The sequence below is a fragment of the Actinosynnema sp. NPDC023794 genome (assembly GCF_040639675.1).
GTDB classification, from domain to species: domain Bacteria; phylum Actinomycetota; class Actinomycetes; order Mycobacteriales; family Pseudonocardiaceae; genus Actinosynnema; species Actinosynnema luteola.
Window position 1 is genome coordinate 518,732 of sequence record NZ_JBFAFR010000001.1, and the last position, 55,459, is coordinate 574,190.

The window sequence follows — 55,459 nt, forward strand, 5'->3', positions numbered from 1 at the left end:
GTGACGCCGTTGTTCAGGGTGATGGTCCTCATGGGCCTCATCATGCCCGCTGTCAACGCCTCCCACGTGCTGGAACGCGTTGACCTGCGGCACGCCCCACTGGTCCGATCACCACCGTGACGGCATTGTCCGAGGTGGCGGAGGTCGAGGTGAGGGTGGTCATCCGCGTCTCCGCGACCGGCACCCCGGTGGTGGACGCGGCGGGACGGCTGGCCGAGGCGCTGCGCGCGGCGCTCGACCTGCCGGCCGCGGACGTGGTGGTCGACCTGCCGGTCGCGCGGGTCGAGCCGGAGCTGCGGATCCTGGCCGACTCGCGCCGCGTGCTGCGCCGCGGCGTGGCCGTGGAGCTGACCCGGCTGGAGTTCGACCTGTTGCACCACCTGTGCGCGAACCCGCACCGGGTGCACCGGCGGACCGCGCTGATGGCGAGCGTGTGGGGCACGACGAGCACCGTGGACACCCGCACGGTGGACGTGCACGTGCGGCGGATCCGGCACAAGCTGGGCGAGGCGGCGTCGATCATCACGACCGTGCGCGGTGTCGGCTACCGGGTGGACCACGTCGGCGAGGTCGTCGTGGAGACCGAGACGCCGGTCAGCTGATGATCGCCACCCGTCGTTCCACCTCGCCGAGCACCACGCCGGCCGGGCGGCGCGGCCAGGCGGTGAGCAGGTCGTCGCGCAGCTCCACGCGCCGCCGCCAGGCCGACGGCAGCCGGGACGACGACGGCCGGTGGTGCGCCACGACGTCGTCCACGTAGCAGCACGCCCAGCCGGACGCGGCCACGTCCACGAGAACAGCCGTTCCTCCCTCGGCCGGAACAGCACGGAGTGGAACCCGCCGACGCCGAGGAACGCCGACCGCCGCACGATCGCGCCGCAGCACACGAACCCCAGCACGGACGGTCCGGGCAGGTCGTCCTCACCGTCCAGCGCCGACCGGGCCATCTCGGCGCACACCGGGTCCAGCCCGCCACCGGGCTCCACGATCGTGCGAGCCGCGATCAAGCCCAGCCCGGGTGTCGCGCGAACAGGTCCTCGGCACGCGGCAGGGCGTCGGACGCCCACCACGAGTCGTCGTCGCTGAACGCGACGTACGGGTGGTCGCGTGCCGCACGCCGCGGTTGCGCGCCAAGGCGCCCTCGTTGTGCCCCAAGGCCGGCAAGTCGACCTCGTCGAACCCCCGCCGTACGCGCGCCACCGTGTCGTCCGACGAGCCGTTGTCGACCACGACGACCGGCACGTCCAGCTCCCGGGGGCGGGCGAGCGTGGGCGCGAGGTCGTCCGCGCGGTCACGGGTCGCTGTCACCACCGTCGTTCGGGACACCACCGAGTGCTACCCCGGGAAGTGGTGGTTACCCATCGGCTCCACGGGTAGGCCCAGTTCATGGGATTCGAACGAGCGGTGGTGACGGGTGGGGCCGGGTTCCTCGGCTCGCACGTGTGCGAAGCGCTGCTCAAGCGCGGCACGCGGGTGGTGTGCGTCGACGACTTCCGCACCGGGTCGCCGGACAACCTGCCGGACGACCCGAGGCTGGGCGTGGTGGTCGAGGACGTGGCCAAACCGCTCGACCTGCTCGGCCACGTCGACCTGGTGATGCACCTGGCCTGCCCGGCGTCACCGGTCGACTACCTGCGCATGCCCGTCGACACGCTCAAGTCGGGCGGTTTCGGCACGCTGCACGCGCTGGAGCTGGCGCGGCGCAAGAACGCGCGGATCGTCATCGCCTCCACCAGCGAGGTGTACGGCGACCCGTTGGAGCACCCGCAGCGCGAGACGTACTGGGGCAACGTCAACCCGGTCGGCCCGCGCAGCGTCTACGACGAGGCCAAGCGCTTCGGCGAGGCGATGACCTCCGCGTTCCGCGGCGAGTACGGCGTGGACACCGGGATCGTCCGCATCTTCAACACCTACGGCGCCCGGATGCGGCCCGACGACGGCCGGATGATCCCGACGTTCGTGCGGCAGGCCCGCGCGGGAGAGCCGCTGACCGTGCACGGCGACGGCACGCAGACGCGGTCGCTGTGCCACGTGGACGACCTGGTGCGGGGCCTGCTGTCGATGGCGGAGTGCGACCACCCCGGTCCGGTGAACCTCGGCAACCCCGAGGAGGTCACCGTGCTGGAGGTGGCGCGCAAGGTCATCGAGCTGATCGGCAGCACGTCCACGATCGAGCACGTCGACGCGATGACCGACGACCCCCGCCGACGCCGCCCGGACATCTCGCTGGCCCGCCGGGTGCTGTGCTGGCAGCCGGAGATCGGGTTGGACGAGGGGCTGCGGCGGTCGTTTGACCGTCAACTCGTCGGGTAGTCGGACGACACCGGTCCGCGACGGTCGCACCGGGTCCGGTCCACACAGGAGTCGAGCGAAAGGGGAGAACCGTGCGGGTGCTCGGTGTCAACGCGGTCTTCCACGACCCCGCCGCCGCCCTCGTGGTGGACGGCGAGGTGGTGGCCGCCGCGGAGGAGGAACGGTTCTCGCGGCGCAAGCACGGCAAGCGGCCGGTGCCGTTCTCCGCGTGGGAACAGCCCGAGCAGGCGGCACGCTGGTGCCTGGAGCACGCCGGGCTGACGCCGGCCGACCTCGACGCCGTCGCCTACTCCTACGACCCGGACCTGGTCGAGCCGAACGACGTGCCGTGGGAGGACCTGCGCACCGAGTACGCCCGCCGCGCGCCGTACTTCCTGGCCACCGCGCTGCCGGGGCTGGACCCGGCGATCGTGCGGTTCGTGCCGCACCACGTGGCGCACGCCGCGTCGACGGGCCTGGCCGCGCCGTTCGACGGCGACTGCGCCGTGCTGGTCAACGACGGTCGTGGCGAGTGCCGCTCGCACCTGGCGGGCAGCTACCGCGACCACAAGCTGGAGACGTTGGCCGCGCAGCACCTGCCGCACTCGCTCGGCCTGCTCTACGAGGACCTGACCGAGCACCTCGGCTTCCTGCGCTCCAGCGACGAGTACAAGGTGATGGCGCTGGCCTCCTACGCCGAGCCCAAGCACCTGGACCTGCTGCGCGAGCACGTGCGCGCGACCGAGGACGGCGGGTTCGCGGTGACGCCGCTGGACTGGGCGACGCTGGCCAAGCGCCGCGACCCGGACGGCGAGGTGACGCGCGAGCACGCCGAGCTGGCGGCCAGCGTGCAGGTGCGCGTCGAGGAAGTGCTGTTGGACCTGGTCCGGTGGCTGCACGAGCGGACCGGGCAGAAGCGGCTGACCATGGCGGGCGGCGTGGCGCTCAACTGCGTGGCGAACACGCGGATCTTCGCCGAGGGGCCGTTCGACGAGGTGTGGGTGCAGCCGGCGGCCGGTGACGCCGGCACCGCGCTGGGTGCGGCGTTGCAGGTGGTCGCGGACGCGGGCGAGCCCGCCGGCCCGATGCCCGGCGCGGACCTCGGCCGGTCGTGGACCGACGCGCAGGTCGAGGACTACCTGCGCACCGCGAAGATCGCTTACGAGGAGCCGGACGACGTGGCCGTAGCGGTGGCCGAGGCGTTGGCCGACGACCAGGTGGTCGCCTGGTTCCAGGGTCGCAGCGAGTACGGGCCGCGGGCGTTGGGCCGCCGGTCGCTGCTCGCGCACCCCGGGCGGGCGGAGAACCTGGCCCGGCTCAACGAGGTGAAGGGGCGCGAGCAGTTCCGGCCGATCGCGCCGATGGTGCTGGCCGACCGCGCGGCCGAGCTGTTCGAACGGGGGCCGTTGCCGAGCCCGTACATGCTCTTCGTGCACGACGTGCGCCCGCAGTGGCGTGACCGGATCCCGGCGGTCGTGCACGTGGACGGCACCGCGCGCGTGCAGACCGTCGACCCGGGGGCAGAGCCGCTGATGGCTCGGGTGATCCGCGAGTTCGACCGGCGCACGGGCGTGCCCGTCGTGGTGAACACGAGCCTGAACACGGCCGGGCGGCCGATGGTGGACGACCCGCGCGACGCGCTGGAGTGCTTCGGCTCGGCGCCGGTCGACCTGCTGGCGATCGGCCGGTTCGTGGTGCGGCGGCGGCCGTGAGCGTCGACTACGCGGTGGTGATCCCCACCGTCGGCCGGGACAGCCTGCGCGTCGTGCTGGACGCGGTGGAGCACGGTGTCGGCCCGCCTCCGCGCGAGATCATCGTGGTGGACGACCGGCCCGAGGCCGGACCCCTGCCGCCGACGCACTCGGCGCGCGTGCTGCGTTCCGGCGGTCGCGGCCCGGCCGCCGCGCGCAACGCCGGGTGGCGTGCCGCGTGCTGCGAGTGGGTCGCGTTCCTGGACGACGACGTGGTGCCGCCGCGCGACTGGAAGCTGCGGCTGGCCGGGGACTTGGCGGGGCTGGGGCTGGACGTCGGCGCGTCGCAGGCGCGGATCGTCGTGCCGCTGCCCGAGGACCGCAGGCCGACCGACTGGGAGCGCGGCACGGCGGGCCTGGCCGACGCCCGGTGGATCACCGCGGACATGGCTTACCGGCGGGCGGCCTTGGTGCACGCGGGAGGGTTCGACGAACGGTTCCCGCGCGCGTACCGGGAGGACGCCGAGTTGGCGTTGCGCGTGCAGGCGCACGGGTACCGGATCGTGAACGGTGATCGGGTGACCACGCACCCCGTGCGCGAGGCGGGGTTCCTCGCCAGCCTGAAGCAGCAGCGGGGCAACGCGGACGACGCGTTGGTGCGGCGGTTGTTGGGGCCGCGGTGGCGTGAGCGGATCGGTGGCGCGCCCGGCAGGCTGCCCTGGCACGTGGCGACCACGGGGGCCGGTGGGGTGGCGGTCCTTTGCGGACTTCTCGGGTGGTGGAAGGCGGCGGTGGCGTTCGGCGGGGCGTGGGCCGGGTTGACCGGGTGGTTCGCCGCGCGGCGCATCGCGCCCGGGCCGCGGACCCGGGACGAGGTGGCGAGGATGGTCGTGACCAGCCTCGCGATCCCGCCGGCGGCGTGCTGGCACCGGCTGCGCGGCGAGGTGCGCCACCGGGCCGTGCCCGCTGCGGGAGGGCCGGGTCGGCGGGTCGTGCTGGTGGCCGACGCGCTGGATCGGCTGCGTTCGCGGGTCGAGACGAGGGCGGCGGCGAGCAGGACGGGCACGCGGACGACGCGCGGGTCCGCGGCCTCGCCGCGCGGGTCCGGGTCGGCAGACGGGCGCCGGGCGGCAGGCAGGTCTGCGGCGGCGGAGGGATCCGGGACCACAGTCAGGCGCAGGACAGCAGGCGGGCCCGGGGTGTCCGCACCAGCGGCCGGGGCGGCGCGTGAGGCCGGGATCGATCCCGGGTCCGGGACGGTGCGGTCGTGAGGATGCTCGTGTTGCGCGCGCTCGGGCTCGGCGACCTGCTGACGGCCGTCCCCGCGCTGCGCGGGTTGCGCCGCGCGCACCCCGACGCCGAGATCACCCTGGCCGCGCCGGGCTGGCTGGCCGACGCGGTGGCCCGGATCGACGCGGTCGACCGGCTGCTGCCCACCGAAGGGCTCGTGCCCATCGACTACGCCTCGCCGGACCTGGCGGTCAACCTGCACGGACGCGGGCCCCAGAGCACCGAGCTGCTCCGCGCCACCCACCCCGCCCGGCTGATCACGCACGGGGTGCACGTGCCGTGGCCCCGGCACCAGCACGAGGTGCTGCGGTGGTGCCGGCTGCTGGCGCAGTTCGGCATCGCCTGCGACCCGGCCGACCTGCGCCTGCCGCCGTTGCCGCGCCACGACGCGATCGTCGTGCACCCCGGCGCGAGCCACGCCGCCCGGCGTTGGCCGGCCGACCGGTTCGCGGCGGTGGCGCGGGCGTTGGGCCCGGACGTGGTGGTGACCGGGAGCCCCGCCGAAGAGCCGCTGGTCCGCGCGGTCGCGCCGGGGCGGACGCGGATCGGGGACCTGGCGGGGTTGCTCGACCTGGCGGCCGGCGCGCGACTCGTCGTCTGCGGCGACACCGGCGTGGCGCACGTCGCCACCGCCTACGGCACCCCGTCCGTGGTGCTGTTCGGGCCGGTGCCGCCGGCCGAGTGGGGGCCGAGGTCGGGGCCCCACCGCGTGCTGTGGCACGGCACGACCGGCGACACGTTCGCCGACCGACCCGACCCGGGGCTGCTCGGGATCACCGTGGACGAGGTGTTGGACGCCGCGCGATCGCTACTGGGAGGTGGACCGTGGCCAGGATCGGCGTCATCGGCGCGGGCTATGTCGGGTTGACCTCCGCGGCGTGCTTCGGGCGGCTCGGGCACACCGTGGTGTGCGCGGACGTGGACGAGGCGAAGGTGGCGGCGCTCGGCCGGGCCGAGATCGGCGCGCACGAGCCGGGGCTGGCGGACCTGGTCGCGGAGGGGTTGCGGGCCGGGCGGCTGCGGTTCGTGCCCGGCAACGCCGACGCGCTGTCCGATGTGGACTTCGTGTTCCTCTGCGTGCCGACGCCGACCGGCGCGGACGGCGCGGCCGACCTCACCGCGGTGCACGCGGTGCTGCGCGAGGCCCGGGACGCGGTCCGGCCCGGCTGCGTCCTGGTGATCAAGTCGACGGTGCCCGCCGGCACGACCGAGCGGGTGGCGGAGCTGGTGGGCCGGCCGGACGTGCAGGTGGTGTCCAACCCGGAGTTCCTGCGCGAGGGGCACGCGGTGGACGACTTCCTGCGACCCCAACGGGTCGTGGTCGGGTCGGAAGCGGAGGACGCGGCACGGCGGGTGGTCGCGCTGTACGCGGGCACCGGCGCGCCGGCGCTGGTCACCGGCAGCGCGAGCGCCGAGCTGGTGAAGTACGCGAGCAACTGCTTCCTGGCGATGAAGCTGTCCTACGTCAACAGCCTGGCCGAGCTGTGCGAGCGGGTCGGCGCGGACATCGGCGACGTGACCGAGGGCATGCGGCTGGACGACCGGATCGGGTCGTCGTTCCTGGAGCCGGGTCCGGGCTGGGGTGGTTCGTGCTTCCCCAAGGACACCAGGGCGCTGCTGTCCACGGCCGAGGACGCGCGGGTCGACTTCCCACTCCTGCGCGCGACCATCGGCACGAACGGCCACCAGGCGCACCGCGTGGTCGCGATGGTGCGCGAGGCGGTGGGCGGCGCGTTGGCCGGCGTGCGGCTCGGGCTGCTCGGGCTGACGTTCAAGGCCGGCACCGACGACCTGCGCGACTCGCCCGCCCTGGCGGTGGCCTCGCTGCTGGCGGCGGAGGGCGCGCGGCTGACCGGCTACGACCCGTGCGTCGCGGAGGACTGCGGTCCGGTGCGGGTGCTCGACTCGGCCGAGGCGGTGGCCGAGGGCGCGGACGGGCTGGTGGTGCTGACCGAGTGGCCCGAGTTCGCGGAGCTGGACTGGCCGAACCTGGCCGCCGCGATGACCCGTCCGGTCATCGTGGACACCCGCAACCTGCTGCCGGCCGAGAAGGTGGCCGAGGCGGGGTTCCACCTGGTCTCGCTGGGCCGGCGACACCCCGGACCGACCCGGTAGGACCGGACCTGACCTACATCGTCACTACCGTCGTCCTCGTCGGAGAACCGCCACGCGGAACGAGGAGACGATCAAGTGAACGTTGTGCCCGACGGCTACCACACCGTGACGCCCTGGATCATCACCGCAGGTCACACGGCCGAACTGATCGACTTCACGGTCGCCGTCCTCGACGCCGTCGAACTGGGCCGCGTGGAGGTCGACGGGGTGATCGGCCACGCCGAGGTCCGCGTCGGCGACTCGGTGGTGATGATGTTCGACACGCCGGGGTGGCCGGCCACCCCGGCGTTCCTGCGGCTCTACGTCGCCGATGACGCCGAGGTGCTGCGGCGGGCCGTCGCCCGCGGCTCGGTCGTGGTGACCGAGCCGACCGAGCTGTTCTGGGGCGACCGGGTGAGCCGCCTGCGCGACCCGTTCGGGAACCTGTGGTGGGTCCACCAGCGCGTCGCGGAGCCGACCCCGGACGAGCTGGCGGCCCGGATGGTCGACCCCGCGTTCGTCGCGGCGATGGAGTACGTCCAGAGCACGGACTTCTCCCCCGTCGGCTGACGGCCTACCCGCGCGGGTCCCAGCGGAAGAAGCGGGCGGCCAGGGCGGTGGCGGCGACCGTCCACAGCGCCACGGACAGCGCCGCGGGGCCGATCTGGTCGGCCGGTCCGCCCCACGCCGCGCCGACCAGCGTGCCGAGGCCGGTGCCCGGCACCAGGAACACCGGCAGCTCCAGGTTGCCGTTCGACCCGAACAGCCCTCCGATGATCAGGGCGAAGAAGAACGGCGCCGTGGTGATCTGGGCGAGTTCCGCCGTGCCGGTGACGCCACTGGTGCACACGCCCGCCGCGCAGCTGAGCGCCACGCCGCCGACCATGGCGAGCACCAGCAGCTCGGGCCGGGCGGGCATCGGCGCGCCCGCCGCCACGCTGATGCCCAGCAGCACGAACGCCTGCGCGAGGCCGAGCACCACCACCGGCAGCAGGACGCCGGTCAGCACGACGACGTCCGACGCCGCGCCCGTCCGCAGCCGCTTCAGGTAGAGGTCCTGCCTGCGGGCGGTCAACGACGTCGTCACCGTCACGTACACGGTGAACCCGAACGAGAACAGCAGTTGGAGCGTGACGACCATCGTCCAGCCGGACTGCTCGCCGTCCATCGTCAGCGCGAAGTAGACACCCGTCGCCAGCGGCATCAGCACGGCCAACGCGGCGGCGGTCCGGTTGCGCAGCAAGAGCTTCAGCTCGGCCACGCCCAGTGCGGCGATCATGCGGCCACTACCTCCTTGCCCGTCCGGGCACTGTGGAACACGTCCTCCAGCGACGCGTGGTGCGCGCGGATCCGGCCCAACCTCAGGCCCTCCCGCCGCGCCCACGCCAGCAGCTCCGCCATGTCGTCCTGCAGCTCGCCGGTGCGCACCTCGACCCGGCCGGTCGGCCGGTGCACCACGTCGCCGGACAACATCGGCAACGCGCCCACGTCGAGCCGGTCCGGCAGGTCGAACTCGATGCGCGCCGGCTGGGCGGCGAGCACGTCCACCAGCGCGCCGGACACCGCGACGAGGCCCTCGTGCAGGATCGCGAGCCGGTGCGCGAGCGACTCGGCTTCCTCCAGGTAGTGCGTGGTCAGCACCACGGTCGTGCCCTCGGCCAGCAGCCCGCGCACCACCTCCCACGTCCGCTGCCGCGACTCGGGGTCCAACCCGGTCGTCGGCTCGTCCAGGAACAGCAGCTCCGGCCGGCCGAGCACGGCCAGCGCGAGGTCGAGCCGCCGCCGCTCGCCGCCGGACAGCTGCTTGATCCGCACGTCGCGCCGGTGCGCCAGGTCCAGCCGCTCGAGCACGTCCTCGGTGGCGCGCCGACCGCTCGTGACGCCCCACAGGGCCACCATCTCGCGCGCGGTCAGGTCGGCCGGGAACCCGCTGTCCTGCAACATGATCCCGGTGCGCGAGCGCAACGCCGCCCGTTCCCGGAACGGGTCGAGCCCCAGCACCCGCACGGTGCCGCCGAACGGGGCGCGCAGCCCTTCCAACGTCTCCATGGTCGTGGTCTTGCCCGCGCCGTTGGTGCCCAGGAGCGCGAACAACTCACCCCGCCGAACCTCGAAGTCCACCCCTCGCACGGCTTCGAAGTCACCGTAGCGGCACCTGAGGTCCGCCACGTCGATCACCGTTTCTCCCATGCCACCATCGTGGTCGCGGGCACGGGCGGCACCCAGTGCCGACGCGCACCGGTCCGTGTGACAGATGTCAGCAGACACCGGTGGGATCCGGCCGTAGATTCAGCTCGTGACTCCTCTGAACAGGCTCCGCCGCTACACGTGGTGGACGGTCGTGGCGGGCGGCACGGTCGCCGGCCTCGGCACGGTGGCCGACCTGTTCGCGCACCACCGCGGCGTGCTCCAGTCGGTGCTGCTGGCGTCGGCCGTGGCCGTGGTGATCGTCCAGCACACCCGGTACATGCGGCAGGCCATGCTCGGGCTCGGCCGCGGCGACGGCCCGCCGTGGGAGCACGCGGCGACGTTCGCGGTGGCGCTGGTGGCGTGGGCGGTGACGAGCGGCACCGGTGGTTTCATGCCCGCCTGGGCCATGCTGCCCGCCCTGGTGGTCGCGCACGTGGGCGCGATCCTGCCGTCGCGCAGCCGCTGGCCGGTGGTGACCGTGATGGCGGTGCTGTCGATCGCGGTCGGCGGGCTGTTCGGCGGTGACGACGCCTGGCCGGCGATGCTCATGGCCGGGGTGATGGTCGTCGCGCTGGTGTTCGCCGACCTGGCCCAGCTGTGGATCTGGGACATGGCGGTGCAGCAGGAGCAGACCCGCAAGACCGCCGAGGCGCTGGCCGTGGCCGAGGAGCGGCTGCGGTTCGCCGCCGACCTGCACGACATCCAGGGCCACCACCTGCAGGCCATCGCGCTGAAGGGCGAGCTGGCGCAGCGGCTGATCGGCCGGGACGACGAGCTGGCCAGGCAGCACGCGGGCGAGGTGGCGGAGCTGGCGCGGACGGCGCTGAAGGAGACCCGCGAGGTGGTGCAGGGCTACCGGCGGGCGAGCCTGGGCACGGAGATCACGAACGCGGTGGGCGTGCTGCGGGCGGCGGGCATCGAGACCACGGTCTCCGGTGACGCGGCCGGCGTGCCGCCGCCGTTGCAGCCGCTGTTCGGGGCGCTGGTGCGGGAGGGCACGACGAACGTGCTGCGGCACAGCCGGGCACGGCGCTGCGCCGTGCTGATCGAGGTGGTCGACGGGCAGGTGTGCGTGCGGCTGCGCAACGACGGCGTGTCGGCCGACTTCCCGGGCACGGAGGACGAGGGCGGCGCGGGGCTGGCCGGGCTGCGCGAGCGGTTCGCCGCCGTCGGCGGGCGCGTCGACGTCGGTCCGGCGGGTCCGGACGGGTTCGAGCTGGTCGGGAAGGCGGGGGTGGGCCGGTGATCCGCGTGGTGCTGGCCGACGACGAGGACCTGATCCGGGGCGCGCTGGCGGCGTTGCTGGAGCTGGAGGACGACATCTCGGTGGTCGCGCAGGCCAGCGACGGCGACGCGGCGGTCGCGGCGGTGCGGGCGCACAGGCCCGACATCGCGGTGTTCGACCTGGAGATGCCGCGGCGGGACGGCGTGCTCGCGGCGGAGGCGGTGCGCGGGCTGGACGGTGTCGCGGTGGTGATCGTGACCCGGCACGCGCGGCCGGGCGTGCTGCGGCGGGCGTTGAGCGCGGGTGTGCGCGGGTTCGTGCCCAAGACGACGCCGGCCGCGCAGCTCGCCTCGATCCTGCGCGACGTGCACGCCGGCCGGCGTTACGTCGACTCCGAGATCGCCGCCGCCGCGCTGACCGAGGGCGTGTGCCCGTTGACCGCGCGGGAGCTGGACGTGCTGCGGTACGCGCTCCAGGGCGGCACGGTGGCCACGATCGCCGGTGAGGCCCACCTGGCGGCGGGCACGGTGCGCAACTACCTGTCGTCGGCGATGACGAAGCTCGGTGTGGCCACCCGCTACGAAGCCGCCCGGCTGGCCTGGGACGAGGGCTGGATCTGAGCCTGCCCGAGGTGCACGACCTTCACCGTCGTCATCTCGTCCAGCAGCTCGGGACCGTAGCCGAACCCGGTGCCGGACAGCCGGCGCGGCTGGGCCGCGCCGCCGGGAGCACCGCCGAACACCGCGTTGACCTTCACCGTGCCGACGGGCAGCGCCCGCCACGCGTGCTGCGCGTGGGCCATGGACCCGGTGAGCACGGTCGCGGCCAGGCCGTGCTCGTCCACGCACGCCTCGGCCAGGCCCTCCTCGAACGACGGCACCACGCGCACGGGCGCGACCGGGCCGAACGTCTCCTCCCTCATCACGCGCATGTCCGGCGTGCAGCGGTCGAGCACGGTGGCCGGGTAGTACGCGCCCTCGCGGTCCGGGATCTCGCCGCCGACCAGCGGTTGCGCGCCGTCCGCCACCGCCTCGGCGACGTGCGCGTGCACGTGCTCCCGCATCCGGAGGTCCACCAGGGGCTGCGGGTCGGCGTTCCACCGCCGGGCCTGTTCGCACAGCGCGGCCAGGAACCCGTCGGCCACGGCCTGGTGCACGAAGATCCGTTCCACGGAGGTGCACAGCTGGCCCGCGTTGGTGAACGCGCCGATCGCGGCCTGCTCTGCGGCCCAGACCGGGTCCACGTCGGCGTCGACCAGCAGCGGGTCGTTGCCGCCGTTCTCCAGCAGCGCCTTCGTCCCGGTCCGGGCGCACGCGGCGGCGATCGAGCGGCCGGTCGCCGTGCCGCCGACGTGCGCGACGACGTCCACGTGCGGTGACGCGGCCAGCGCCGCGCCCACCGAGGCGTCGCCGGTGAGGCTCTGGAGCACGCCCGGCGGGAAGTGGTCGACCATGAGCTGCGCGAGCAGCACGCCCGTGTGCGGGCAGCGTTCGCTCGGCTTGTGCACGACCGTGTTGCCGGTCACCAGGGCCGCGCCGAGCAGGCCGCAGGACACGGCGACCGGGTCGTTCCACGGTGTCAGCGCGACGACCACGCCGCGCGGTTCCGGGATCATGAAGTCGGCCGCGTCGGGGGAGCCCTGGAGCGACCGGCCGCGGTGGACCGGACCCAGTTCGGCGTACTGCTCCAACGTGGACACGCCGGCCAGCACACCGTCCCGTGCGGACGTGAACGGGCGGCCGGTCTCGGAGCTCAGGACGTTCGCCAGGTCCGCCGCGTGCTCCCGGATCGCCTGGGCGGCGGCTTTCAGCGCGGTTCCCCGTTCGGCGGCGGGTGTGGCCGCCCAGCCGGGTTGCGCCTCGCGCGCGGTGAGCACCGAGCCCGCCACGTCCTCGTCCGTGGCGGTGGGCAGCCAGCCGATCAGCTGACCGTCGACCGGGCTGTGGACGTCGAGTGCGTCGGCACGCATGTCCGTCATGGCCTCCGGGTACCCAGGTGCCCGAGGTGAAACCCGAGGCGAAGCCCCGAGGAGGACAGCCATGCCCGGACGTGAGGAGTTGCCGAGCACGATCGCCCGCTCGCCGAAGAAGGCGCAGCGGACGTGGATCAAGGCGCACGACTCGGCCGTGCAGACGTACGGCGAGGGCCAGCGCTCGCACCGGACCGCCTTCGCCGCGTTGAAGCACTCGTTCGAGAAGGTCGGCGACCACTGGGAGCCCAAGGACCGCAAGGGCCCGTCCGACGAGCAGGCCGCGCGCAGCACGCCGAAGCAGGGCCGGACGGCGGGCGGCGTGGACGCCAACGCGAGCAAGCAGCACCTCTACGACCTGGCCAAGAAGCTGGACGTGCCGGGCCGGTCGAGCATGACCAAGCAGCAGCTGGTGGAGGCGATCGGCAAGGCGAACAACCGCAAGACCGCCAAGGCCCGCTCGTAGTCCGGTCGCGGCACGCCCGGTCGTAGGATCGGCGGATGGGATTCCAGATGCCGTGGGCCGCGATCGCGCGACTCGGTCAGGCCCACTGGTTCTTCGGCAACGTCTACGAGGCGGTGGTGGACGTGCCCCGGCTCCTCGTGGACGCCCGACCGAACCGGGCGCCGGGGCTCCTGGCGGCCGGGAGCCCCGTCCGCTACTACGTGCCGGCGGCACCGGTGACGCTGGCGGCCACGGCGGTGGCCTTGGCGCGCTCCGGCGGCGACCGGCGGGCCGTCGCCGCGGCGACGGCCGGCACGCTGGTGGCCGCGGCGCTCACGGGCTACCTGGTCAGGACCGTCAACCTGCGCCTGCTGCGCGACGACGAACCGCTGACCGACGAGGACCGCCGCCGGCTGACGACCACCTGGCACCGCGGCAACCTGCTCCGCCTCCTGGCCCTGGCGGTGGCCGCCTCCGCGACGCGCCGCGCCACCCGGGCCGACCGGGGCTCCACCCGAGAGGCCTGACGTCCACCTGGCCCGCTAGGGCTGCAACCAGCTCCGATCGGTGAGGAGTTGGCTCGCCTGCGGGCCCATCAAGGTCATGCCGCCGTCCACCACGAACGACGCGCCCGTCACGTACCCGGCCGCCGGCGTCGCGAGGAACGCCACCACGGCCGCCACCTCGCCGGCGTGCCCGGGACGGCCCAGCGGCACGCCCGGCCGGGGCTCGGTGCGCGGGTCCACGTCCTCCTGACCCGTCATCGGCGTGGAGATCTCGCCGGGCGCGACCGAGTTCACCGTGATGGCGTGCTCGGCCAGTTCCAGCGCCAGCACCTTGGTCAACGCCCCGAGCCCGGCCTTCGCCGCGCAGTACGGTGCCGCGCCGACCCGAGGCTGGTGCTCGTGGACGCTGGTGATGTTGATGATCCGACCGCCCCGACCCGCTTTGATCATGTGCTTGGCCGCGCGCTGCGCGCACAGGAACGCGCCGTCGAGGTCGACCGACAGCACACCGCGCCAGGTGTCGAAGTCCATGTCCATGGCCTTCTGCGCGGTGCCGGTGCCGGCGCAGTTCACCAGCACGTCGATGCCGCCCAGCTCGGCGGCCAGGTCGTCGACCGCGGACGCGGCGGTGGGCAGGTCGGTCAGGTCGAGTCGGCGCACGGCCGCCTGGACGCCCTTCTCCCGGACCTCCCGGGCGGTGGCCGAAGCGCCGTCGGCGTCGGCGTGGAACGTGATGCCGACGTCGACGCCGCCACCCGCCAGCGCGACCGCGACGGCCCTGCCGATGCCGGAGTCGGAGCCGGTCACGACCGCGCGCTGGGGCGCGCCCGCCCGGTCCTGCGGAAGTGGTGCGCTCATGCGCTGCGGGTACCCGTGGCGGTGTTTGCCACACGCCGTGCCGGGAACCCGAGGGCTCGATCGCGAGCCCACCCGCGAGGTCGCGTCGATCGTTCGCGCTCTTTCCCGGCGATCACGCTGTTCGATCGATCGTCGGGAACACAGGGCGTGGACGATCCACCGCCCTCGCCCGCCGTCTGCGGAGCAGCGGCCGTCCAACCCGGGAGCACCGATGAAGGCCGTCACCTGGCACGGCAAGCGGGACGTGCGCGTGGACACCGTGCCGGATCCGATCCTCAAGGAGCCGACCGACGTCGTCGTCCGCATCACGTCCACCGGCTTGTGCGGCTCCGACCTGCACCTGTACGAGGTGATGGGCCCGTTCATCGACGAGGGCGACATCCTCGGGCACGAGCCGATGGGCGTGGTCGAGGAGGTCGGCGCCGAGGTCACCGAGGTCGCGCCGGGCGACCGGGTCGTGGTGCCGTTCAACATCTCCTGCGGCGCGTGCTTCATGTGCGACCGCGGCCTGCAGTCGCAGTGCGAGACGACCCAGGTGCGCGAGCAGGGGTCGGGCGCGGCGCTGTTCGGCTACACCAAGCTGTACGGGCAGGTGCCCGGCGGGCAGGCCGAGTACCTGCGGGTGCCGTTCGGCAACACGCTGCCGATCAAGGTCCCGGACGGCCCGCCGGACGACCGGTTCGTCTACCTCTCCGACGTGCTGCCCACGGCGTGGCAGGCGGTGGAGTACGCGGGCACGCGGGACAGCCTGGTCGTGCTCGGGCTCGGCCCGATCGGCGACATGGCGACCCGGATCGCGCAGCACCGCGGCGTCGAGACGGTCATCGGGGTGGACCTCGTGCCCGAGCGCATGGCGCGGGCCCGCGGGCACGGCGTGACCGTGCTGAACGTGCGGGACAGCCACTTGGTGGACCACATCCGCGAGCTCACCGGCGGGCGCGGGCCGGAGGCCGTGATCGACGCCGTCGGCATGGAGGCGCACGGCGCGCCCGTCGCGAAGCTCGCCCACCAGGCCGTCGGCCTGCTGCCGGACGCCATCGCGGCGCCGTTCATGCGGACCGCGGGCGTGGACCGCCTGCACGCGCTGCGGTTGGCGATCGAGACCGTGCGGCGCGGCGGCACCATCTCGATCTCCGGCGTGTACGGCGGGATGGCCGACCCGATGCCGATGCTGACCCTGTTCGACAAGCAGGTGCAGCTGCGGATGGGCCAGGCCAACGTGTGGCGCTGGGTGCCGGAGATCCTGCCGCTGCTCACCGACGACGACCCGCTCGGCGTGGACGCCTTCGCCACCCACCACCTGCCGCTCGACGAGGCGCCGCACGCCTACGAGATCTTCCAGCGCAAGCAGGACAACGCCGTCAAAGTGCTGCTGCGCCCGTGAGGCGTTATCGTCCCACCATGATCCGCTTTCGGTGGTTGCGCGCCGTGGCGTTGCCGGTGGTGTTGGTGGCGGGCGGGTGCGGCACGGCCTCGGACGACCTGGTCCGGCGCGCGGCGGAGGAGTTCACGGCGGCGGTCGCCTCGGGCGACGCCGACCGGGCCTGCGGGTTGTTGACCGAACGCGCGCGCGAGGACGTGGAGTGCTCGTCGCTCGACGTGCCCGGTGGGACGGTGGAGGCGGTCGAGGTCTGGGGTGACGCGGCACAGGTCCACACCTCCGACGACGTGCTGTTCCTGCGGGAGCTGGCGGACGGGTGGCGGGTGGCGGGCGCGGGCTGCGAGTCGCAGGAGGAACGGCCGTACGCGTGCGAGGTGGGTGGACCGTGACGCAGCGCGGGATGTTCTACGCCTACCTGTTGGGTGTGCTGTGCCTGCTGGTGTACTTCAGCGTCATCGGGCTGGTGGGCCTGTGAGGAGGTTCCTGCGGGACAACGGCTTGGGGCTGGTGTTCGGCCTGCTGTGCCTGGCGACGCTGGTCGGGCAGGCGTTCGCGGGCAACGCGGACCTCAACAACCGGCGGCTCACCGACGGCGGTGACCCGATCGGCTTCTGGCAGTACGTGACCTCGTCGGACTTCGCCGTCGACGTGGCCGAGAACTGGCAGTCCGAGTACCTCCAGTTCTTCCTGTTCATCTTCGCCACGGTGTGGTTGATGCAGCGCGGCTCGCCCGAGTCGAAGCCGGCCGACCGCATGGGTTCGGAGTCCGACGAGGACCAACTGCTGGGCGAGCACGCGAAGGAGCAGTCGCCGCCGTGGGCGAAGGCGGGCGGCTGGCGCACGGCGCTGTACTCGAACTCGCTCGGCCTGGTGATGCTCGGCCTGTTCATCGGCTCGTGGCTGACCCAGTCGATCGCCGGGCGCAGCGCGTACAACAACGACCAGCTGAACACGTTCCAAGACCCGGTGACGTGGTGGGAGTACGTGCTGTCGGCCGACTTCTGGAACCGGTCGCTGCAGAACTGGCAGTCCGAGTTCCTGGCCATCGGCTCGATGGTGGTGTTGAGCGTCTACCTGCGCCAGCGGGGATCGCCGGAGTCCAAGCCCGTCGGCACCCCGCACAACAGCACGGACGAGACCGGCTGACCGGCACCGCCGCTCACTCGAGGCGGTCCTCGTCGTCCACGTCGTCGTCCGCGATGGTGTCCCGGCTGCGCTCGCGCCACGGCCACGCGAACCACAACGTGCCGAACAGCAGGGCCGCGAAGACGCCGAGCACGATGGCCACCCAGCCGCCGACGATGACCTCGGCGAGCAGCAGGATCGTGCCCGTCATGGCGACCGCGAGGGCCGCCAGCCCGACGATCGCGAAGCGGTTGGCCGCCTCGATCACGTCCTCCCGCCTGCCGCGGCGGAAGAGCAGCCGGTGCCAGGCCGCGGGCGCGGTGAGCAGCGCGACGGCGCACGCCGCGAACAGCACGGTGATCAGATGAGTGGCGCGGATGTAGCCGTCGGCCGTCGCGTAGCGCTCGGTGAACGCGATCGACAGCAGGAAGCCGAACAGGATCTGCACGCCGGCCTGCGCCACGCGCAGTTCCTGCAGCAACTCGTTGAGGTTGCGGGCCAATCTCCGTTGGTGTGACTCCTCAGCCTGACTCACCGCCCCCACGTACCCCTTGGAGGGGCCGTTCAACCATTACTACGGGTGACGAACGACAGCCCGAAGTGGTTCAGCGTCACGGGCAGCGGCGCGCGCACCGTCGGCACGTCCAGGTGGTCGCGCAAGGCGTCGAGCATCGTGCTGCCGGCGACCAGCGCGAGGTCGCGTCCGGGGCAGATGCCCGGACCGCCGCTGAACGGCACCAGGCCGGGATCGTTCGGCGCGGGCCAGTTGTCCGGCGCGTAGGAGTCGGCGTAGGGCAACCGGTCCGGGTCGCGGTGGAAGTACGGCACGAACACGACGAACGTGGTGCCGGCCGGTAGCCACGTGCCGTGCCAGCGGGTGGGTTCGGCGCTCTCGCGCAGGATCACCGGCGTCGTCGGCCACAACCGCGCCGACTCCCAGATCCCGGCCTCGCCCTCGCCGCCCATCGCCAGCGCGCGCATGGTCACGATGGCCGCCGCGTCGAACGCGAACAGCCAGTGCGGCGCCTGGCCGAGCAACTCCTCAGGTGCGCCGAGGCTCGCGAGGCTGCCGGGCTCGCGGCGGACCAGGTGGGCGCGCAACCGCTCCTCGAACCGCTCGCGCAGCGCGTCCCGGCGCGGGTGCAGGTAGCGGTTCGCGTTGCCGCGCAACGTGCTCAGCGCGTCGGTGAGCTCGACGTCCTCCCTCGCGAACGACCCGAGCACGACCCGCCGCGCCGCGCGCCACCACGCCTGGGCGAACGCGTCCCAGGTCAGCCCGCCGGTGCTGCGGACGTGCCGCAGCAGCAGGTCCGCCTCGTCGGCCACGATCCCCGGCACGTCGATCCGGTCCGGCCGCAGCGCGTCGTCGTTCACCGCGCGCCGCCGCGCCCGCTCCTCCCCCGTCGAGATCAGCGCGCCGTGCGGCTGGAAATGCGCCGGCGCGGCGGTCTTCTCGCGGGTGGCCAGGGCGAACGGAGACGGCGAGTCGGCCAGCAGCCGCGCCACGTCCACGGGGTCCAGCAGCAGCGCGATGCTGCGACCGGTCACCCGCAGCCGCAGGGGTTCCGGGCCGTACCGCGCGCGGAACCGCCTCATGGTGGCCACCGCGGCGGCGTCCGCCCGCACCTTCTCGGCCATGGCCATCACGGCCGGCCGGCGCACGACCACGCCGTTGGCCGCCGTCGGCAGCAGCACCCTGGCGAACGCCCGACCCGTGTCGAGCCGGGACGCTACGGCCAAGACCCCTCCTCGGCGTGGGCGACCACGAGTTCGCGCACCTCGCAGCCCTCGGGCTGGCGCAACGCGAACACGATCGCGTCGGCGACCCGCTCCGGCGGGTTCAGCTTGCTGTCGTCCGGCGGCCGGTACTGCTCGGCCCGGTCGTCGAAGAAGTGCGTGCGCATCCCGCCGGGGATCACCAGCGTGACGCCGACCCGCCCGGCGGTCTCGGCGGCCAGCGCCCTGGTGAAGCCGACCACGCCGAACTTCGAGGCGCAGTACGCGGTGGCGTCGCTGACCGCGCGCAACCCCAGCGTCGACGCGATGGTCACCACGCGACCGCCGTCCAGCATCGGCAACGCCGCCCGCACCACCGCCGCGGTGCCGAGCAGGTTCACCATCACCACGCGGTCCCAGTCCGCGCCGGACACGTCGTCCAGCCGGCCGCACGCGTCCGTGCCCGCCGCCGTGACGACGGCCCGCAGGCCGCCGTTGCGCTCGGCGATGGCCCGCACCGCGCGTTCCGCCGCCCTGGTGTCCGACAGGTCGACCGACTCGAAGTCGGCCACCTCCGGCGAGGACGGCGCGGCCTTGTCCAGCACCAGCGGGCGCCCGCCCAGCTCGTGCACCGCGTGCACCACGGCCGCGCCCAAGCCGGACGCGCCTCCGGTCACCAACACCTGGCCGAGCATCAGCCCCTCCTCGACAGCATCTCGGTGGTCGAACGGCCCCGGTGGTAGGGCACGACGACGGTCCGCCCGCCCCAGCCCCTCACCAGGTCCGCCTCCGGCAACGAATCAACGGTGTAGTCGCCGCCCTTGACCCACACGTCCGGGCGCAGGGCGGCCAGCACGCGCTCCGGCGTGTCGTCCTCGAACACCACCACGTCGTCCACGCAGCCCAGCGCGCGCAGCACCTCGACCCGGTCCTGCTCCCGGGTGACCGGCCGGTCCGGGCCCTTGAGCCGGCGCACGGACGCGTCGGAGTTCAGGCACACCACCAGGCAGTCGCCGAGCGACCGGGCGGCGCGCAGCGTGCGGACGTGGCCCGCGTGCAGCAGGTCGAAGCAGCCTCCGGTGGCGACGACCGTGCCGCCGCGCGCCCGCACCGCGTCTGCTGTGGACAGCCGGTCCACGGGCCGGAAGCCGGAGGCCCCGCCGCAGCGCAGGAACTCGGCGGCGGACGTCACGGCGTCGGCGACCGCGTCGTCCATGGCCGCGCCCTGCATGAGCCGTGCCGCGGCCGTCGCCGCGAACCGGTCGCCCGCACCGCACGGGTCGACCACGGGCACGCGCGGCGCGGGGACGGCGACCGGCGTGCCGCCGCCGTGCAGCAGCGCGCCGTCGGCGCCGAGCGTGACGACCACGGCCCGTGCCCGCCACCGGTCCCGCAGCGCCTCCAGGGCGTCCATCGGGTCGGCGTGACCGCTGAACGCCTTCGCCTCGGCGGCGTTCGGCGTGACCAGGCGGGCGCCGGGCACCGGGTCCGGACCGCGCGGGTGCGGGTCCCAGACCACCGGGCGGCGGGCGAGCACGCCGCGCAGCCGTTCATCGCGCGCCAGCCCGCGGCCGTAGTCGGAGACGAGCACGAAGTCGGCTTCCAGGACGGCGTCGAGCATGTCGTCGGTGGCGTGGGGCGTGCCGGGGCCGCCGCCCCGGTCGAGCCGGGCGATCGAGTGGTCGCCGCAGCGCAGCCGGGTCTTGACCGGCGTCGGCGTCGGCGAGGGCCCCAACACGGACGGCACCCGGGCCAGCTCGTCGCGCAGCCGGTGACCGTCCTCGTCGTCGGCGACGGCGGTGACGAGCGTGACGTTCACGCCGTCGGCCGCGGCCAGCGCGGCGGCCAGTCCCGCGCCACCGGGCCGCGCCCGTTCCTCCTGCACGTCCAGCACGGGCGCGGGCGCGTCCGGGCACAGCCGCTCGGCGGTGCCGAGCACGTCCACGTCGAGCAACGAGTCGCCGACGACGACGAGCTTCACGAGACCCTCCTGTGTTTGATCGCCGCTGCTCCGCAGACGGCGGACTCGGTCGCCTGGCCGAGTTCGATCTGCCGCTCCGCGGCGGGCGGGCCGCTCGCGCCTGATCTTCCGACGATCGAGAAGCGTGATCGCCGGAAGATGGGTCACGAACGACCGACGCGACCTCGCGGAGTGGGCATGATGTCGTTCAGCGCAGTGGCAGAGGAGCAGCGGCCATCCAACGCAGCTTCGAACGCCGCGCACAGCGCGTGGACCGCGACCAGTTGGGCCTCCTGCACGTTCGCGGGCTCGCCGGGCAGTGCCAGCACCTCGTCCACCACCTCCGCGAGCGGGTTCGGGGTGGGACCCGTCATCGCCCACACGTGCGCGCGCGCACGCCGGGCCGCCTTCGCCGCCTGGATCAGGTTCGGGCTGCGCCCGCTGGTCGACAGCAGCACGACCACGTCCCGCGGCCGGGCGTGCGCGGTGACCTGGCGGGCGAACACCTCTTCGTAGCCGTAGTCGTTGCCGATCGCGGTGACGCTGGACGACTCCGCGCACAGCGCGATCGCCGAGAACGGCCGCCGGTCGTCGCGGAACCGGCCGACGAGCTCGGCGGTCAGGTGCTGCGCCTCGGCGGCCGACCCGCCGTTGCCCGCCGCCAGCAGCCGCCCGCCGTCGGTGAGCCTGCGCGCCAGCACGCCGCCCCAGCGGGTCAGCCGCGGCGCCTGGGCGCGCAGCCCGGCCAGCGACTGGGCCAGTCCGTGCAGGTGGGTCTCGACGCTCATCGCGCACCTCCCACGGCCACGGCCTGACCCACCGTGACCCGCTCGTAGACGCGTTCGGTGTCCTCGGCGACCCGGCTCCACGTGTAGCGCACGCCGACCCGGTCCAGGCCCGCGAGCCCGCACGCCTCCCGCCGGGCCTGGTCGGCCAGCAGCGAGTGCAGCGCACGGGCCAGCGCGGACGGGTCGCGCGGCGGCACGAGCACGCCGGTCACACCGTCCACCACGGTGTCGATCAGGCCGCCGACGGCGGTGGCCACCACCGGCACGCCGCACGCCATGGCCTCCAGCGGCACGATGCCGAACGGCTCGTACCAGGGCACGCACGCCACCACGTCGGCCGAGCGCAGCAACTCGGGCATGGCGTCCCGCGAGACCTGTCCGGCCAGCCGCAGCCGCCCGCGCACGCCGACGCGTTCCGCGTGCTCCGCCAGCCGCCGGGCCTCCGGGTCGGATTCGACGTCCACCGGGCCGCCCGCGATGACCAGCTCGGTGTCCGGCAACGACCGCAGCGCGGTGATCAGGTCCTGGAAGCCCTTGCGCGGCACCAGCCTGCCGACGGAGACGATCCGGTGCGGATGGCTGCGGCGGGCGGTCGGGCCGTCGGGCCGAAAGCGCACCGGGTCCACCCCGCACGGCACGACGGAGATCCGCGAGCGCCGCACGCCCATGCGCATCAGCTCGGCCACCTCGTCGTCGCACGTCGCGGCGATCCGGTCGGCCTCGCGCCCGATCATCCGCTCGATGCCGATCCGCTCGGCCGGGCTGGTGTCGTCCGCGCCCTGGTGGTGGCGCTTCACCGTGCCCAGGGCGTGGTAGGTCTGCACGACGGGCACGCCGACCTTGCGCGCCGCGAGCACCGAGGCCAAGCCGGACATCCAGAAGTGCGCGTGCACGACGTCGGGCCGCTCCTCGTACCACCGCTGCTCCAGGAAGCGGGCGAACTCGCCCATGTGCGGCAGCAGCTCGTCCTTCGGCACCGTGCGGGCGGGACCGGCGGGCACGTGCACGACCTCGTAGCCCTGCTCGGCGCGCACCCGCTCGGGCAGGTCCGGGTCGTCCCGACGGGTGTGGACCACCACGTCGTGCCCCAGTGCCGACAACGCCGCCGACAACGCGGCGACGTGCACGTTCTGCCCACCGGCGTCGACCCCGCCCAGGGCGGCCAACGGGCTGGCGTGCTCGGACACCATCGCGATCCTCATCCGCTCACTCCTGTCAGCAACCGGTCCCAACTCCGCAGGAAGGCGTCGAGCCCGTACCGGGCCAGGGCGAACTCCCTGGCTTGCTTTCCCTTCTGCCTGGCCAGCGCGGGGTCCGCGACCAACTCGGACACGGCCCGCACCAGCTCGTCCACGTCGGTGGACACCACGCCCGCCTCCGGCGGCACCGCGCGCACCGCTTCGGTGCACGCCAACGCCACCACGGGCATCCCCAGGTGCATCGCCTCGATCAGCGACAGCCCCAGCGACGTCCACCGCACCGGGTGCAGGTAGAGCCGTCGCAGGGCCAGTTCCCGGTGCAGCGACTCCAGGTCGTGGTCGCCGCGCCCCATCGCGCCCAGCTTGCGGGTCTTCATGCCGTAGACGTCCAGCGGCGCCGCCTCGGCGAACCGCGGCAGCAGGTCCGTGCCGACCGCCCGGCCGCGGCGCACCGGGTCGTTGACCACGACGGCCGCGCGGGGCAGCTCACCGGTGTACCGGAGGCCGGGGTCGACCACGCCGTGCTCGATGACCACCGTGCTGGCGGTGCCGCAGTCCCACATCAGGTCGTTGAAGTGGGTGACGTGGACGATCGTGCCGGACCAGTCCTTGAGCGGGTGCGCCTGGTTCGGGAACTTGGGTGTGTTGTGCTCCAGGTACACGACCGGGATCCCGGTGGGCACCAGGCCGACTTCCGCCGGCCGTTGCAGCACCGCGATGTCCGCGTCCACTTCGGACACGTCGACCTCGCGGGCCGCGGGCCAGTCGCGCCCGGACAGGCCGATGCCGTTGGGCGGCCCCGGGATCAGGTACTCGTGACCGCCGCGGACGAAGGCGTTCGTCCACGAGCCGTGCACGTGCCACAGCAGGATCTTCACGTCCGCACCCCCGCGAGTTCGGCGACGGCGGTGACGACCTGGTCGGCCGTCACCCGGTCAAGGCACGGGTGGCCGGGCACCGCGCACTCGCGTGCGCGCGACTCGCGGCACGCGGCGCCCTGGTCGCCCAGCAACACGTGCGGCCCGTGCGGCGCCCACCGACTGGCGGGCACGACGGGTGAGAACAAGGACACGACCGGCGTGCCGACCGCAGCGGCGAGGTGCGCCGGTCCGGTGTTGCCGACCACGACGGCGTCCGCGCGGGCCAGCAGCCCGGCCAGTTCGGCGAACGTCGTCCGGCCGCCGAGGTCGACGCCGTGCGTGCCGGCCACGTGCCTGGTCAACGCGGTCTCGTTCGGCCCGCCGGTGACCAGGACGCGGTGCCCGGCTCCGGTGAGCGCCGTGACGGCCTCGGCGCACCGGTCGGGCGACCAGGCGCGGGCGGGCACGGAGGCGCCGGGGTGCAGGACGACGTACGGCCCGATCTCGGTCGGTTCCGGTGGCGCGGTGATCGCCAACCGGCCGTCGTCGCCCGGTGGGAGGTCGAAACCGGCGGCGCGGGCGACTTCGAGCGCGCGTTCGGCTTCCGGGAGGTCGGGGTCGTCGCGCAGCCGGACGTCGAGGAGCGAGCCGGGGTAGTCCGTGGAGCGGGCCACGACCTTCGGCACGCCGGCGAGCTTGAGGAGCAGGGCGAGCGGCAGGGGGCTCTGGTGGAAGGAGGTGAGGATCAGGGCCACGTCGGCGCGGATCCCCTTGAGCAGGGCGACGATCCCCTCGATGTCCGGGGTTCGCACGTCGGGCGCCGGGTAGGCGATCCACGGGCAGTCCCACCGCACGACGCGCTGCACGCCGGGCAGCAGTTCGGCCGCCTGCGCACCGGAATGACCGCACAGCAGCACGACCTCGCCCGCGTGCGCGGCGGCGCGCACGGCCGGTCCCGCGAGCAGCACGTCGCCGTCGCTGTCGAGTCGGGCCACCAGTGTCCTCATAGGACCATCGCCAGTGCGGATCGCAGGTTTGGCGCGGTGCGGGGAGCGCGGTCGACCTCGTCGGGCAGGGTGGCGGGAGTGGGCACGAGGATCGGCGTCGCGCCGGCGGCGAGGGCGGCTTCGACGTCCGCCTCGATGTCGCCGATGAAGTAGGTGCGCTCGGGGCGTGCGCCGAGGGCCGCGCAGGCGCGGAGGATCATGGTGGGCGCGGGTTTGCGGCACTCGCAGCCGTCGTCCGGGTGGTGCGGGCACACCTGCCACGTGCCGAACCGGCCGAGCAGGACCTCGACTTCGGCGTTCACCGCGTCCACTTGGGAGTGGGTGAGCAGACCGCGACCGATACCCGACTGGTTGCTGACGACTCCCGTGCGCACCCCGTGAGCGCGGAGCACCCGTAGGACGTCTCGCGCGCCGGGCATCGGGCGCACCCGGTCCGGGTCGCCGTTGTAGGGCACGTCGCTGATGAGCGTGCCGTCGCGGTCGAAGAGAACCGCGTCGGGGTACTGGTCCACAGAGGAGAGTTAGCCGGTGTGGAGAGAAGCAAACGCTTCCCGGTGAGGCGCTACTCACCGTCACCCCGAGGTGGGGCGGATGTGTGTGGAGCCGCCCTCACGGGTACCCGGTTGTCGAACTCGATTCCCGAGGAGAGGTTGTTGCAGTGACGACGATCGAGAAGTCCGTGGACGTCGAGGTCCCGGTCACGACCGCGTACAACCAGTGGACGCAGTTCGAGTCGTTCCCGCAGTTCATGGAGGGTGTCGAGCGCATCACCCAGGTCACTCCCACCCGGACCCACTGGGTCACCAAGATCGGTGGTGTGACCAGGGAGTTCGATGCCGAGATCACCGAGCAGCACCCTGACGAGCGGGTCGCGTGGCACACCGTCGACGGTCCGCCGCAGGGTGGTGTGGTGACGTTCCACCGGCTCGACGACCGCCGGACGCGCGTGCACGTGCAGATGGAGTACGACCCGCAGACGCTCACCGAGAAGGCCGGTGCGGCGACGGGCGTAATCGGACACCGCGTTTCCAGCGACCTGGAGCGGTTCAAGGAGTTCATCGAGGGTCGCGGCCTGGAGACGGGCGCGTGGCGCGGTGACGTGAGCCGACCGCCGCAGGCCGGCGAGACGCGCCACGACCTGCCGGACGCCGGACGCCCGGGTGATCCGCTGCGATGAGCCGGCAGGCGGTTCGGGAGCCGCGGGATCGGAGTCGGTCACACCCCCCGATCCCCCAGCCCCGGCCGCCGGTCGACGGCAGCTGACCGTTCCCGGTCGACCGCCGTTCGCGAGCGACGCGCGGAAGCCCCGCCGACTTCGGTTGGCGGGGCTTCCGCGTGTCCGGGGTTGGTCGCGGGACGGCGGTGGTCGGGGGCGGACGGCGGTGGGTCGGAGGCGATGGGCCGGCGGTCGACGGCCGGTTCGGAGCGGGCGGGGACAACGGGGCGGCGGTGGGCGGGCGCGGTGGGCGGGCGCGGTCGGCGGCGGGGTCGGCGGTTGGCGGCGGGGTGGTCGGGGGTCGGTCTCGTGGCGTGGATGCGCAAGGCCCGCGGGTGCTCCGGACCCGCGGGCCTTGCGAGTGTTCTTCCCAGGGGCGTTTCCCTGCCGGGTTCTCCTGGCCGTCCGTCCCCAGCCGTGCTCCGCTAGCCGTCCTTCAGCCGTTCGAACAGCTGGCCCACCGACCGCCGCAGCGCCGAGGCCGCGTCGCCGAGCAGCGAGCCCGACTCGGGAGGGCTGCCGTTCACGGGCCGTTCGGCCGCCTCGGAGGTCTCCGAGTCCACGTCCTGGGCCAGCAACTCGCGCAACACCTCCAACACCACCTCCGGGTGCCCGAGCGGCACGGGGGCGGCGAAGGTCTGGGCCGAGCTGATCAGGTCCTGGTGCCGCCGGATCAGCTCCCCGACCCCGGCGCCGGCCGCCGCGCCCGCCACGAGGTGCACCGGCACCTCGCGGTCGGCGAACTCGGACAGGACCTCGTCCACTTCGTGCCACGGCTCGTCCGCCGCGGGCAGTCGGCACCACATGACCTGCAGGTACTCCGTCAACGGCCGCCACGTGCCCGGCAGGTCGCCATGCCTGCCGACACCGGCCGGGTCGAGGACGATCACCGCCGGCGCGTCGGGCGGCCCCGCCCACACCACGGACGGACCGCCGCTCCTGGGTTCCTCCTGCATGCGGCTACACCTCCACCACGGCTGGTTCCACGCAGTAGACCGTGTACGCCGACCGGATGACCGGCTGCGCGACGTTGCGCACCCGCACGCCGCCGGGCGTCATGCCGTGCTCGTTGCCGAAGTGCGCGTGCCCGTGCACGGCCAGCTGCGTGTCGTTGGCGTCGATCGCCTCGCCGAGCAGGTAGGACCCGAGGAACGGGTAGATCTCCGGCGGCTCGCCCCGCAACGTGTCCGGCACCGGCGCGTAGTGCGTCAACGCCACCTTCACGTCGGTGTCGAGGCTGCCGAGGGCCGCGGCGAGCGAGTCGGCGATCTCGCTGGTGTGCCGGATGAACGCCTTCATCTCCGGCTCGCCGAACGCGCTGCCGCACTTGCCCGCGAACCCGCCGCCGAAGCCCTTCACGCCGGCGACGCCCAACGTGTGGCCGTTCACGCCGATCGTGGTCGCCTCGCCCTCCAGCACGGTGATGCCCGCGTCGCGGAGCACGGCGGTGACCTCGTCCGGCTGGTCGTCGTGGTGGTCGTGGTTGCCCAGCACCGCGACCACGGGCACGGCCAGGCCGCCGAACTCGTCGGCCACCACCCGCGCCTCGGACACCGTGCCGTGCCGGGTCAGGTCACCGGCCAGCAGCAGCACGTCGGCGCAGTCGCCGAGCTCCTCCAACGCGGGCCGCAACCGACCGCGCGCGTCTTCGCCCAGGTGCACGTCACCCACCGCGGCGATGCGGATCATCGAAGCTCCTCTCGGCCGACCGGCGCTTCGGACGGCACCACCTTCACGTCGTCGAGCACGGTCAACTCCGGGGCCACGTCGTGGATCACGGCTTCGAGCTCGGCGCGGCGTTCCGGACTGGCCACGTCACCGGACAGCAGCACGTGGTCACCGCGCACGGTGACCCGCACGCCCAACTCGGTGGTGCGCGGGTCCTCGGCCAACGCCTGGCGGAGCCGGGCGGAGAGGTACTGTTCTGCGGTCATCAGGCGCTCCTGGTCATCGGTGAGGGCAGGAGGTCGAGGCGTTCGACGAGCACGAGGAACGCCTCGGCGTACGGGGAGTGCTTGGTCGCCGCGCGGACGTGCTCCCAGTCGATCTGCTCGCGCAGCGCGCGGGCGAACGGCAGCAGCTCGCTGAAGTCGCAGCGGTGGCCGTCGAGGACCAGCAACTTGCCGATCAGCACCTCGGTGGCCGGCATGACCGGCAGCACCACCGAGCCGACCTGCAGGTCCTCGGCCCGGGCCAGCGTCGCGTCGGTCACCGGCACCTCGTTGGGCCGGAACAGCAGGTCCACCAGCGAGTCGCCGTCGTAGACCTTGAGCAGCCAGTCCTCGGGCGGTGTCGCGGCACGCATGCCGACCGAGACGAGCGCGCTCACCGCCGCACTGGCGTCCTCTTCCCGGACCAGGATGTCCACGTCGTGCTCCGTCGCGGGACCACCTCTCGCGTACACCGCGCACCCGCCCGCCAGGGCGAAGGGGATCTCCTGCGCGCGCAGGGCTTTGGCGACCTTCGTCAACGTGCGCAGCAACTCGTCTTGGACACCGCTCATGCCTGCTGATTACCCGTACGGCTGGGTCTTCACACGGCTGCGGGTAGCGCCGTCCACACGGGGTAGTCCACTCGGCATGACTGCCACACCGCCCGACCCGGACCCGGCCCGCACCCCCGGTCTCGAGCCCGGTGGCGGGGTCGCGCCCGGCGAGACACCGCCCGATTCGGGTCAGACCTCCGGCCTGTCCCACCCGCAGCCGATGCCGTCGCGGCGGGCCCCGATCATCACGCTGGTGGCCGTGCTGATCGTGACGCTGCTGGCGCTGGCGTTCGTCGTGGCCCAGGTGATGGGGTGGACGAACCTGTTCGAGGGGTACTGACGGGTCCGCACGGGAAGGGCCGGGTCAGGGCTTCAGCGGAGGGCTGGGGTGCAGGCCCTCCTTGCGGCCGAGGCCGTCGAGGAGTTGGGCCAGGGTGTCGCGGGCGTTGTGCCGCGGCGCCCAGCCGAGCCGGGCGAACGCCTTCGTGGCGTCCAGCAGCGGCGCGGTGAGGGCCAGGTCGACCCAGCCGTGCGAGGTGGGTTGGAGCCGCAGGCGCCAGCTGATCCGCGCGGCGTTGCGGAGGACGGCCGGTGGGATGGCCACGTGCCGCGTGCCCATGACCTCGGCGAGCACCTGCGGGGTCACGACCGGCTCGGAGACCAGGTTGAACGCCCCCTCGGCCCGCGTGGTGAAGATCTTCACGAGGGCGTCGGCCACGTCGTCGGCGTGCACGAACTGCAGCACCATCGTGCGAGGCAGGGGCAGGGCGGGCAGCTTGGCGAGGACCTCGGGCCGGAACAGGGCGCGCGGGACCAGGGGCCCGAGGAAGTACCGCTTGATCTCGGCCGCCGCCGCGGGCTGCAGGACCAGACCGGGGCGGACGCGGGTGACGACGAGGCGCGGGTGTTCGCGTTCGACCTGGTCGAGCAGGTGCTCGACGGCCGCCTTGTGCCGGCTGTAGTAGGAGTTCACGAGACCGTCGGTGGGCCACGTCTCGTCCACGGTGTGGTCTTTCGAGGCCGGTGAGTACGCGCCGACGGACGACATGTGGACGAGGTGCGGGACGCCGGCCTTCACGACGGCGGCGAACACGCGCTCGCTGCCGGCGACGTTGGTCCGGTAGAGGACGCGTTCGTCGTGGCCGGGTTGGATGCGCCAGGCGAGGTGCACGACGGCGTCGGCGTCCCGGAAGGCCTCGGCGAGGGGTTCCTCCGCCCCTTCGCGGCTGAGGTCGACCGGGGTCCACGTGACGGTGTCGTACGGCGGTTCGACGGCGGGCGGACGGCGGGAGGTGCCGTGCACGGCGATGTCCGGTTCGTGGGCGAGCCGGCGCAGGAGCGCGGTGCCCAGATTGCCGGTGGCGCCGGTGACGACGATCCTCATGGCGGTCGGGTACCCGCGCGGGCCGGGTGCGACACGGGGAGGTCGGGTGTTGCAGGCGGCTGGGTGGGGGTTGCTGGCCGGGTCGGCGCTGGTGCTCGGCGCGCTCGTGGGCTACCTGGCGCGGGTGCCGCGAGGTGTGGTCGCCGGCGTGATGGGGTTCGGCAGCGGCGTGCTGATGTCGGCGGTGTCGTTCGACCTGATCGACGAGGCCCACGAGCTGGGCGGACTGCTGCCCACGGCGTCCGGCGCCGCGCTCGGCGCCCTGGTCTACACGGCGGCCAATGTGGCGTTGGCCAAGCGCGGCGCGCGCCACCGGAAGCGGTCGGGCGGGTTGCAGCCGTCGGAGTCGGAGCACGGCGGGTCGGGCTCGGCGATCGCGGTCGGCGCGCTGCTGGACGGCATCCCGGAGTCGGTGGTGATCGGGGCGAGCCTGCTCGGCGGCGGCGGGGTGAGCGCGGTGACCGTGGCGGCGGTGTTCGTCAGCAACGTGCCGGAGGGGCTGTCATCGGCCGCGGGCATGCGGCGGGCCGGTCGGTCGCGGCGGTACGTGTTCGGCCTCTGGACCGCGATAGCGCTGGTGAGCGGCCTGGCGGCGATGGCGGGCCGCGGCCTGGCGGCCGACGCGTCGCCGCAGTGGCTCGCCGCGATCACGGCGTTCGCGGGCGGGGCGATCCTGGCCATGATCGCCGACACCATGATCCCCGAGGCGTTCGACGACGCCCACCTGCTGGTGGGCGTGGTCACGGTCGCGGGCTTCCTGAGCGCGTTCGCGCTGTCGCACGTCTGAGCTACTTGATCAGGGGGATCCCGAGGAACACCAGGCCGCCGAACAGCGTTGCCACGGCAACACCCACCAGGATCGGCTGCACCCAGTCCTCCCTCTTGCGGGCGAACCAGGCGAAACCGAGGAAGACCACCACTAACGCGATCAGCCGCCAGTCGACCACGACACTCTCCCTCCGAATATTCGCGAACGTTCGCGAACGCTGCGAACGACGGTACGCTGACACCTGCCGAACCGGCAACACGGGAGAGTGCGATGACGGATCTACGGCCGACGAACGACCAGAAGGAGTCGGAGAAGCGGCTCCTGGACGAACTGCGGGTGCTCTACACCTCCCGCAACCGGCCGTCGATGCAGTTCCTGTCCGACTTGTCCCACCGCAGCAAGTCGACGATCCACAACGTCCTGATCTCCGGCCGGATCTCGAGCTGGTCGGTCGTCGAGGACATCGTCGTCGCGCTCGACGGGGACGTCGACCGCTTCCGCAAGCTGTACGAGATGATCGACAGCGAACGCCTCGGGCTCGACGACCGCGCCGAGGAACTGGGCTCGGAGCTCGGCCTGCCGCCCACCCAGGTCACCCGGTTCGGCAACACGAACATCACGTCCGAGGGCGGCGTGGTCTACCTCCAGTCGGGCGGCGTGCCGCCGTTCAACCCGCTGACCGGGGTCGCGCCGCACGACCTGGTGTCGATCTACGAGTCGGCCTGCACGGCACACTCATCCGGTGCGCACGCGGCGACCCTGGGCCTGGTCAGGTCGCTGGTCGAGGCCGTCGGGACGCGCGAGGCGGACCGCACGGACCCTGTGTCCGGTCTGGACTCGCTGCGCGCCAGGGACGTGATCCCCGCGCACGTGGCCGACAGGGGCAAGCACGTGCACCGGATCGCGTCCGACGTGGTGCGCGGGATCCGGCCGGCGCGCCCGGACGACTCCGCCTCCGCGCTGTCGTTCGCCTTGGCCCTGCTGTCCTGCGTGTACCTCGACCGCGCGCGGTAGGGATCAGCTCGACGACGGAGGGGGCGGGATCGGGGACTCGGCCAGCGCCCGCGCGACGGCGTGGAGGTTGGCGGCCATGGCTTCGCCCGTGCTCTTCGACCAGTCGTGGCCGTGGACGGTGTCCGGGTAGCTCGGGCCCGGGCCGGGACCCATGTTCCAGTAGGTCCACGCCTGGCCCGGGATGGTGTAGCCGATGTCCCCGAGCGCGCCGGCCACCTCGCTGATCACGTGGTGCGCGCCGTCTTCGTTGCCGGTCACCACGACGCCCGCCACGCGGTTGTACGCGACCGGCCGGCCCTCGTCGTCCTGCTCGGAGATCATCGCGTCCATCCGCTCGATCACGCGCTGCGCGATGGACGACGGGTGGCCGACCCACGTCGGCGTGGCGATGACGAGGATCTCCGCGTTCAGCAGCTCGGCGTGCAGGGTGGGCCACTCGTCGCCCTCGCCCAGGTCCGTGACGACGCCCGGCGGCACGTCGTGGTCCACCACCCGGAAGGTCCGGACGTCGACGCCGCGCTGCTCCAACGCCGCGACCACGACGTCGGCCAGCAGCTGCGTGTTGGACGTGTCGGGCGACTTCTTCAACGAGCAGTTGAGCACCACGGCCCTCATCACGGGCACCTCGCATCCGGTCGGCCAACCGCCGGTTACCCGCGGCGGACGGGAAAATGCGTTGCCCGGCACGCGGGGTGATCGGGAGGCTGGCGGGATGGTCGACATCTCCCCGCCCGACGGTCGTGCCGGCATCGACGCCGGGCTGGTGCGGCGGCTGGTCGCGAGCCAGTTCCCGCGGTGGGCGGGCCTGCCGGTGACGCCGGTCGAGGTCGACGGGTGGGACAACCGCACGTACCGGCTGGGCGACGACATGACGGTGCGGCTGCCCACCGGTGAGGGTTACGCGCCGGCGGTGGAGAAGGAGCACCGGTGGTTGCCGGTCCTCGCGCCGTCGCTACCGGTCCCGGTGCCCGTGTCGCTGGCCGTGGGCGTGCCGGGCGAGGGCTACCCGTTCCCCTGGTCGGTCCGGCGTTGGCTGGACGGGCAGACGGCGTCGCCGGACCGCGTCGACGACCTGGCGGGGTTCGCGGTCTCGATCGCCGACTTCCTCCGCGCCCTCCGGCGCATCGACGCGACGGACGGGCCGAGAGCGGGCGCGCACAGCTTCTACCGGGGCACGTCGCCGGGCTACTACGACGACTGGACGCGGCGGGCGTTGGCGGCGTTGGAGGGTCGGATCGACGTCGACAAGGCCGCCGCCGTGTGGGAAGACGTGCTGCGCACGCCGGGGTGGTCCGGGCCTCCGGTGTGGTTCCACGGCGACATCGCGAGCGGGAACCTGCTGGTCGACGGCGGGAAGCTGACCGCCGTGATCGACTTCGGCGGGTGCGGTGTCGGCGATCCCGCGTGCGATCTCGTCATCGCGTGGACCATGTTCTCGGGTGAGAGCAGGAGGGTCTTCCGCGAAGCGGTCCGGTTGGACGACGCGACGTGGGAGCGGGCCCGCGGGTGGGCGCTGTGGAAGGCCCTCATCACCCTCGCCGAGGGCGACGAGCGGTCACGGCGCGTGCTCGAGGAAGTGCTCGGGGACGTGCCGTAGCGAAGAGGGCGCCTCCGCGGCCGGAGGCGCCCTCTTCGGCTTGCGTCAGCGGTTGACGGTCAGGTCGCGCGCCGAGGCGTAGCGGTCCCGGACCCACGGGGTCGGGTCGGCTTCGACGGAGGTCGAGGCCAGTTCCGACCAGTGGGGCGGGGTGTCCGCGCCGCCCGCCGCCCACGCCGCCTGCCTGGCGGCGCCGTCGGCCACGTACTCGCTCGGCGCCGGCACCAGGACCGGGCAGCCGAAGATCGCGGGTGCGAGTTGCCGCACGGCGGGCATGCGCGCGCCGCCGCCGATCAGCAGCACGCGGGTGACCGGCACGCCGAGCGCCCGCAGTGCGTCGATCGCGTCGGCCAGGCTGCACAGCAGGCCCTCGACCGCGGCGCGCGCGAGGTGCGCCGGGGTCATGGTGTCGAGCCTCATGCCGTGCAGGGCGCCGGTGGAGTCGGGTTTGTTCGGCGTCCGCTCCCCCTCCAGGTACGGCACGAGGACGAGGCCCTCGGCGCCCGCGGGCGCGGACAGGGCCAGGTCCGACAGGTCCGCCAGGTCGACGCCGAGCACGGACGACGTCGACGTGAGCACCCGTGAGGCGTTCAGGGTGCACACCAGCGGCAGGTGGCCGCCCTCGGCGTCGGCGAAGCCGTTGACGATGCCGGTGCCGTCGGCGACGGGGTTCGGCCAGCGCGCGAACGCCGTGCCGGACGTGCCGATGGACACCACGACGTCACCGGGCTGCGCCTGCACCCCGAGGGCCGCCGCCGCGTTGTCGCCCGCGCCCGCGCCGAACCGGCCGCCGACCAGGTCCGCCGGGCCGACGACGCGTGGCACCGCGACGACCTTGCCCAGGGCCAGTTCGAGCAGGTCCGGCCGGTAGTCCTCTGTGGACGGAGACCAGTACCCCGTGCCGCTGGCGTCGCTGCGGTCGGTGGTCAGCGCGTCCAGCGACGTGCCGCCGGCCAGCTTCCACGTCAGCCAGTCGTGCGGGAGGCAGACCGCCGCGGTGCGGGCGACCGACTCCGGCTCGTTGGCCGCCAGCCACCGCAGCTTGGTCACCGTGAGCGAGGCGACCGGCACGCTGCCGATCGCCTCGGCCCACTGGTCGGGACCGCCCAGCTCGTCGGTGAGGTCGGCCGCCGCCGAGGCGGAACGGGTGTCGTTCCACAGCAGCGCCGGCCGGACCACCTCACCGGCCTCGTCGAGCGTCACCATGCCGTGCTGCTGCGCGGCCACCGACACGGCGGCCACGTCGTCCAGGCCGCCCGCGTCCGCGACGGCCGTCTGGAGCGCGTCCCACCAGGCGGAGGGATGCACCTCGGTGCCCGTCGGGTGCGCCGCACGCCCTTGCCGAACAAGGGCGCCGGTGTCCGCGTCGCGGACCACAACCTTGCAGGACTGGGTGGACGAGTCGACGCCCGCGACGAGCGCCATCAGCGCGCGCCCAGCAGGTGCTCGGTCGCCAGCTGCGCGAGGCGCACGAAGCCGAAGCCGCGCTCGGCAGCGGTGTCCGGCTCGAAGTCCTCGCCCTTCAGGAAGTCCTCGATCGACTCGCCCGCGTTCAGGGTCGGCTCGGCCAGCTCGTACACGCCGCTGTGCTTCATCGCCTCCTGCACCTCGGGGTCGGCGCGGAACGCCGCCGCCCGCTCGCGCAGCAGCTTGTAGGTGCGCATGTTGGCCGCCGCGCTCTCCCACACGCCGTCGAAGTCCTCGGTGCGCAGCGGCTTGTAGTCGAAGTGCCGAGGCCCTTCGTAGCCACCGTTCTCCAGCAGGTCGACCAGGAAGAACGCGGACAGCAGGTCGCCCTGGCCGAACACGAAGTCCTGGTCGTAGCGCGGGCCCTTCTGGCCGTTGAGGTCGATGTGGAAGAGCTTGCCCTGCCACAGCGCCTGGCCGATGCCGTGCACGAAGTTGAGGCCCGCCATCTGCTCGTGGCCGACCTCGGGGTTCACGCCGACGAGCTCGTGGTGCTCGAGCGTCGAGATGAACGCCAGCGCGTGGCCGATCGTCGGCAGCAGGATGTCGCCGCGCGGCTCGTTCGGCTTGGGCTCCAGCGCGAAGCGGAAGCCGTAGCCCTGGTCGACCGAGTACTGCGCGACCGTGTCGACGGCCTCGCGGTAGCGGTCGAGGGCGGCGGACACGGGCTTGCCCGCGTCGACCTCGGAGCCTTCCCGGCCACCCCACATCACGATCGTCTCGGCGCCGAGCTCGGCCGCCAGTTCCAGGTTGCGCAGCACCTTCCGCAGCGCGAACCGCCGGACCGAGCGGTCGTTGCTGGTGAAGCCGCCGTCCTTGAACACCGGGTGGGTGAACAGGTTGGTGGTCACCATGGGCACGACCATGCCGGTCTCGTCCAACGCCGCGCGGAACGCGGAAACCCGCTTGCCCACCTCGGCCGCGTCGGAGCCGAAGGGGAACAGGTCGTCGTCGTGGAACGTGATGCCCCACGCACCGAGCTCCGAGAGCTTGCGCACCGCCAACGGCGCGTCCAGCGGAGGGCGGGTCGCGTCACCGAACGGGTCGCGTCCCGGCCAGCCGACCGTCCACAGGCCGAAGCTGAACTTGTCCACGAGGGCACCTCCAATAAGTTTGATGCCTGAACTTATCGCACTCAGCCGCTAGGATCCAGTGGTGTCCAGACCGCAGCCCGCGAGCCAGCGCACCGTGCGACGGCACAACTCCGCCCTCGTGCTCGACGCCATCGCCGAGGCGCCCGGGTCGTCGCGCGCGGCCGTGGCCGCCCGCACGGGCCTGACCAAGGCGACCGTGTCGAGCCTGGTCGACCGGATGATCGGCGCCGGGCTCGTGGCCGAGGGCGAGGCTCAGGCCAGATCCGGTCCCGGACGGCGCGGCACGGCGTTGCACCTGTCACCAACCGGGCCGCACGGGCTCGGGGTGGAGATCGGGGTCGACTACCTGGCCACGTGCCTGGTCGACCTCACCGGGCGGGTGCGGGCGCGCTGGGTGCGGCCCAGCGACAATCGTGCCTCCTCCCCCGCCCGGGTGCTGGCCAAGGTGGCGACGGCGGTGCGCACGGCGGCGAAGCAGGACGTGCCGATCGGCGGGGTCGGCGTGGCCGTGCCCGGCCTGGTGGAGGTGGCCGGCGGGTCGTTGCGGGTCGCGCCGAACCTGGGCTGGCGCGAGGTGGACGTCAGGGGCGAGCTGACCCGTCGGGTCGAGTTGGACGTGCCGGTGCTGGTGGGCAACGAGGCGAACCTCGCCGCGCTGGCCGAGCTGTGGCACGGGGACGTGGCGACGGACTTCCTGCACGTCTCGGGTGAGATCGGCATCGGCGCGGGGATCGTGGTGGGCGGCGCGCTGTTCGAGGGCGTGTCCGGGTTCGGCGGCGAGATCGGGCACCTGTCCGTCGACCCGCGCGGGCCGCAGTGCGCGTGCGGGTCGCGCGGGTGCCTGGAGCGGTTGGCCGGGCAGGACGAGATCGTGCGCGCGGCGGGCGTGTCCGGGGTGGACGAGCTGCTGGTCAGGCTGGCGGCGGGTGAGCGGACGGCCACGACGGCGGTGCGCTCGGCGGCGCGGTGGCTCGGCGTGGCGCTGTCCGGCGCGGTGAACCTGCTCGACCTGCCCTCGGTGGTGTTGGGCGGCACGTACGCCCGCCTGGAGCCGTGGCTGCAGGAGCCGTTGCACGCGGAGCTGGACCGGCGGGTCGTCAGCGCCGAGTGGTCGCCCGTCCGGGTGGTCGCCTCGTCGCTGGGCGCGGAGGCCGCCATGCGCGGCGCCGCGACCACCGCCGTCCGCGCGATCCTCGCCGACCCCGACCCCTACGTCACCACCGCCCTGACCTGACCCTCGAACCCGCGCGTGTCGAACGCTCAGAACGCGCGTGTCGAACGCTCAGGTACCCCGAGTTCCGTTCAGGACGGCCAGGAGCGCTTGATAGGTGTGAGCCGGGTCACCTTCGACGGAGCGGATGAGAGTGGGGCGACGCGTGGCGATGATGGTTTGCAGGTTGTCGTACATCGCCGAGAGCTCGGCCGGGGTGGCCTGGATCGTGTCACGCTCGGCGAAGCGGCGGATCGCGTTGTCCTTGGTGTCGATCAGGACGACCTCGCAGTAGGCCGCGCCCACGTCGACCGCCAGGGCGGAGAGGCGGTCCAGGAACTCCGGGCGGCCGAGGAACTGGGGCACGACCACGTCGTGACCGGACGTCAGGTGCACGCGGGCGGCGGCGATGGCGATGTCGCGCGCCAGGCGACCGGCCTCGCCGAGGTCGCCCGCGATCAGGTCGCGCACCCGGTCGACGTCCAACGCCAACGCGGGAGGGTGGTCGTCCGCGTAACGGCGCGCGATGGTCGACTTGCCGCACCCTGGCGGACCGTTCAGAGCGATCAGGCGAGGCACTCCGCCGAGCCTAACCCAGGGGCGACCGGGAGCGACTCCCAGGCCCTTGACCTGCACCGGAGCACCGGGCAGCCGGCCGGCGAGGCGCACCCACTCGGCCACCTCGAACCTCAGCGCGCACGCACTGCCGAAGCGCTCTGGACCGCTTCACCCGAATGCAGTCACCCGAAGCGGGCACACCGCGGGAGCTCGTCTGACAGCCTGGACGGCACGTTTGTCACTGCGGACAATCGTCGTGAGACTGCCAAGGGGGTGGACCGGTTGCCGCGCGGAGAACGCCCGTTGGACGTCGGCGACAGCCCGCTGCTGAAGTTCGCCGCCGACCTGAGGTCGTTGCGGGACAAGGCGGGCGGGCACAGCTACCGGCAGTTGGGCGCGCGCGCCCACTACTCGGCGACGACGTTGTCCGACGCGGCCGGCGGGCGCAGGCTGCCCACGCTCGCGGTGACGCTGGCCTACGTGCGCGCCTGCGAGGGCGACGTGGCCGAGTGGGAGGACCGGTGGCGGCAGGTCGCCGCCGAGGTGCTGCCCAGCGCCGACCCGGCCCCCGACGAGGGCCACCCGCCGTACGCGGGCCTGGCTGCCTACGGCACCGAGGACGCCGAGTGGTTCTTCGGCCGCGACCACCTGCTGGACGACCTGGAGCAGCGGCTGGCGCACCGCCGGTTCATCGCGGTGTTCGGCGCGTCCGGCGCGGGCAAGTCGTCCCTGCTGCGCGCCGGCCTGGTGCCGCGGGTGGACGGCCGGGTCGTGGTGACCTCGCCGAGCGAGACCGCCGACCCGGACCTGGGCGCCGACCTGCTCATCGTGGACCAGTTCGAAGAGGTCTTCACGCTCTGGCCGGACGCCGACCGGCGCACCGCCTACATCGACACCCTGCTGACCGCCCGGTGCAAGGTCGTGGTCGGCGTGCGGGCCGACTTCTACGGTCACTGCGCGCAGCACCCGGCGCTGGTGGAGGCGCTGGCCGACGCCCAGCTGCTGCTCGGGCCGATGGGCGCCGAGGAACTGCGCCAGGTGATCATGCAGCCCGCCGTGAAGGCGTCGTGCACGGTGGAGACGGCGCTGGTGTCCCGGCTCATCGCGGACGCCACCGGTCAGGCCGGCGTGCTGCCGCTGATGTCGCACGCGCTGCTGGAGACCTGGCGGCGACGGCGCGGCACCACGTTGACGCTGGCCGGGTACGAGGCCGCGGGCGGCGTCCAGCACGCCATCGCGCAGACCGCCGAACGCACCTACACGTCACTGGAACGGCACCAGCGCGCGGTGGCGCGGCAGGTGTTCCTGCGGCTCACCGCGCTCGGCGACGGCACCGAGGACACCAAGCGCCGGCTGCCGCGCGCCGAGCTCGACCACGACGTGGACGTGGACGTGGTGCTCGACCGGCTCGCCCACGCCCGGCTGCTCACCCTGGACCGCGACAGCGTGGAGATCGCGCACGAGGCGCTGATCCGCTCCTGGCCGCGGCTGCGCGGCTGGCTGGCCGAGGACCGGGAGGGTCTGCGCACCATGCGCAGGCTCACCGAGGCCGCCGCCACCTGGGAATCGCTCGGCCGCGACCCGGACGCGCTGTACCGGGGCACGCGGCTGGACACCGCGGTCGAGTGGACGCGGCGCGACGGCGTGCGCACCAGCGCGCAGGAGCGCGACTTCCTGGCCGAGAGCCTCCAGGCGCGGGACCGGGAACGGCTGGTCACGCTGCGGCACACCCGCAGGCTGCGCCAGCTGGTGGCGCTGCTGGCCGTGCTGCTCCTGCTCGCCGGCACCGCCGTGGTGATCGCGATCAGCGCGCAGAAGGAGGCCGCGGCGGGCTGGAACTCGTCGGCCGGCTGGTACGTGGCCAACCAGTCGCAGAGCCTGCGCAGCAGCGCCCCGGAGCTCGCCGACCAGCTCGCCATCGTCGCCCACCGCCTCAACCCGAACGACGAGACGCGTGACGGCGTGCTCAGCGCGCGGGCGAGGAGCGAGCTCAACGAGGCCGCGCGCGCCGCCTTCGCCTCAGCCCTGGCCCGAAGCCCGGACGGCGACCGGCAGACGCCGACGCGGGTGTTCGGGCCCGCGAACGAGACCGTGACCTCGATCGCCGTGAACAAGGACGGCCAGGCGTTCGCCACGACGTTGGTGGACGGGCCCGCGAAGGTCTGGGACGTCACCGACCTGACCCCCGAGGTCATCCACGACTTCGGCTCCCCCGTCGACCTGATCGCGTTCGACCCGGCCCGCGCCCGCACGCTGGTCACCGTGTCGGAGCCGGCCGGTGTCGCGGTGTGGGACACGTCGGACCCGGCCGAGCCGGTCGAGGTGGCGCGCCTGAGCGACCACCCGCACCAGGTCGTCGGCGTCGCCTACAGCCCGGACGGCCGCGACGTCATCACCTTCGACGTCATGGGCGTGATCCGGCTGTGGGACGTGTCCGACCCCAAGAGCCCGAAGCCGGTCACGCGGCTGGACACCGCGCGGGACGTCACCGCGGTCGCCGTGTCGCACGACCACCGCACGCTGGCGTTCGGCACCGCGAAGGGCGAGGTCCGGCTGTACGACGTGACCGACCGGGCCGAGCCCGCGGAGCTGTGGTCCGGCCGCGCGCACCGGGGAGCGGTGCAGGCGCTCGGCTTCGACCGGTCCGGTGTCGCGCTCGCCACGGTCGGCGCGCAGGACATGGTCGCGCTGTGGGACGTGTCGGACCCGCGGCAGACCGTGGCGCGCGGCCGGATCAACGGGGTCACCGAAGGCGTCTACGCGGTGGAGTTCGACGACACCGCGACCAAGGTGGTGACCTCGAAGTCGAACGGCACGACGCGCGCGTGGGAGTTCGACTTCGACACGGCGGTGCGCGAGATGTGCGCCGGTGTCACCGCCCACATCACCCACGAGGAGTGGCAGCTCTACGTCGGCGCGTTGGAGTACCGCCGCCCGTGCGGTTGATTGGCGGCCCGGCACGGGCGGGCAGATAATCACCGCGTGACCATTCCGCGTGACGACGACCACACCCAGGCGTTGCCGACGAGCCCCATCCCCGACGGTCCGCCGGCGGCGGGTCCTGGCGGACCCGGCGCGGTCGAGCCCTCGGTCACCGACGTCCCGGAGCGGAGGACCGGGACGCAGGCCAAGCTGAAGCCGACCAGGATCAGCGGCACGTGGGTCGCCGTGCTGGCGTCGATCGTGGTGCTGATCGTGCTGCTGGTGTTCATCCTGCAGAACCTCGCCGACGCCACGATCCACTTCCTCGGCGCGGCGGGCACGCTGCCGCTGGGCGTGGCACTGCTGTTCGCGGCGATCGCCGGCGCGATCTTGGTGGCCCTGGTCGGCGCAGCCCGGATAATGCAGCTGCGCCGCCAGGCCAAACGAGGGCTGCGGTAGTCGACGGCAGTCAGCCTGCGAGGCAGGTCCTGCCGTTCAGCGTGAAGCCGGTGGGTGCGACGTTGCTGCCCTGCCAGCTCGCCTGGAATCCGAATTCCACCGTGCTCCCCGCCGCGATGGTCCCGTTCCAGCCCTCGTTGCTCACGGTCACGGCGGCGCCGGTCTGCGACGCCTTGCCGTTCCAACTGTTGGTGATCTTCTGGCCGTTCGCGAACGACCAGCCCAGGTTCCAGCCCGTGACGGCCCTGGTGTCCCGGTTGGTGATCCTCACCGAACCGGTGAAGCCACCTCCCCACTGGGAAGCGACCCGGTACTGCACCGAGCAGCCGGGTGGCGGCTGGTCGGTGACCGTGGTCGTCCCGGAGGTGCTCGTGGTGGTGCTCGACGTGGTGTTCGGGATCGTGGTGGTCGTGGTGGGGAACGGCTCGGTGGTCGAGATGCTCCCGGCCGGGTCGGCGACGAGGATGCCGCGGCCGTTGGTGCCCAGGTAGACGCGCCCGTAGACGCGCGGGTCGCCGGTGATCGCCTCGCCCATGTTGCCGTACTGCTGGTTCACCCCGGTGTTGATGTGCACGAAGCCCGCGGCCAGGCCGTCGAAGCCGAAGCCCTCCATCCGGTAGACGCCCAGGCGGCCGTCCTCGAAGGCCAGCACGGTGTACATGGCCGGGTAGGTCTTGCCCTCGGCGGCCTTGCCGAACCCGACGCTGACGGCCTTGGTGACCCACTTGTTCTTCCGGACCGTGACGCCGGAGTCGGTGGACCGGAACAAGCCGTCACCGGTCAGCCAGAGGTCGCCCTCGTGGCCCGGCACGGCCTTGAGCTTGGTCGCCGCCACCTCGGGGCCTGCGGTGAACGTCGCGCCGCCGTCGGTGCTGGCGTAGAGGCGACCGCCGGCCAGGCCGTAGAACTTGTTCGGGTTCACCCGGTCGGACTCGACGACGGCCCCCGCCGGGATGCCGGTGGACGGCGTCCAGGTGTTGCCGAAGCCCACCGAGTGGTGCACGGCCGCGCCGGCCGGGCTCCACACGAACCGGCTGCCGTCCGCCGACGCCGCGACCGTGCCGCCACCGGTGACGCCGCCCGGTTCCGAGCCCGCGAACCAGTTCGCGCCGCCGTCGGTGGAGAACGCCACGTGCGGCGAGCCGTCCACGTTGCCGGAGCGGACGATCACCGACGGGTTCTTCTCCGCGTAGTCCAGGCTGGTGGTCGTGGTGAAGTTGGGCTGCTGGAACATCAGCGGCGGCACCTTGGTGATGTCGGTGTGCCGGAACCCGCCGATGTCGCCGAGGCCGCTGATCAGCGGCGCGCCCGTGGGCGGGCTGATCAGGTCGAGCACCGCGGTCTCCTCCAGCCCCGCGGCGGTCGGCTTGATCGTGATCCGGCCGCCGTCGTCCCACTTGAGCAGGTCCGTCGTGCCGTAGATGGTGGCGCCGGTGCCGTACATCATCCGGTTGGAGTCGAACGGGTCGATCTCCAGCGACTCCACCATCCAGCCGAGCTTCGGCGAGGTCTCCGGCGGCTGCGGGTTCGCGCCCCAGCTCAGCCACGGCGAGGAGCTGATGTCCATGGTGTAGCGGAAGCTGCGCTCGGGGTAGCTCGTGAAGTCCCACGCCCGCGTCCACGTCGCGCCGCGGTCGGTGCTGCGGAAGATGATGACGTCCGGCCACCAGGAGATCTGGGTGGCGACCATCAGCGTGTCCGGGTTCTGCCGGTCGATCGTCAGGCCGCTGTAGCCGAAGTAGGCGTCGGAGCTGCTGGACGGGACCGGGCTGATCCGCGTCCACGCGCCGGTGGCGGTGTCGTACCTCCACACGTCGCCCTTGCCGCCGTCGTACGGGCCGCCGGTGTCGCTGGTGGCCAGGTAGAGGAAGCCGCCCTCGGCGTCCAGCTCGCCCTGGTGCGCGATGTAGCCGGTGGGCTGGCCGGCCAGCCGGGTCCAGGTCGCGCCCGCGTCCGTGCTGCGGTAGACCGTGTTCTCCTTGTCGGCCACGCCGACGTAGATCGTCTTGGAGGGGCCGCCGGCGGTCGAGGAGCGCGGGTCGTAGGTCACCCACACCACGCCCTGGATGTCGTTCGAGTAGCCGTTGGGGTCGTTCGGGTCGGCGACGTAGTTGCCCGGGTTGGGGAAGCTCGCCACCTGCGACCACGTCACGCCGCTGTCCGTGCTGCGCCACAGGCCCTTGCCGCTGGGCGCGCCGAAGTACAGCACCCGCCCGTCGTTCGGGTCGACCGACAGCCGCTCCCCCATGCCGCGGCCCGGCATGTTGCCGCCCACCTTGAACGGCAGCTCGGTGCGCTGCCACGTGGCGCCGCGGTCCGAGGAGCGCAGGATCGCGCCGTTGTTCGGGTCCCAGCTGTTGGTGTACATGCCCACGGCCGCGTACACCTTGTCGGCGTTCTTCGGGTCCGGCGCGATGCTCGCCACGCCGTTGTAGCCCCACTTGTCCCAGCCGACCCAGTCCAGCAGCGGGATCCAGCGACCGGTGGCCTGGTTCCACCGGTACGCGCCGCCGATGTCGGTGCGCGCGTAGATCAGGTCCTTCTCCGCGGGGCTGAACACGATGCCCGGCACGAACCCGCCGCCCGCGATCTCCACGTTGCGCCAGTTGTGCGGCTGCACGATGCCCGAGGCGGACAGCGGCGGCGACGCGGGACTCGCCGCGGCGGTCACCAGCACCACACCGAGCGCGGCGACGGCCGCGGCGGTCAACGCGAGAAGCCGCTTCATGACTCCACCCCCACATTCATGACTGGCACATCCGTGACGGGCACGCTCGCGTCCGGCCACACCCGTGGTCGGACCTGCCCGAACGCACCGGTCCCGGCCGAGTTCGCGGTCGGGGTGGCGTCCGGGTGACCCTCGGCCCGACGGCCCGCGACTCCCACCGGGCCCGGCGGGGCTGCTGCCGCCGTGGACGGGGTGCGTCGGGCCATCGGTGCTGCGCTCCTTCGCGCGGGGTGGGAGGAGGCGGTGGGCGAGAGGGATCCGCCTCCTCCCTGGCTTGAGGAAGTCAGGGTCTGGAGGTCGTGCGTTCCGGACGCGAAAGTGGCCGTCCGTTACCAGTTCTGGGAGCGCTCCCAGAACAGGCAGGATTGGACCGTAGCCAGGCTGATCGACTGACGGCAAGGGTCGGGACTAGGCCATCCGAGTGAACTGTGGACTCGGGGCGACCGGCCGGCGTCGAATGCGTCGAACGAACCGTCGAATCGCTTCGAAATGCCGCGACCCGGACCGAGGGGCCCGGGTCGCGGCATGTCCTCCGAGATCGACTCAGGCGCTCGAACGGGTGACCATCGAGGTCGGGAGGAGCAGGAACGGCGGGAGGTTCTCCTCGCCGGCCAGCTCCGCCATGAGCCGCCACGTCATGGTGCGCCCCAACTGCTCCACGTCCTGCCGGATCGTGGTCAGCGGCGGCACCGCGGTCGAGGCGATCATCAGGTCGTCGAACCCGACCACGGCGACGTCCTGGGGCACCTTCTTGCCGTGCGCGTGCAGGGTCTGCAACGCGCCCAGCGCCATGATGTCCGCGCCGACGAACACCGCGTCCAGGTCCGGGGCCTGCTCGAGCAGGTCGGCCATGGCCGCGGCGCCGCTCTCCGGCGTGAAGTCACCGTAGGCGACGAGGCCGGTGTCGACCCTGGCCTGGCTCAGGCCGCGCTTCCAGCCCGAGAGGCGGTCCATGCCGACCGCCATGTCCCGGGGGCCCGCGATGGTGCCGATGCGCTTGTGACCCCGCGCGACCAGGTAACGAGCCGCTTCCATCGCGCCGTTGAAGTTGTCCGAGTCCACATAGGGCACTCCACCGGCGCCGAGGGGCCTGCCGCAGACCACGGTCGGCAGGCCCGCGTCGGCGAGCGTGCGGGGCAGCGGGTCCTGGCCGTGCAGGCTGATCACCAGCACGCCGTCCACGTGGCCACCGCACAGGTAGTTCACCAGGTCCTGCTCGTCGCCCTCCTTGCTCATCATGAGGACGAGCTGGACCCGCTTGCCCGCGAGCTCGGCGTGCACACCGCGCAGCACACCGGCGAAGAACGGGTCGTTCAGCACCCGGCTGCCCTGCTCGGACACGACCATGGCGATGCAGTTCGCCCGGCTGCCCGCGAGCGTCCGGGCCGCCTGGTTCGGGCTGTACCCGAGCTTCCCGATGGCCTGGTGGACGGCTTCACGCGCCCTGGAGCTGACGTACGGCTCGCCGTTGATCACCCGGGAGACGGTCGACTTCGACACCCCGGCTGCCCGAGCGACCTCCTCGAGCCGGGTGTTGGGTCGTCGCGCCTTGGGCGGGTCAACGGCATCTGTCACGGAGCGACCGTCGCCGCGAGAACGTTGCCACGGGCAACCTGTGAGTACCACATGGCGCTCATCTTAGGCGTCCGCACCTGGGTCTCGTAGTCGACATGCACGATCCCGAACCGCTTGGCGTAGCCCTCGGCCCATTCGAAGTTGTCCATGAGCGACCACGCGAAGTAACCGCGGAGGTCGACACCCGCCTCGATGGCCGCGTGCGCGGCCCTGAGGTGCGACTCGATGTAACCGAGGCGCTCGGGGTCGTTGATCGATCCATCGTCGCTGACGGAGTCGACGTAGGCCGCGCCGTTCTCGGTGACGTACAGCGGGATGCTGGGGTAGTCCTGGTGCACCCGCATGAGGACCTTGAACAAGCCGTCCGGCTGCACCTCCCAGTCCATGGCGGTGCGCGGCAGGCCGCGGCTGGGGAACGACACGTGCTCGGCGCCGACCCACGGTGACCCGGTCGGGCGACGCCCGTTGGTCTGGACCGGGGCCTCCGGCTCCGGCGTGCCGCTGACGAAGTGCTCGGCGTAGTAGTTGACGCCCAGCTGGTCCAGCGGCGCGGAGATGATCTCCAGGTCGTTCTCGCGGATGTGCTTCGAGAAGCCGTACGGCTCCAGGTCCTCCACGATGTCCGCCGGGTACTCGCCCTTGAACAGCGGGTCCAGGAAGATCCGGTTCTGCAGGCCGTCGAGCCGGCGGGCGGCGTCGAGGTCGGCCGGGTCGTCCGGGTCCGCCGGGATGATCGGGTACATGTTGAGCGTGATGCCGATCTTGGCGTTCGGCGCCTGCTCGCGGATCACCGAGGTGGCCAGGCCGTGCGCCAGCAGCAGGTGGTGCACGGCCGCGACGGCGGCCTCCGGCTCCTGGCGGCCTGGCGCGTGCACGCCCGCGGCGTAGCTGAGCAGCGACGAGCACCACGGCTCGTTGAGCGTGGTCCAGTTGTCCACCCGGTCGCCGAGCGCGCCGACGACCGACTCGGCGTACTCCGCGAAGCGGTACGCGGTGTCGCGGTTGGCCCAGCCGCCCTCGTCCTCCAGCGTCTGCGGGAGGTCCCAGTGGTAGAGCGTCAGCCACGGGGTGATGTTGTTCTCGAGCAGCTTGTCGACCAGCCGGGAGTAGAAGTCCAGGCCGGGCTGGTTGACGGGACCCGCGTCCGGGCGGATGCGCGGCCACGCGGTGGAGAACCGGTAGGCGTGCAGCCCGAGGTCGACCATCAGCTGGACGTCCTCGTCCACGCGGTAGTAGTGGTCGGCCGCGGGATCACCCGTGTCACCGCCCACCACCGCGCCCGGAAGCTGGCAGAACGTGTCCCAGATGGACGCGGTGCGACCGTCCGCGGTGGTCGCGCCTTCGATCTGGAACGCCGCTGTCGCGGCGCCCCACACGAATCCCTCGGGAAAGGAAATCGACTCCACAGCTACCCCTTCACAGCACCCTGCATGATCCCGGCGACGATCTGCCGACCGAGTACGAGGAAGACGATTAGAATCGGGACCGTGGCCATCGTGGTCCCGGCGAGCACGAGCGTTTTGTCGACGTAGTAGCCGCTCTGCAACTTCTCCAGGGCGACCTGCATCGTCGGGTTGTCCGCGTTGAGCACGATCAGCGGCCAGAGGAAGTCGTTCCACGACATCATGAACGTGAAGATGCCCAGCATGGCGGCGGCCGGGCGCACCGCGGGCAGGCACACGTGCCAGAACGTGCGGATCATGCTGCACCCGTCCATGCGGGCCGCCTCGATCAGCTCGTCCGGCACGGCGTCGGCGATGTACTGGCGCATCCAGAACACGCCGAACGCGGTCACCAGGTTGGGGACGATGACCGCGCCGAGGGTGCCGGACCAGCCGTACTCCGCCATCACCATGTACAGCGGGATGATGCCGAGCTGCGTGGGCACGGCGAGCGTGGCGACCACGAACACCATCAGCGGACCGCGACCCTTGAACCGCAGCTTCGCGAACGCGAAACCGGCCAGCGTCGAGAGCACCACCACGGAGATCGTGACCGTGCCGGAGACGATGATGCTGTTGCCCAGCGCCTTCCAGAACGGGATCGTGTCCAGCACGCGGCTCGCGTTCTCGAAGAAGTTCCCGCCCGGCAACATCGGCGAGTCCTTGGTGAACGCCGCGTCGTCGTGGCTGGCCACCAGGAACGACCAGTAGAACGGGAACGCCGAGCCCAGGATGAAGGCGATCAGGATTCCGTAGACGACGAAGCCCGGCCGCCGCTCGGAGAGCGACGTCGCCTTCGAGCGCCTCCGCTTGACTGGCTTGGACCCGGTCGCGCTCGGCGCCGGGCGATCGGTGATGGTGGCCATCACGCCTCCCCACTGGACGCGAGCTTGCGGGTGAGCAGGAAGTTGATCCCCGCGATCGCGATGATGACGATGAACAGGATCCAGGCCATCGCCGAGGCGTAGCCGAGGTCCTGGCTCTGGAAGCCGGCTTGGTACATGTAGAGCACGACCGTCTGGTACTGGTTGGTCGCGCCGCCGTTGGCGCCCGCCGAGGGCGAGAACAGCAACGGCTCGGTGAAGATCTGCAGACCGCCGATGGTCGACGTGACGATCACGAAGATCAGGGTGGGGCGCAGCATCGGGAGCGTGATGCTGAAGAACTGGCGCACCTTGCTCGCGCCGTCGACCCACGCCGCCTCGTAGACGTCGCGCGGGATGGCCTGCATGGCTGCCAGCACGATCAGGGCGTTGTAGCCGGTCCAGCGCCAGTTCACCATGGTGGCGATGGCCACGTGGCTCCACCAGCGGTCGGCCTGCCAGTCGATCCGCTCGAAGCCGAGCAGCTCGATGATGTCGTTGATGCTGCCGTACTGGACGCCGAACAGGTCGCCGAAGATGATGGTCAGGGCGACGAGGCTGGCGACGTAGGGCAGCAGCACGCCCATCCGCCAGCCGGTGCGACCGCGCAGGGCGGTGTTCAGCAGCACGGCCAGCAGCACCGCGATGATGACCTGGGGGATCGTCGAGATCGCGAAGATGCTGAACGTGTTGACCATCGCGTTCCAGAACTGCGAGTCGGCCAACAGGTTGGTGTAGTTCTCGACGCCGATGAACGGCTGCTCGTCCGCTCCGAGCTCCCACTCGAACAGGGAGATGTAGGCCGTGTAGAGCAGCGGGAACAGTCCCACGACCGCGAACAGGACGAAGAACGGGGCGATGTACAGGTACGGCGAGAACTTCACGTCCAGCCGGTTCAACCGGTAGCGCCAGCTCAGCTTGCCCGTACCGATGTCATCGTTGTCGTCGCGCCGCGGCGGGCGGGGCTCGGCGCCCCGCCCGCGCGCGACCGAAAGCTCGGTCGTCATTACTTGGCAGCCTTCTTGGCTCCCTCGATGACCTTCGCCCACGCGTCGGCGGACGCCGTGCCCTGTTCGACCGAGGCGAGCGCCGGGGAGACCACGTTGTCCTGGATCTCACCGTCCTGCGGGCCCTTGTACTGGGCCGCCGCGACCTTGTTGGCCTGCTCGGCGAACAGCATGCCGACCTTCTCGCCGCCGAAGTACTCGCTGGTCTGGTTGAGCAGCTCCGGGGAGATCAGGGCCTCGGTCTGGCTCGGGAAGGTGCCCTTGGCCTTGAACGCCTTGATCTGCTGCTCCGGCGCGGTCAGCCACGCGGCCAGCTTGGCGGCCTCGGCCTTGTTCTTGCCCTGCTTCGGGACGGTCAGGTACGAGCCGCCCCAGTTGCCGCCGCCGCCGGGGAACGCCGCGGTGACGGCCCACTTGCCCTTGTGGTCGGGACCGGCGTTGCCCTCGATGACACCCAGCATCCAGGACGGGCAGGTCTTGGTGGCGAACGCCGACTCCTTGAAGCCGGTCTGCCACTCCGGGCTCCACGCGGCGAGCTTGGCCGACTGGCCACCCGCGACCGCGGCGACGACCTGGTCCCAGATCTTCTTGTCGGTGTTGGTCTCGATCACGAGCTTGTCGTCGCGGTCGAAGTAGCCGACCTCGGCCTGGTTGTGCATCGGGTTGAAGATCTGCGCGGCCGAGTCGAACCACGGCTTGCCGGTCGCCTTGACGTACTTGTCACCGGCCTCGAAGTACGAGTCCCAGGTGGCGAACAGGGCCTTCACGCCCTCGGAGTCGGACGGCAGGCCGGCCGCCTCCAGCATGTCCTTGCGGTAGCACATGGCCAGCGGGCCGATGTCGGTGCCGTAGCCGATGAGCTTGTTGTCCTTGGTCGTGACCGCGTCGACCTTCCACTGCAGCCAGCGGTCCTCGCGGACGTCCTTCGGGCCGATCTCCTTCAGGTCCTCGAACTGGCCGGACTTGGCCATGACCTGGCTCAGGAAGCCCTCTTCGACGGCTTCGACGTCGGCCAGACCGGAGCCCGCGCCCAGCTTGGTGAACAGGTTCTGGTGGTGCGGCGCGCCCTGGCCGGTCTTGCGCTGCGTGACCTTGACGTTCGGGTTCGCGGCCTCGTACTCCTTGAGGAGCTCCTCGTAGCCGAACTCGTTGAAGGTCGCGATGGTCAGCTCGACCTTGCCATCTGACGACGTGCCGGACCCTCCCGAGCCACAGGCCGTGGCGACTGCGGCAAGCACTGCGGTGCAGGCCAGGACTTTGGCCAAGCCTGCTCGACGGTAGCGCACGAGAACTCCTCAGTTGATCGGCGGTGAACGTTCTGGGAGCGCTCCCAGGTTTTGGGGGAGTGTGGTTCGCGCCACGGAGTTGTGTCAAGCTCCCGTGTCCGCGCTGTTACCGATGTTGCGTCATTTGCCTTGCTGGACCGATTCTGCTAGCCGTGCGTGCAGTGGTCCGTTCAGGCACTGTTCGTAGACCGGCCGGACACGCTCGGTTCATCTCGCGCCGAACGGCCCGAAACGATTCCCGAGTCGCGAACCCGCTCACCCGCCACCAGTCTGCACCGGAAGTGTGCGCGTGTCCGGCAGCGCCACACCGCGAGTCGCGGACAGTCGCGCGCCGAGTCGTCCGGACGGGTAGCGCGAGTCGGCCGACCGGGTGGCGTCACCGGCCGGCCGAGTCACCACCCGGACGACCCGCGGCGCGCGACGGGACGTCCGTTCAGGACCGATGATTCACCGAAGTGTTTCGTCACGCGCGCGGCGTCCCGGGATATTAGGGGTACCCCTCATGATCGACGCGTTTCCGCGACGTTATAGACCGCGAACGGGCGGCGTGCCGGCTCAGCCGCCGTCCTCCAGGTCGCCCTCGGTTTCCAGGTAGGCCTTTCGCAGCGCTTCCAGCGTCGCCGGCTCCGGGTGCTCCCACATACCCCGTTCGGCCGCCTCCAGGAGCCGTTCGGAGATGCCGTGCAGCGCCCACGGGTTGGACCGGGCCAGGAACTCCCGGTTCACCGGGTCCAGCACGTAGCTCGCCACGAGCTGCTCGTACATCCAGTCCGCGACCACGCCGGTGGTGGCGTCGTAGCCGAACAGGTAGTCGACGGTGGCCGCGAGTTCGAACGCCCCCTTGTACCCGTGCTTGCGCATCGCGGCCAACCACCTCGGGTTGACCACGCGGGCGCGGAAGATCCGGTTCGTCTCCTCGTTCAGCGTTCTGGTGCGCACCGCATCGGGCCGCGTGCTGTCGCCGACATAAGCGGCGGGCGCTTTACCGGTGAGCGCGCGCACGGTCGCAATCATTCCGCCGTGGTATTGGAAGTAGTCGTCGGAATCGGCGATGTCGTGTTCACGCGTGTCGATGTTCTTCGCCGCCACCGCGATGCGCTTGTAGGCGCTCTCCATCGCCGGCCGGGCTTCGACTCCGTCGAGTTCGCGGCCGTAGGCGTAGCCGCCCCACACCGCGTACACCTCGGCCAAGTCGGCGTCGTCGCGCCAGTTGCGGCTGTCGATGAGCGGGAGCAGGCCGGCGCCGTACGCGCCCGGTTTGCTGCCGAAGATCCGCATTGTCGCCCGGCGCGGGTCGTTGTGCTGCGCCAGATCGGCTTGGGCGTGCGCCCGGACGTAGTTGTCCGAGGCCGACTCGTCCAAGTTCGCGACCAGTCGCACCGCGTCGTCGAGCAGTGCCACGACGTGGGGGAATGCGTCGCGGAAGAAGCCGCTGATCCGGACCGTGACGTCGATTCGCGGCCGGTTCAACTCGTCGAGCGGGATCACTTCCAGACCGGTCACCCGGCGCGACTGGTCATCCCATTCGGGCCGCACGCCCAGCAGGGCCAGCACCTCGGCGATGTCGTCACCCGCCGTGCGCATCGCGCTCGTGCCCCAGACCGACAGGCCGACCGACGGCGGCCACTCCCCCGTGTCGGCGCGGTACCGCTCCAGCAGCGACTCGGCCATGGCCTGGCCGGTCTCCCAGGCGAGCCGGGACGGCACCGCCTTGGGGTCGACCGAGTAGAAGTTGCGGCCGGTCGGCAGCACGTTCACCAGGCCGCGCAGCGGCGATCCGCTCGGACCGGCGGGCACGTAGCCGCCGTCCAGGGCGTGCAGCACGTTCGTCAGCTCGTCCGTGGTGCGGGCCAACCGGGGCACGACCTCCAGCGCGGCGAACTCCAGGATCCGCGCCACGTCCTCCCGGTCGGTGAGGGTCCGGGCGGCGTTCACGTCCCAATTGGCGTCTTCCATCGCTCGGACGAGCGCGCGGGCCTGCTCCTCGACCCGGTCGGTGGCGGTCCGGTCGTCGCCGGACTCGGTCAGGCCCAGCGCCTCGCGCAGGCCGGGCAGGGCGGCGACCTGGCCCGCCCACATCTGCTTGGCCTGCAGGATCGACAGCACCAGGTTCACCCTGGTCTCGCCGGTGGGCGCCTGCCCCAGCACGTGCAGGCCGTCGCGGATCTGGACGTCCTTGACCTCGCACAGCCAGCCGTCGACGTGCAGGATCAGCTCGTCGAACCCGTCGTCGTGCGGCCGGTCGGAAAGGCCCAGGTCGTGGTCGAGCTTGGCGGCCTGGATGAGGGTCCAGATCTGGGCCCGGATCGCCGGCAGCTTCGCCGGGTCCATCGCGGCGATGGTGCCGTGCTCGTCGAGCAGCTGCTCCAGCCGGGCGATGTCGCCGTAGCTGTCGGCCCTGGCCATCGGCGGCACGAGGTGGTCGACCAGGGTCGCGTGCGCCCGGCGTTTCGCCTGGGTGCCCTCGCCCGGGTCGTTGACCAGGAACGGGTAGATCAGCGGCAGGTCGCCCAGGGCGGCGTCGGGGCCGCAGCCCGCCGACATGCCCACGGTCTTGCCGGGCAGCCACTCCAGGTTGCCGTGCTTGCCGACGTGCACCACGGCGTCGGCGCCGAACTCGTCCTCCAGCCAGCGGTAGGCGGCGAGGTAGTGGTGGCTCGGCGGCAGGTCCGGGTCGTGGTAGATGGCGATGGGGTTCTCGCCGAAGCCGCGCGGCGGCTGGACCATGACCACGACGTTGCCGGAGCGCAGGGCGGCCAGCACGATCTCGCCGTCGGGGTCCTTCGACCGGTCGACGAACAGCTCGCCGGGCGCCTCGCCCCAGTGCCGCTCCATCTCCTGCCGCGTGTCCTCGGGCAGGGTGGCGTACCACTGCCGGTAGCGGGCCGCCGGCAGCCGGACGGGGTTGCCCTGGAGCTGCTCCTCGGTGAGCCAGTCGGCGTCCTGGCCGCCGGCGGCGATGAGGGCGTGGATCAACGCGTCGCCGTCCAGGTCGGCCACGCCGGGCAGCTCGTCGCCGATGTCGTAGCCGTGCTCCTCCATGGCGGTGAGCAGCCGCACGACGCTGGCCGGCGTGTCCAGGCCGACCGCGTTGCCGATGCGGGAGTGCTTGGTCGGGTAGGCCGACAGCATCACCGCGATGCGCCGTTCGGCCGGCGGCACGTGCCGCAGCCGGCCGTGGCGCACGGCGATGCCCGCCACCCGCGCCGCGCGTTCGTCGTCGGCGACGTAGACCGTGAGGCCGTCCTCGTCGACCTCCTTGAACGAGAACGGCACCGTGATGATCCGGCCGTCGAACTCCGGGATCGCGACCTGGGTGGCGGTGTCCAAAGGGGACAGCCCGTCGTCGTTCCCGTCCCACGCGGCACGGCTGCTGGTCAGGCACAGGGCCTGGAGGACCGGCACGTCGAGTGCGGCCAGCGCGCCCACGTCCCACGCGTCGTCGTCACCGCCGGCGGACGCGGAGGCGGGCTTGGTGCCGCCGGCCGCGAGGACGGTCACCACCAGGGCGTCGGCCTCGCCGAGCACGGCCAGCAGCTCCTGCTCCGCCGTGCGGAGGGAGGCGCAGTAGACCGGCAGCGGACGGCCGCCCTTGGCCACGATCGCGTCGCACAGCGCGTGCACGAACGCCGTGTTCCCGGCCACGTGGTGGGCCCGGTAGTACAGGACGGCGATGGTCGGACCCCCGCCCGCGTCCTGCCGTTCGAGCAGGCCCCAGGTGGGCGTCGGCGCGGGCGGCGCGAAGCCGTGGCCGGTCAGCAGCACCGTGTCGGACAGGAAGTGGTGCAGCTGGGCGAGGTTCGCCGCGCCGCCGTGCGCCAGGTAGGCGTGCGCCTCCGCGCAGACGCCGCCGGGCACGGTCGACAGCTCCATCAGGGGCGCGTCGGGGTTCTGCTCACCGCCCAGCACGACGACCGGCAGGCCCGAGGCGAGCAGCCGGTCCAGCCCCTCCTCCCACATCCGGCGTCCGCCGAGGATGCGCACGACCACCAGGTCGACGCCCTCCACCAGCGCCGGGAGGTCGTCCACGGCGGTGCGGGCGGGGTTGGCCAGGCGGTAGTCGGCGCCACTCGCGCGGGCGGACAGCAGGTCCGTGTCGGAGGTCGACAACAGCAGGATCACGTGCGGGCTCCATCCCTCGGGGGTCCTCGCCCCGGTCGTAGGGGACGGCGAGCGGAGTTCCTGACTCCCGGGGACTCCCCCGGTCACAGTGGCGGGACCGCGCCGGATTCACACCGGCTTCCTCCTGCTGCTTCGCCGTTCGGAGGTCACCCTAACGGCAGTTAGCATCCAATCCATGCCAGCGGATCGAACTCACCCGGACGCCTGCCCCGGCGCCATCGACGTGCACCAGGCCGCCGACGGCGGGTTGGCACGCGTGCGGGTGCCCGGCGGGACGCTGAACGCCGTGCAGGTCGACGCGCTGCGCGCCGCCGCGCTGGAGTTGGGCGACGGGTTCCTCGAACTGACCTCACGGGCGAACGTGCAGATCAGGGGCCTGGCACCGGGCGCCGAGCACGAGCTGGGCGCACGGGTGGCCGAGGTCGGCCTGCTGCCCTCGATGACGCACGAGCGGATGCGGAACATCGTCGCCGCGCCGTTGGAGGACAACCAGGCGCTGGTCGACGCGATCGACGCGGCGTTGTGCGGCGTCCCGGAGCTGGCGTCCCTGCCAGGGCGTTTCCTGGTCACGGTGGGTGGCGCGGTGAGCGGCCTGGCGGGTGACATCGGGCTCGTCGGTGACGCGTTGTTCCTGGCAGGCCACGATTCAGGGCTGCGCGTGGCCGATCCGGTCGAGGCCGTCGTGACCGCCGCACGGCTGTTCGGCGAGCTGCGCGGCGACGCGTGGCGGCTGTCCGAAGTGGACGGCGGTGTGCGGAAGATCACTGAGGCGTTGGGCGTTCCGGGTGACGCCCGGATCGAGCCGGGTGTGACGCCCGTCGCACCCGGCTCGCACGGCTCCGTCGTCGTGGCGGGCGTGCCGTTCGGGCGCTGGGACGCACGGCTGCCGGCCGGCGTGCCGGTCCGGCTCACGCCGTGGCGGAGCGTGGTGCTGCCGGCCGGGAGCGATACCAGCGGCCTGTTCACCTCGCCGGACTCCCCGTGGCACGGCGTCAGCGCGTGCACGGGGCGACCGGGCTGCGCCAAGTCGCTGGCCGACGTGCGCGCCGACGCGACCCGCTGGCTCGGCACCCGGACCACGCCGGGCCGGGTGCACTGGTCGGGCTGCGCACGCCGGTGCGGCAGGCCGGCCGGCGACGTGGTGGAGTTCGTCGCGACCGGCGACGGGTACGAGGAGATCAAGTGACCAGCTACGTCAAGGACGGCGCGGAGATCTACCGCCGCTCCTTCGCCACCATCCGCGCCGAGGCAGACCTCGCGCGGTTCCCGTCGGACGTGTCCCGGGTGGTGGTGCGCATGATCCACGCCTGCGGGATGGTCGACCTGGTCACGGACGTCGACTTCTCACCCGACGTCGTGCGTGACGCGCGGGCGGCGCTCGTGGCCGGCGCGCCGATCCTCTGCGACGCGCAGATGGTCGCGGCGGGCGTGACGCGGCGTCGGCTGCCCGCGGACAACGAGGTCGTCTGCACGTTGGGCGACCCGCGCGTGCCGGGGCTGGCGGCGGAGCTGGGCACCACGCGCAGCGCGGCGGCGTTGGAGCTGTGGCGCGACGAGCTGGCCGGCGCCGTGGTCGCCATCGGCAACGCGCCGACCGCGTTGTTCCACCTGCTGGACATGATCGCGGCGGGCGCACCCCGGCCCGCCGCCGTGCTGGGCGTGCCG

General features: G+C 72.5%; 57 protein-coding genes and 1 riboswitch (2 of these 58 cut by a window edge). Of the genes, 24 read left to right on the forward strand and 33 right to left on the reverse strand.

Annotated elements, in window-relative coordinates; translation table 11 throughout:
* Positions 1–41, reverse strand: the start of a protein-coding gene (locus tag AB0H12_RS02245) for an aldo/keto reductase (protein WP_499620176.1). The gene continues 784 nt to the left of window position 1, outside the view; only the first 41 of its 825 coding nucleotides appear in the window; its start codon is at positions 39–41; its stop codon lies off the left edge, out of view.
* Positions 42–116: 75 nt separating this feature from the next.
* On the opposite strand from AB0H12_RS02245, the gene AB0H12_RS02250 reads away from it, so the two are divergent.
* Positions 117–602: a winged helix-turn-helix domain-containing protein gene (locus AB0H12_RS02250; protein ID WP_499620178.1), complete on the forward strand. Its 486-nt coding sequence runs from the start codon at positions 117–119 to the stop codon at positions 600–602.
* Here AB0H12_RS02250 and AB0H12_RS02255 read toward each other — a convergent pair.
* On the reverse strand, positions 595–792 hold the full coding sequence (locus tag AB0H12_RS02255; protein ID WP_499620180.1) for a hypothetical protein: 198 nt from the start codon (positions 790–792) through the stop codon (positions 595–597). The two genes, AB0H12_RS02250 and AB0H12_RS02255, sit on opposite strands and share 8 nt — an antisense overlap.
* Before the next feature lie 129 nt (positions 793–921).
* The gene (locus tag AB0H12_RS02260; RefSeq protein ID WP_499620182.1) at positions 922–1,329 is read right to left on the reverse strand and encodes a glycosyltransferase family 2 protein; all 408 of its coding nucleotides are present in this window, start codon (positions 1,327–1,329) and stop codon (positions 922–924) included.
* A gap of 57 nt (positions 1,330–1,386) precedes the next feature.
* On the opposite strand from AB0H12_RS02260, the gene AB0H12_RS02265 reads away from it, so the two are divergent.
* From AB0H12_RS02265 to AB0H12_RS02290, 6 genes are all read left to right on the forward strand, one after another.
* A complete protein-coding gene (locus tag AB0H12_RS02265; protein WP_499620183.1) occupies positions 1,387–2,313 on the forward strand; it encodes an NAD-dependent epimerase/dehydratase family protein in 927 nt (308 codons plus the stop codon).
* Between the two features lie 71 nt (positions 2,314–2,384).
* Positions 2,385–4,004 carry a carbamoyltransferase family protein gene (locus tag AB0H12_RS02270; RefSeq protein WP_499620185.1) on the forward strand — a complete coding sequence of 540 codons (1,620 nt, stop codon included), beginning with the start codon at positions 2,385–2,387 and terminating at the stop codon, positions 4,002–4,004.
* Positions 4,001–5,254, forward strand: coding sequence for a glycosyltransferase family 2 protein (locus AB0H12_RS02275; protein WP_499620186.1), 1,254 nt, complete (start codon positions 4,001–4,003; stop codon positions 5,252–5,254). The genes AB0H12_RS02270 and AB0H12_RS02275 overlap by 4 nt, the downstream gene beginning before the upstream one ends.
* Positions 5,255–5,256: 2 nt before the next feature.
* Entirely contained in the window at positions 5,257–6,141 is an 885-nt protein-coding gene (locus tag AB0H12_RS02280) for a glycosyltransferase family 9 protein (RefSeq protein WP_499620794.1), read from the forward strand.
* Complete coding sequence (locus AB0H12_RS02285) at positions 6,099–7,388, forward strand: UDP-glucose dehydrogenase family protein (RefSeq protein ID WP_499620187.1); 1,290 nt, start codon at positions 6,099–6,101, stop codon at positions 7,386–7,388. Before AB0H12_RS02280 ends, AB0H12_RS02285 begins: the two co-directional genes overlap by 43 nt.
* A gap of 75 nt (positions 7,389–7,463) precedes the next feature.
* Entirely contained in the window at positions 7,464–7,937 is a 474-nt protein-coding gene (locus AB0H12_RS02290) for a VOC family protein (RefSeq protein ID WP_499620189.1), read from the forward strand.
* A 4-nt stretch (positions 7,938–7,941) separates the two neighbouring features.
* Here AB0H12_RS02290 and AB0H12_RS02295 read toward each other — a convergent pair whose 3' ends face one another.
* Together AB0H12_RS02295 and AB0H12_RS02300 are read right to left on the reverse strand one after the other, a co-directional pair.
* Positions 7,942–8,646 (reverse strand): ABC transporter permease, encoded by a 705-nt coding sequence (locus AB0H12_RS02295; RefSeq protein ID WP_499620190.1) that lies wholly within the window; start codon positions 8,644–8,646, stop codon positions 7,942–7,944.
* Complete coding sequence (locus tag AB0H12_RS02300; protein WP_499620191.1) at positions 8,643–9,557, reverse strand: ABC transporter ATP-binding protein; 915 nt, start codon at positions 9,555–9,557, stop codon at positions 8,643–8,645. The genes AB0H12_RS02295 and AB0H12_RS02300 overlap by 4 nt, the downstream gene beginning before the upstream one ends.
* 106 nt (positions 9,558–9,663) lie before the next feature.
* Between AB0H12_RS02300 and AB0H12_RS02305 the strand changes: the two genes are divergently transcribed.
* Both AB0H12_RS02305 and AB0H12_RS02310 read left to right on the forward strand, forming a co-directional pair.
* Positions 9,664–10,803, forward strand: coding sequence for a sensor histidine kinase (locus AB0H12_RS02305; RefSeq protein ID WP_499620192.1), 1,140 nt, complete (start codon positions 9,664–9,666; stop codon positions 10,801–10,803).
* Positions 10,800–11,402, forward strand: a complete 603-nt coding sequence (locus tag AB0H12_RS02310) for a response regulator transcription factor (RefSeq protein ID WP_230570639.1) — start codon at positions 10,800–10,802, stop codon at positions 11,400–11,402. The genes AB0H12_RS02305 and AB0H12_RS02310 overlap by 4 nt, the downstream gene beginning before the upstream one ends.
* Here AB0H12_RS02310 and AB0H12_RS02315 read toward each other — a convergent pair.
* Entirely contained in the window at positions 11,360–12,751 is a 1,392-nt protein-coding gene (locus AB0H12_RS02315) for an aldehyde dehydrogenase family protein (RefSeq protein WP_499620795.1), read from the reverse strand. The genes AB0H12_RS02310 and AB0H12_RS02315 overlap by 43 nt on opposite strands.
* A gap of 70 nt (positions 12,752–12,821) precedes the next feature.
* Here AB0H12_RS02315 and AB0H12_RS02320 point away from each other — a divergent pair, with 70 nt between their 5' ends.
* Together AB0H12_RS02320 and AB0H12_RS02325 are read left to right on the forward strand one after the other, a co-directional pair.
* A complete protein-coding gene (locus tag AB0H12_RS02320; RefSeq protein WP_499620194.1) occupies positions 12,822–13,217 on the forward strand; it encodes a ChaB family protein in 396 nt (131 codons plus the stop codon).
* 35 nt (positions 13,218–13,252) lie between these two features.
* Positions 13,253–13,723, forward strand: coding sequence for a DUF1772 domain-containing protein (locus tag AB0H12_RS02325; RefSeq protein ID WP_499620196.1), 471 nt, complete (start codon positions 13,253–13,255; stop codon positions 13,721–13,723).
* A 15-nt stretch (positions 13,724–13,738) separates the two neighbouring features.
* On the opposite strand, the gene AB0H12_RS02330 is transcribed toward AB0H12_RS02325, so the two are convergent.
* Positions 13,739–14,560 carry an SDR family oxidoreductase gene (locus AB0H12_RS02330; protein ID WP_499620198.1) on the reverse strand — a complete coding sequence of 274 codons (822 nt, stop codon included), beginning with the start codon at positions 14,558–14,560 and terminating at the stop codon, positions 13,739–13,741.
* Positions 14,561–14,771: 211 nt separating this feature from the next.
* On the opposite strand from AB0H12_RS02330, the gene AB0H12_RS02335 reads away from it, so the two are divergent.
* From AB0H12_RS02335 to AB0H12_RS02345, 3 genes are all read left to right on the forward strand, one after another.
* Positions 14,772–15,944 (forward strand): zinc-dependent alcohol dehydrogenase, encoded by a 1,173-nt coding sequence (locus AB0H12_RS02335; protein ID WP_499620199.1) that lies wholly within the window; start codon positions 14,772–14,774, stop codon positions 15,942–15,944.
* A gap of 17 nt (positions 15,945–15,961) precedes the next feature.
* The gene (locus AB0H12_RS02340) at positions 15,962–16,330 is read left to right on the forward strand and encodes a hypothetical protein (protein WP_499620201.1); all 369 of its coding nucleotides are present in this window, start codon (positions 15,962–15,964) and stop codon (positions 16,328–16,330) included.
* Between the two features lie 82 nt (positions 16,331–16,412).
* Positions 16,413–17,087 carry a DUF6766 family protein gene (locus AB0H12_RS02345; RefSeq protein ID WP_499620202.1) on the forward strand — a complete coding sequence of 225 codons (675 nt, stop codon included), beginning with the start codon at positions 16,413–16,415 and terminating at the stop codon, positions 17,085–17,087.
* A gap of 13 nt (positions 17,088–17,100) precedes the next feature.
* Here the strand turns inward: AB0H12_RS02345 and AB0H12_RS02350 are convergent, their stop codons facing one another.
* The 9 genes from AB0H12_RS02350 to AB0H12_RS02390 all read right to left on the reverse strand — a co-directional run bounded on the left by AB0H12_RS02350 (position 17,101) and on the right by AB0H12_RS02390 (position 25,108).
* Positions 17,101–17,601 carry a DUF6328 family protein gene (locus AB0H12_RS02350; protein ID WP_499620203.1) on the reverse strand — a complete coding sequence of 167 codons (501 nt, stop codon included), beginning with the start codon at positions 17,599–17,601 and terminating at the stop codon, positions 17,101–17,103.
* A 29-nt stretch (positions 17,602–17,630) separates the two neighbouring features.
* Positions 17,631–18,806, reverse strand: a complete 1,176-nt coding sequence (locus AB0H12_RS02355; protein ID WP_499620205.1) for a cytochrome P450 — start codon at positions 18,804–18,806, stop codon at positions 17,631–17,633.
* Entirely contained in the window at positions 18,797–19,477 is a 681-nt protein-coding gene (locus tag AB0H12_RS02360; protein ID WP_499620206.1) for an SDR family oxidoreductase, read from the reverse strand. Before AB0H12_RS02360 ends, AB0H12_RS02355 begins: the two co-directional genes overlap by 10 nt.
* Complete coding sequence (gene rfaE2 / locus AB0H12_RS02365; RefSeq protein WP_499620207.1) at positions 19,477–20,763, reverse strand: D-glycero-beta-D-manno-heptose 1-phosphate adenylyltransferase; 1,287 nt, start codon at positions 20,761–20,763, stop codon at positions 19,477–19,479. Before rfaE2 ends, AB0H12_RS02360 begins: the two co-directional genes overlap by 1 nt.
* 143 nt (positions 20,764–20,906) lie before the next feature.
* Entirely contained in the window at positions 20,907–21,530 is a 624-nt protein-coding gene (locus AB0H12_RS02370) for a D-sedoheptulose-7-phosphate isomerase (protein ID WP_499620209.1), read from the reverse strand.
* Entirely contained in the window at positions 21,527–22,732 is a 1,206-nt protein-coding gene (locus AB0H12_RS02375) for a glycosyltransferase (protein WP_499620210.1), read from the reverse strand. Before AB0H12_RS02375 ends, AB0H12_RS02370 begins: the two co-directional genes overlap by 4 nt.
* A complete protein-coding gene (locus tag AB0H12_RS02380) occupies positions 22,729–23,607 on the reverse strand; it encodes a glycosyltransferase (RefSeq protein ID WP_499620211.1) in 879 nt (292 codons plus the stop codon). Before AB0H12_RS02380 ends, AB0H12_RS02375 begins: the two co-directional genes overlap by 4 nt.
* Complete coding sequence (locus AB0H12_RS02385; protein WP_499620212.1) at positions 23,604–24,596, reverse strand: glycosyltransferase family 9 protein; 993 nt, start codon at positions 24,594–24,596, stop codon at positions 23,604–23,606. Before AB0H12_RS02385 ends, AB0H12_RS02380 begins: the two co-directional genes overlap by 4 nt.
* On the reverse strand, positions 24,593–25,108 hold the full coding sequence (locus AB0H12_RS02390) for a D-glycero-alpha-D-manno-heptose-1,7-bisphosphate 7-phosphatase (RefSeq protein WP_499620213.1): 516 nt from the start codon (positions 25,106–25,108) through the stop codon (positions 24,593–24,595). Before AB0H12_RS02390 ends, AB0H12_RS02385 begins: the two co-directional genes overlap by 4 nt.
* A gap of 146 nt (positions 25,109–25,254) precedes the next feature.
* Between AB0H12_RS02390 and AB0H12_RS02395 the strand changes: the two genes are divergently transcribed.
* Complete coding sequence (locus tag AB0H12_RS02395) at positions 25,255–25,773, forward strand: SRPBCC family protein (RefSeq protein WP_499620214.1); 519 nt, start codon at positions 25,255–25,257, stop codon at positions 25,771–25,773.
* A 464-nt stretch (positions 25,774–26,237) separates the two neighbouring features.
* Here the strand turns inward: AB0H12_RS02395 and AB0H12_RS02400 are convergent, their stop codons facing one another.
* From AB0H12_RS02400 to AB0H12_RS02415, 4 genes are read right to left on the reverse strand one after another with little or no spacing between them, the layout of a single operon-like run.
* Complete coding sequence (locus tag AB0H12_RS02400) at positions 26,238–26,768, reverse strand: hypothetical protein (protein ID WP_499620216.1); 531 nt, start codon at positions 26,766–26,768, stop codon at positions 26,238–26,240.
* 4 nt (positions 26,769–26,772) lie between these two features.
* Positions 26,773–27,501 (reverse strand): metallophosphoesterase family protein, encoded by a 729-nt coding sequence (locus AB0H12_RS02405; protein WP_230570617.1) that lies wholly within the window; start codon positions 27,499–27,501, stop codon positions 26,773–26,775.
* Positions 27,498–27,746, reverse strand: coding sequence for a BON domain-containing protein (locus AB0H12_RS02410; RefSeq protein WP_230570616.1), 249 nt, complete (start codon positions 27,744–27,746; stop codon positions 27,498–27,500). Before AB0H12_RS02410 ends, AB0H12_RS02405 begins: the two co-directional genes overlap by 4 nt.
* The gene (locus tag AB0H12_RS02415; RefSeq protein ID WP_499620218.1) at positions 27,746–28,315 is read right to left on the reverse strand and encodes a nucleotidyltransferase family protein; all 570 of its coding nucleotides are present in this window, start codon (positions 28,313–28,315) and stop codon (positions 27,746–27,748) included. The genes AB0H12_RS02410 and AB0H12_RS02415 overlap by 1 nt, the downstream gene beginning before the upstream one ends.
* 76 nt (positions 28,316–28,391) lie before the next feature.
* On the opposite strand from AB0H12_RS02415, the gene AB0H12_RS02420 reads away from it, so the two are divergent.
* Complete coding sequence (locus AB0H12_RS02420) at positions 28,392–28,637, forward strand: DUF6480 family protein (RefSeq protein WP_499620219.1); 246 nt, start codon at positions 28,392–28,394, stop codon at positions 28,635–28,637.
* Positions 28,638–28,661: 24 nt separating this feature from the next.
* Here AB0H12_RS02420 and AB0H12_RS02425 read toward each other — a convergent pair whose 3' ends face one another.
* Entirely contained in the window at positions 28,662–29,681 is a 1,020-nt protein-coding gene (locus tag AB0H12_RS02425; RefSeq protein ID WP_499620221.1) for an NAD-dependent epimerase/dehydratase family protein, read from the reverse strand.
* Between AB0H12_RS02425 and AB0H12_RS02430 the strand changes: the two genes are divergently transcribed.
* Positions 29,680–30,468 carry a ZIP family metal transporter gene (locus AB0H12_RS02430; RefSeq protein WP_499620797.1) on the forward strand — a complete coding sequence of 263 codons (789 nt, stop codon included), beginning with the start codon at positions 29,680–29,682 and terminating at the stop codon, positions 30,466–30,468. The two genes, AB0H12_RS02425 and AB0H12_RS02430, sit on opposite strands and share 2 nt — an antisense overlap.
* 1 nt (position 30,469) lies before the next feature.
* Here AB0H12_RS02430 and AB0H12_RS02435 read toward each other — a convergent pair whose 3' ends face one another.
* A complete protein-coding gene (locus AB0H12_RS02435) occupies positions 30,470–30,628 on the reverse strand; it encodes a hypothetical protein (protein ID WP_499620222.1) in 159 nt (52 codons plus the stop codon).
* A gap of 92 nt (positions 30,629–30,720) precedes the next feature.
* Here AB0H12_RS02435 and AB0H12_RS02440 point away from each other — a divergent pair, with 92 nt between their 5' ends.
* Positions 30,721–31,464, forward strand: coding sequence for a hypothetical protein (locus AB0H12_RS02440; RefSeq protein WP_499620223.1), 744 nt, complete (start codon positions 30,721–30,723; stop codon positions 31,462–31,464).
* Positions 31,465–31,467: 3 nt separating this feature from the next.
* On the opposite strand, the gene AB0H12_RS02445 is transcribed toward AB0H12_RS02440, so the two are convergent.
* The gene (locus AB0H12_RS02445) at positions 31,468–32,079 is read right to left on the reverse strand and encodes a flavodoxin family protein (RefSeq protein WP_499620225.1); all 612 of its coding nucleotides are present in this window, start codon (positions 32,077–32,079) and stop codon (positions 31,468–31,470) included.
* Between the two features lie 97 nt (positions 32,080–32,176).
* On the opposite strand from AB0H12_RS02445, the gene AB0H12_RS02450 reads away from it, so the two are divergent.
* Positions 32,177–33,061, forward strand: coding sequence for an aminoglycoside phosphotransferase family protein (locus AB0H12_RS02450; RefSeq protein ID WP_499620227.1), 885 nt, complete (start codon positions 32,177–32,179; stop codon positions 33,059–33,061).
* 45 nt (positions 33,062–33,106) lie between these two features.
* Here the strand turns inward: AB0H12_RS02450 and xylB are convergent, their stop codons facing one another.
* The gene (xylB, locus tag AB0H12_RS02455) at positions 33,107–34,486 is read right to left on the reverse strand and encodes a xylulokinase (RefSeq protein ID WP_499620229.1); all 1,380 of its coding nucleotides are present in this window, start codon (positions 34,484–34,486) and stop codon (positions 33,107–33,109) included.
* Complete coding sequence (gene xylA, locus AB0H12_RS02460; protein WP_499620230.1) at positions 34,486–35,622, reverse strand: xylose isomerase; 1,137 nt, start codon at positions 35,620–35,622, stop codon at positions 34,486–34,488. The genes xylB and xylA overlap by 1 nt, the downstream gene beginning before the upstream one ends.
* A gap of 61 nt (positions 35,623–35,683) precedes the next feature.
* Between xylA and AB0H12_RS02465 the strand changes: the two genes are divergently transcribed.
* Positions 35,684–36,856, forward strand: a complete 1,173-nt coding sequence (locus tag AB0H12_RS02465; RefSeq protein ID WP_499620232.1) for an ROK family protein — start codon at positions 35,684–35,686, stop codon at positions 36,854–36,856.
* A 48-nt stretch (positions 36,857–36,904) separates the two neighbouring features.
* On the opposite strand, the gene AB0H12_RS02470 is transcribed toward AB0H12_RS02465, so the two are convergent.
* Complete coding sequence (locus AB0H12_RS02470; protein ID WP_499620234.1) at positions 36,905–37,411, reverse strand: AAA family ATPase; 507 nt, start codon at positions 37,409–37,411, stop codon at positions 36,905–36,907.
* A 252-nt stretch (positions 37,412–37,663) separates the two neighbouring features.
* Between AB0H12_RS02470 and AB0H12_RS02475 the strand changes: the two genes are divergently transcribed.
* Together AB0H12_RS02475 and AB0H12_RS02480 are read left to right on the forward strand one after the other, a co-directional pair.
* On the forward strand, positions 37,664–40,336 hold the full coding sequence (locus tag AB0H12_RS02475) for an nSTAND1 domain-containing NTPase (protein WP_499620235.1): 2,673 nt from the start codon (positions 37,664–37,666) through the stop codon (positions 40,334–40,336).
* Between the two features lie 36 nt (positions 40,337–40,372).
* On the forward strand, positions 40,373–40,771 hold the full coding sequence (locus AB0H12_RS02480) for a LapA family protein (protein WP_499620236.1): 399 nt from the start codon (positions 40,373–40,375) through the stop codon (positions 40,769–40,771).
* 10 nt (positions 40,772–40,781) lie between these two features.
* On the opposite strand, the gene AB0H12_RS02485 is transcribed toward AB0H12_RS02480, so the two are convergent.
* The 7 genes from AB0H12_RS02485 to cobN form a co-directional block, all read right to left on the reverse strand.
* Positions 40,782–43,499, reverse strand: coding sequence for a cellulose binding domain-containing protein (locus tag AB0H12_RS02485; protein ID WP_499620238.1), 2,718 nt, complete (start codon positions 43,497–43,499; stop codon positions 40,782–40,784).
* A 543-nt stretch (positions 43,500–44,042) separates the two neighbouring features.
* Positions 44,043–45,074 (reverse strand): LacI family DNA-binding transcriptional regulator, encoded by a 1,032-nt coding sequence (locus AB0H12_RS02490; RefSeq protein WP_499620239.1) that lies wholly within the window; start codon positions 45,072–45,074, stop codon positions 44,043–44,045.
* On the reverse strand, positions 45,071–46,471 hold the full coding sequence (locus AB0H12_RS02495) for a GH1 family beta-glucosidase (protein WP_499620798.1): 1,401 nt from the start codon (positions 46,469–46,471) through the stop codon (positions 45,071–45,073). The genes AB0H12_RS02490 and AB0H12_RS02495 overlap by 4 nt, the downstream gene beginning before the upstream one ends.
* Positions 46,472–46,482: 11 nt before the next feature.
* Positions 46,483–47,382: a carbohydrate ABC transporter permease gene (locus AB0H12_RS02500; protein ID WP_499620240.1), complete on the reverse strand. Its 900-nt coding sequence runs from the start codon at positions 47,380–47,382 to the stop codon at positions 46,483–46,485.
* Positions 47,382–48,386 (reverse strand): carbohydrate ABC transporter permease, encoded by a 1,005-nt coding sequence (locus tag AB0H12_RS02505; protein ID WP_499620242.1) that lies wholly within the window; start codon positions 48,384–48,386, stop codon positions 47,382–47,384. Before AB0H12_RS02505 ends, AB0H12_RS02500 begins: the two co-directional genes overlap by 1 nt.
* Positions 48,386–49,672 (reverse strand): ABC transporter substrate-binding protein, encoded by a 1,287-nt coding sequence (locus AB0H12_RS02510; RefSeq protein ID WP_499620243.1) that lies wholly within the window; start codon positions 49,670–49,672, stop codon positions 48,386–48,388. The genes AB0H12_RS02505 and AB0H12_RS02510 overlap by 1 nt, the downstream gene beginning before the upstream one ends.
* 555 nt (positions 49,673–50,227) lie before the next feature.
* Positions 50,228–53,794: a cobaltochelatase subunit CobN gene (gene cobN / locus AB0H12_RS02515; protein WP_499620244.1), complete on the reverse strand. Its 3,567-nt coding sequence runs from the start codon at positions 53,792–53,794 to the stop codon at positions 50,228–50,230.
* Positions 53,795–53,828: 34 nt separating this feature from the next.
* Positions 53,829–53,958: riboswitch (cobalamin riboswitch) on the reverse strand.
* An 11-nt stretch (positions 53,959–53,969) separates the two neighbouring features.
* Here cobN and AB0H12_RS02520 point away from each other — a divergent pair.
* Complete coding sequence (locus tag AB0H12_RS02520; protein WP_499620245.1) at positions 53,970–54,980, forward strand: ferredoxin-like domain-containing protein; 1,011 nt, start codon at positions 53,970–53,972, stop codon at positions 54,978–54,980.
* Positions 54,977–55,459: the 5' portion of a precorrin-8X methylmutase gene (locus AB0H12_RS02525; RefSeq protein WP_499620246.1), read on the forward strand. The gene runs 144 nt beyond the window's last position; the window shows 483 of its 627 coding nt (coding positions 1–483); it begins with the start codon at positions 54,977–54,979; its stop codon lies off the right edge, out of view. Before AB0H12_RS02520 ends, AB0H12_RS02525 begins: the two co-directional genes overlap by 4 nt.

Bases quoted from the DNA above. Each gene is read 5' to 3' on its own strand.
- AB0H12_RS02485 (WP_499620238.1), bottom strand. From the start codon at position 43,499: ATGAAGCGGCTTCTCGCGTTGACCGCCGCGGCCGTCGCCGCGCTCGGT.
- AB0H12_RS02300 (WP_499620191.1), bottom strand. From the start codon at position 9,557: ATGGGAGAAACGGTGATCGACGTGGCGGACCTCAGGTGCCGCTACGGT.
- AB0H12_RS02320 (WP_499620194.1), top strand. From the start codon at position 12,822: ATGCCCGGACGTGAGGAGTTGCCGAGCACGATCGCCCGCTCGCCGAAG.
- AB0H12_RS02430 (WP_499620797.1), top strand. From the start codon at position 29,680: ATGGCGGTCGGGTACCCGCGCGGGCCGGGTGCGACACGGGGAGGTCGG.
- AB0H12_RS02450 (WP_499620227.1), top strand. From the start codon at position 32,177: ATGGTCGACATCTCCCCGCCCGACGGTCGTGCCGGCATCGACGCCGGG.
- AB0H12_RS02265 (WP_499620183.1), top strand. From the start codon at position 1,387: ATGGGATTCGAACGAGCGGTGGTGACGGGTGGGGCCGGGTTCCTCGGC.
- AB0H12_RS02295 (WP_499620190.1), bottom strand. From the start codon at position 8,646: ATGATCGCCGCACTGGGCGTGGCCGAGCTGAAGCTCTTGCTGCGCAAC.
- AB0H12_RS02330 (WP_499620198.1), bottom strand. From the start codon at position 14,560: ATGAGCGCACCACTTCCGCAGGACCGGGCGGGCGCGCCCCAGCGCGCG.
- AB0H12_RS02315 (WP_499620795.1), bottom strand. From the start codon at position 12,751: ATGCGTGCCGACGCACTCGACGTCCACAGCCCGGTCGACGGTCAGCTG.
- AB0H12_RS02505 (WP_499620242.1), bottom strand. From the start codon at position 48,386: ATGACGACCGAGCTTTCGGTCGCGCGCGGGCGGGGCGCCGAGCCCCGC.
- AB0H12_RS02340 (WP_499620201.1), top strand. From the start codon at position 15,962: ATGATCCGCTTTCGGTGGTTGCGCGCCGTGGCGTTGCCGGTGGTGTTG.
- AB0H12_RS02500 (WP_499620240.1), bottom strand. From the start codon at position 47,382: ATGGCCACCATCACCGATCGCCCGGCGCCGAGCGCGACCGGGTCCAAG.
- AB0H12_RS02440 (WP_499620223.1), top strand. From the start codon at position 30,721: ATGACGGATCTACGGCCGACGAACGACCAGAAGGAGTCGGAGAAGCGG.
- AB0H12_RS02415 (WP_499620218.1), bottom strand. From the start codon at position 28,315: ATGAGCGGTGTCCAAGACGAGTTGCTGCGCACGTTGACGAAGGTCGCC.
- AB0H12_RS02385 (WP_499620212.1), bottom strand. From the start codon at position 24,596: ATGAGGACACTGGTGGCCCGACTCGACAGCGACGGCGACGTGCTGCTC.
- AB0H12_RS02335 (WP_499620199.1), top strand. From the start codon at position 14,772: ATGAAGGCCGTCACCTGGCACGGCAAGCGGGACGTGCGCGTGGACACC.
- AB0H12_RS02325 (WP_499620196.1), top strand. From the start codon at position 13,253: ATGGGATTCCAGATGCCGTGGGCCGCGATCGCGCGACTCGGTCAGGCC.
- AB0H12_RS02445 (WP_499620225.1), bottom strand. From the start codon at position 32,079: ATGAGGGCCGTGGTGCTCAACTGCTCGTTGAAGAAGTCGCCCGACACG.
- AB0H12_RS02420 (WP_499620219.1), top strand. From the start codon at position 28,392: ATGACTGCCACACCGCCCGACCCGGACCCGGCCCGCACCCCCGGTCTC.
- AB0H12_RS02520 (WP_499620245.1), top strand. From the start codon at position 53,970: ATGCCAGCGGATCGAACTCACCCGGACGCCTGCCCCGGCGCCATCGAC.
- AB0H12_RS02410 (WP_230570616.1), bottom strand. From the start codon at position 27,746: ATGACCGCAGAACAGTACCTCTCCGCCCGGCTCCGCCAGGCGTTGGCC.
- AB0H12_RS02280 (WP_499620794.1), top strand. From the start codon at position 5,257: ATGCTCGTGTTGCGCGCGCTCGGGCTCGGCGACCTGCTGACGGCCGTC.
- xylB (WP_499620229.1), bottom strand. From the start codon at position 34,486: ATGGCGCTCGTCGCGGGCGTCGACTCGTCCACCCAGTCCTGCAAGGTT.
- AB0H12_RS02360 (WP_499620206.1), bottom strand. From the start codon at position 19,477: ATGCTCGGCCAGGTGTTGGTGACCGGAGGCGCGTCCGGCTTGGGCGCG.
- AB0H12_RS02375 (WP_499620210.1), bottom strand. From the start codon at position 22,732: ATGAGGATCGCGATGGTGTCCGAGCACGCCAGCCCGTTGGCCGCCCTG.
- AB0H12_RS02405 (WP_230570617.1), bottom strand. From the start codon at position 27,501: ATGATCCGCATCGCCGCGGTGGGTGACGTGCACCTGGGCGAAGACGCG.
- AB0H12_RS02370 (WP_499620209.1), bottom strand. From the start codon at position 21,530: ATGAGCGTCGAGACCCACCTGCACGGACTGGCCCAGTCGCTGGCCGGG.
- AB0H12_RS02425 (WP_499620221.1), bottom strand. From the start codon at position 29,681: ATGAGGATCGTCGTCACCGGCGCCACCGGCAATCTGGGCACCGCGCTC.
- AB0H12_RS02400 (WP_499620216.1), bottom strand. From the start codon at position 26,768: ATGCAGGAGGAACCCAGGAGCGGCGGTCCGTCCGTGGTGTGGGCGGGG.